The 56,934-nt window shown below is 61.4% G+C and carries 52 protein-coding genes, 1 tRNA gene and 3 pseudogenes (2 of these 56 cut by a window edge); 21 read left to right on the top strand and 35 right to left on the bottom strand.

The features are described 5' to 3' along the window. Window positions 1-903: the final stretch of a M23 family metallopeptidase gene (locus WI754_RS00230; RefSeq protein ID WP_349435553.1), read on the top strand. The gene continues 1,065 nt to the left of window position 1, outside the view; the window shows 903 of its 1,968 coding nt (coding positions 1,066-1,968); its start codon lies off the left edge, out of view; it ends in the stop codon at window positions 901-903. Between the two features lie 164 nt (window positions 904-1,067). On the opposite strand, the gene WI754_RS00235 is transcribed toward WI754_RS00230, so the two are convergent. Both WI754_RS00235 and WI754_RS00240 read right to left on the bottom strand, forming a co-directional pair. Further along, on the bottom strand, window positions 1,068-1,832 hold the full coding sequence (locus WI754_RS00235; protein WP_349435554.1) for a pirin family protein: 765 nt from the start codon (window positions 1,830-1,832) through the stop codon (window positions 1,068-1,070). A 38-nt stretch (window positions 1,833-1,870) separates the two neighbouring features. Then, window positions 1,871-2,464, bottom strand: coding sequence for an isochorismatase family protein (locus WI754_RS00240; RefSeq protein ID WP_349435556.1), 594 nt, complete (start codon window positions 2,462-2,464; stop codon window positions 1,871-1,873). A 111-nt stretch (window positions 2,465-2,575) separates the two neighbouring features. Between WI754_RS00240 and WI754_RS00245 the strand changes: the two genes are divergently transcribed. Next, the gene (locus WI754_RS00245; protein WP_349435557.1) at window positions 2,576-3,481 is read left to right on the top strand and encodes a LysR family transcriptional regulator; all 906 of its coding nucleotides are present in this window, start codon (window positions 2,576-2,578) and stop codon (window positions 3,479-3,481) included. Between the two features lie 201 nt (window positions 3,482-3,682). Here WI754_RS00245 and WI754_RS00250 read toward each other — a convergent pair whose 3' ends face one another. Together WI754_RS00250 and WI754_RS00255 are read right to left on the bottom strand one after the other, a co-directional pair. After that, complete coding sequence (locus WI754_RS00250; protein ID WP_349435558.1) at window positions 3,683-4,684, bottom strand: NADP-dependent oxidoreductase; 1,002 nt, start codon at window positions 4,682-4,684, stop codon at window positions 3,683-3,685. A 58-nt stretch (window positions 4,685-4,742) separates the two neighbouring features. Continuing rightward, on the bottom strand, window positions 4,743-5,558 hold the full coding sequence (locus WI754_RS00255) for an oxidoreductase (RefSeq protein WP_349435560.1): 816 nt from the start codon (window positions 5,556-5,558) through the stop codon (window positions 4,743-4,745). A gap of 89 nt (window positions 5,559-5,647) precedes the next feature. On the opposite strand from WI754_RS00255, the gene WI754_RS00260 reads away from it, so the two are divergent. After that, window positions 5,648-6,079: a helix-turn-helix domain-containing protein gene (locus WI754_RS00260; protein WP_349435561.1), complete on the top strand. Its 432-nt coding sequence runs from the start codon at window positions 5,648-5,650 to the stop codon at window positions 6,077-6,079. Window positions 6,080-6,294: 215 nt separating this feature from the next. Next, a complete protein-coding gene (locus tag WI754_RS00265) occupies window positions 6,295-7,365 on the top strand; it encodes an FAD-dependent oxidoreductase (protein WP_349435562.1) in 1,071 nt (356 codons plus the stop codon). Between the two features lie 164 nt (window positions 7,366-7,529). Here WI754_RS00265 and clpB read toward each other — a convergent pair whose 3' ends face one another. The 7 genes from clpB to WI754_RS00300 form a co-directional block, all read right to left on the bottom strand. Beyond that, window positions 7,530-10,136 (bottom strand): ATP-dependent chaperone ClpB, encoded by a 2,607-nt coding sequence (clpB, locus tag WI754_RS00270; protein WP_349435564.1) that lies wholly within the window; start codon window positions 10,134-10,136, stop codon window positions 7,530-7,532. Window positions 10,137-10,288: 152 nt separating this feature from the next. Next, window positions 10,289-11,689 (bottom strand): MATE family efflux transporter, encoded by a 1,401-nt coding sequence (locus WI754_RS00275; protein ID WP_349435565.1) that lies wholly within the window; start codon window positions 11,687-11,689, stop codon window positions 10,289-10,291. Between the two features lie 327 nt (window positions 11,690-12,016). After that, window positions 12,017-12,832, bottom strand: coding sequence for a DUF4167 domain-containing protein (locus WI754_RS00280; RefSeq protein ID WP_349435567.1), 816 nt, complete (start codon window positions 12,830-12,832; stop codon window positions 12,017-12,019). Window positions 12,833-13,149: 317 nt separating this feature from the next. Next, complete coding sequence (gene prmC, locus WI754_RS00285) at window positions 13,150-14,034, bottom strand: peptide chain release factor N(5)-glutamine methyltransferase (RefSeq protein ID WP_349435568.1); 885 nt, start codon at window positions 14,032-14,034, stop codon at window positions 13,150-13,152. Further along, a complete protein-coding gene (gene prfA, locus WI754_RS00290; protein WP_349435569.1) occupies window positions 14,031-15,113 on the bottom strand; it encodes a peptide chain release factor 1 in 1,083 nt (360 codons plus the stop codon). Before prfA ends, prmC begins: the two co-directional genes overlap by 4 nt. A gap of 247 nt (window positions 15,114-15,360) precedes the next feature. Continuing rightward, entirely contained in the window at window positions 15,361-17,628 is a 2,268-nt protein-coding gene (gene ptsP, locus WI754_RS00295; RefSeq protein WP_349435571.1) for a phosphoenolpyruvate--protein phosphotransferase, read from the bottom strand. A 91-nt stretch (window positions 17,629-17,719) separates the two neighbouring features. Further along, window positions 17,720-18,973, bottom strand: coding sequence for an aspartate kinase (locus WI754_RS00300; RefSeq protein WP_349435572.1), 1,254 nt, complete (start codon window positions 18,971-18,973; stop codon window positions 17,720-17,722). A gap of 467 nt (window positions 18,974-19,440) precedes the next feature. Between WI754_RS00300 and WI754_RS00305 the strand changes: the two genes are divergently transcribed. Continuing rightward, window positions 19,441-21,108, top strand: a complete 1,668-nt coding sequence (locus WI754_RS00305; RefSeq protein ID WP_349437678.1) for an arylsulfatase — start codon at window positions 19,441-19,443, stop codon at window positions 21,106-21,108. Window positions 21,109-21,407: 299 nt separating this feature from the next. Here the strand turns inward: WI754_RS00305 and WI754_RS00310 are convergent. The 4 genes and pseudogenes from WI754_RS00310 to WI754_RS00325 form a co-directional block, all read right to left on the bottom strand. Continuing rightward, window positions 21,408-22,598, bottom strand: a pseudogene (locus WI754_RS00310) (amino acid ABC transporter substrate-binding protein). A gap of 2 nt (window positions 22,599-22,600) precedes the next feature. After that, on the bottom strand, window positions 22,601-23,248 hold the full coding sequence (locus tag WI754_RS00315) for a hydrolase (RefSeq protein WP_349435575.1): 648 nt from the start codon (window positions 23,246-23,248) through the stop codon (window positions 22,601-22,603). A 30-nt stretch (window positions 23,249-23,278) separates the two neighbouring features. Beyond that, on the bottom strand, window positions 23,279-23,671 hold the full coding sequence (locus tag WI754_RS00320) for a nuclear transport factor 2 family protein (RefSeq protein ID WP_349435576.1): 393 nt from the start codon (window positions 23,669-23,671) through the stop codon (window positions 23,279-23,281). A 161-nt stretch (window positions 23,672-23,832) separates the two neighbouring features. After that, window positions 23,833-24,714 carry an AraC family transcriptional regulator gene (locus WI754_RS00325; protein WP_349435577.1) on the bottom strand — a complete coding sequence of 294 codons (882 nt, stop codon included), beginning with the start codon at window positions 24,712-24,714 and terminating at the stop codon, window positions 23,833-23,835. 290 nt (window positions 24,715-25,004) lie between these two features. On the opposite strand from WI754_RS00325, the gene ppk2 reads away from it, so the two are divergent. Further along, window positions 25,005-25,907, top strand: coding sequence for a polyphosphate kinase 2 (gene ppk2 / locus WI754_RS00330; RefSeq protein ID WP_349435578.1), 903 nt, complete (start codon window positions 25,005-25,007; stop codon window positions 25,905-25,907). Window positions 25,908-26,160: 253 nt separating this feature from the next. On the opposite strand, the gene WI754_RS00335 is transcribed toward ppk2, so the two are convergent. Then, window positions 26,161-26,664, bottom strand: coding sequence for a helix-turn-helix domain-containing protein (locus tag WI754_RS00335; RefSeq protein WP_349435579.1), 504 nt, complete (start codon window positions 26,662-26,664; stop codon window positions 26,161-26,163). A 91-nt stretch (window positions 26,665-26,755) separates the two neighbouring features. On the opposite strand from WI754_RS00335, the gene WI754_RS00340 reads away from it, so the two are divergent. The 5 genes from WI754_RS00340 (at window position 26,756) to WI754_RS00360 (ending at window position 31,386) form a co-directional block, all read left to right on the top strand. Continuing rightward, window positions 26,756-27,415, top strand: a complete 660-nt coding sequence (locus WI754_RS00340; RefSeq protein WP_349435580.1) for a glutathione S-transferase family protein — start codon at window positions 26,756-26,758, stop codon at window positions 27,413-27,415. 154 nt (window positions 27,416-27,569) lie between these two features. Beyond that, window positions 27,570-28,340 carry an SDR family oxidoreductase gene (locus WI754_RS00345; protein ID WP_349435581.1) on the top strand — a complete coding sequence of 257 codons (771 nt, stop codon included), beginning with the start codon at window positions 27,570-27,572 and terminating at the stop codon, window positions 28,338-28,340. Window positions 28,341-29,256: 916 nt separating this feature from the next. After that, window positions 29,257-29,643: a hypothetical protein gene (locus WI754_RS00350; protein ID WP_349435584.1), complete on the top strand. Its 387-nt coding sequence runs from the start codon at window positions 29,257-29,259 to the stop codon at window positions 29,641-29,643. Window positions 29,644-29,698: 55 nt separating this feature from the next. Next, window positions 29,699-30,445 carry a bifunctional 2-polyprenyl-6-hydroxyphenol methylase/3-demethylubiquinol 3-O-methyltransferase UbiG gene (gene ubiG / locus WI754_RS00355; protein ID WP_349435585.1) on the top strand — a complete coding sequence of 249 codons (747 nt, stop codon included), beginning with the start codon at window positions 29,699-29,701 and terminating at the stop codon, window positions 30,443-30,445. 29 nt (window positions 30,446-30,474) lie between these two features. Beyond that, window positions 30,475-31,386 carry a hypothetical protein gene (locus WI754_RS00360; protein ID WP_349435586.1) on the top strand — a complete coding sequence of 304 codons (912 nt, stop codon included), beginning with the start codon at window positions 30,475-30,477 and terminating at the stop codon, window positions 31,384-31,386. Between the two features lie 469 nt (window positions 31,387-31,855). On the opposite strand, the gene WI754_RS00365 is transcribed toward WI754_RS00360, so the two are convergent. The 6 genes and pseudogenes from WI754_RS00365 to WI754_RS00390 form a co-directional block, all read right to left on the bottom strand. Beyond that, window positions 31,856-32,014 (bottom strand): hypothetical protein, encoded by a 159-nt coding sequence (locus WI754_RS00365; RefSeq protein WP_349435588.1) that lies wholly within the window; start codon window positions 32,012-32,014, stop codon window positions 31,856-31,858. Window positions 32,015-32,153: 139 nt separating this feature from the next. Continuing rightward, window positions 32,154-32,742: pseudogene (locus WI754_RS00370) on the bottom strand (DUF3291 domain-containing protein). After that, the gene (locus WI754_RS00375) at window positions 32,742-33,170 is read right to left on the bottom strand and encodes a DUF1178 family protein (RefSeq protein ID WP_349435590.1); all 429 of its coding nucleotides are present in this window, start codon (window positions 33,168-33,170) and stop codon (window positions 32,742-32,744) included. The pseudogene WI754_RS00370 and the gene WI754_RS00375 overlap by 1 nt, the downstream one beginning before the upstream one ends. Beyond that, window positions 33,167-34,024 (bottom strand): carbon-nitrogen hydrolase family protein, encoded by an 858-nt coding sequence (locus tag WI754_RS00380; RefSeq protein ID WP_349435591.1) that lies wholly within the window; start codon window positions 34,022-34,024, stop codon window positions 33,167-33,169. Before WI754_RS00380 ends, WI754_RS00375 begins: the two co-directional genes overlap by 4 nt. Before the next feature lie 12 nt (window positions 34,025-34,036). Then, entirely contained in the window at window positions 34,037-34,294 is a 258-nt protein-coding gene (gene grxC / locus WI754_RS00385; protein ID WP_349435592.1) for a glutaredoxin 3, read from the bottom strand. 48 nt (window positions 34,295-34,342) lie between these two features. Then, window positions 34,343-35,071, bottom strand: a pseudogene (locus WI754_RS00390) (ComF family protein). Between the two features lie 94 nt (window positions 35,072-35,165). Between WI754_RS00390 and WI754_RS00395 the strand changes: the two are divergent. Continuing rightward, window positions 35,166-36,050 carry a methyltransferase domain-containing protein gene (locus WI754_RS00395; RefSeq protein WP_349435594.1) on the top strand — a complete coding sequence of 295 codons (885 nt, stop codon included), beginning with the start codon at window positions 35,166-35,168 and terminating at the stop codon, window positions 36,048-36,050. A 12-nt stretch (window positions 36,051-36,062) separates the two neighbouring features. On the opposite strand, the gene WI754_RS00400 is transcribed toward WI754_RS00395, so the two are convergent. From WI754_RS00400 to WI754_RS00425, 6 genes are all read right to left on the bottom strand, one after another. Then, window positions 36,063-36,236: a Flp family type IVb pilin gene (locus tag WI754_RS00400; RefSeq protein WP_349435595.1), complete on the bottom strand. Its 174-nt coding sequence runs from the start codon at window positions 36,234-36,236 to the stop codon at window positions 36,063-36,065. A gap of 139 nt (window positions 36,237-36,375) precedes the next feature. Next, window positions 36,376-36,696, bottom strand: coding sequence for a hypothetical protein (locus tag WI754_RS00405; protein WP_349435596.1), 321 nt, complete (start codon window positions 36,694-36,696; stop codon window positions 36,376-36,378). Between the two features lie 195 nt (window positions 36,697-36,891). Next, on the bottom strand, window positions 36,892-37,305 hold the full coding sequence (gene mutT / locus WI754_RS00410) for an 8-oxo-dGTP diphosphatase MutT (RefSeq protein ID WP_113007658.1): 414 nt from the start codon (window positions 37,303-37,305) through the stop codon (window positions 36,892-36,894). A gap of 3 nt (window positions 37,306-37,308) precedes the next feature. Next, window positions 37,309-38,073 (bottom strand): GNAT family N-acetyltransferase, encoded by a 765-nt coding sequence (locus WI754_RS00415; RefSeq protein ID WP_349437679.1) that lies wholly within the window; start codon window positions 38,071-38,073, stop codon window positions 37,309-37,311. Between the two features lie 16 nt (window positions 38,074-38,089). Next, the gene (gene argJ, locus WI754_RS00420; RefSeq protein WP_349435598.1) at window positions 38,090-39,331 is read right to left on the bottom strand and encodes a bifunctional glutamate N-acetyltransferase/amino-acid acetyltransferase ArgJ; all 1,242 of its coding nucleotides are present in this window, start codon (window positions 39,329-39,331) and stop codon (window positions 38,090-38,092) included. A gap of 151 nt (window positions 39,332-39,482) precedes the next feature. Then, window positions 39,483-40,343, bottom strand: coding sequence for a peptidylprolyl isomerase (locus WI754_RS00425; protein WP_349435599.1), 861 nt, complete (start codon window positions 40,341-40,343; stop codon window positions 39,483-39,485). 234 nt (window positions 40,344-40,577) lie between these two features. Between WI754_RS00425 and secA the strand changes: the two genes are divergently transcribed. The 3 genes from secA to WI754_RS00440 all read left to right on the top strand — a co-directional run bounded on the left by secA (window position 40,578) and on the right by WI754_RS00440 (window position 46,394). Then, on the top strand, window positions 40,578-43,289 hold the full coding sequence (gene secA / locus WI754_RS00430) for a preprotein translocase subunit SecA (protein WP_349435600.1): 2,712 nt from the start codon (window positions 40,578-40,580) through the stop codon (window positions 43,287-43,289). 403 nt (window positions 43,290-43,692) lie between these two features. Then, window positions 43,693-45,114, top strand: coding sequence for a lipopolysaccharide biosynthesis protein (locus tag WI754_RS00435; protein WP_349435601.1), 1,422 nt, complete (start codon window positions 43,693-43,695; stop codon window positions 45,112-45,114). Next, complete coding sequence (locus WI754_RS00440) at window positions 45,111-46,394, top strand: GNAT family N-acetyltransferase (RefSeq protein WP_349435603.1); 1,284 nt, start codon at window positions 45,111-45,113, stop codon at window positions 46,392-46,394. The genes WI754_RS00435 and WI754_RS00440 overlap by 4 nt, the downstream gene beginning before the upstream one ends. On the opposite strand, the gene WI754_RS00445 is transcribed toward WI754_RS00440, so the two are convergent. Then, window positions 46,395-48,023 carry an AMP-binding protein gene (locus WI754_RS00445; protein WP_349435604.1) on the bottom strand — a complete coding sequence of 543 codons (1,629 nt, stop codon included), beginning with the start codon at window positions 48,021-48,023 and terminating at the stop codon, window positions 46,395-46,397. A 162-nt stretch (window positions 48,024-48,185) separates the two neighbouring features. Here WI754_RS00445 and WI754_RS00450 point away from each other — a divergent pair, with 162 nt between their 5' ends. Then, window positions 48,186-49,499, top strand: a complete 1,314-nt coding sequence (locus WI754_RS00450; protein WP_349435606.1) for a calcium-binding protein — start codon at window positions 48,186-48,188, stop codon at window positions 49,497-49,499. Between the two features lie 101 nt (window positions 49,500-49,600). Here WI754_RS00450 and WI754_RS00455 read toward each other — a convergent pair whose 3' ends face one another. Together WI754_RS00455 and WI754_RS00460 are read right to left on the bottom strand one after the other, a co-directional pair. Then, on the bottom strand, window positions 49,601-49,825 hold the full coding sequence (locus tag WI754_RS00455; protein WP_349435608.1) for a hypothetical protein: 225 nt from the start codon (window positions 49,823-49,825) through the stop codon (window positions 49,601-49,603). A 1,061-nt stretch (window positions 49,826-50,886) separates the two neighbouring features. Beyond that, the gene (locus WI754_RS00460; protein ID WP_349435609.1) at window positions 50,887-51,222 is read right to left on the bottom strand and encodes a hypothetical protein; all 336 of its coding nucleotides are present in this window, start codon (window positions 51,220-51,222) and stop codon (window positions 50,887-50,889) included. 190 nt (window positions 51,223-51,412) lie between these two features. Here WI754_RS00460 and WI754_RS00465 point away from each other — a divergent pair, with 190 nt between their 5' ends. Next, window positions 51,413-51,646: a hypothetical protein gene (locus WI754_RS00465; protein ID WP_349435611.1), complete on the top strand. Its 234-nt coding sequence runs from the start codon at window positions 51,413-51,415 to the stop codon at window positions 51,644-51,646. Between the two features lie 274 nt (window positions 51,647-51,920). On the opposite strand, the gene WI754_RS00470 is transcribed toward WI754_RS00465, so the two are convergent. Continuing rightward, window positions 51,921-52,005, bottom strand: a tRNA-Leu gene (locus tag WI754_RS00470). Window positions 52,006-52,183: 178 nt separating this feature from the next. Here WI754_RS00470 and WI754_RS00475 point away from each other — a divergent pair. Continuing rightward, a complete protein-coding gene (locus WI754_RS00475; protein ID WP_349435612.1) occupies window positions 52,184-52,771 on the top strand; it encodes a YqaA family protein in 588 nt (195 codons plus the stop codon). Window positions 52,772-52,779: 8 nt separating this feature from the next. Then, window positions 52,780-53,301 carry a disulfide bond formation protein B gene (locus tag WI754_RS00480; RefSeq protein ID WP_349435614.1) on the top strand — a complete coding sequence of 174 codons (522 nt, stop codon included), beginning with the start codon at window positions 52,780-52,782 and terminating at the stop codon, window positions 53,299-53,301. Between the two features lie 60 nt (window positions 53,302-53,361). Here WI754_RS00480 and WI754_RS00485 read toward each other — a convergent pair whose 3' ends face one another. Next, the gene (locus WI754_RS00485; protein WP_037125657.1) at window positions 53,362-53,919 is read right to left on the bottom strand and encodes an HNH endonuclease; all 558 of its coding nucleotides are present in this window, start codon (window positions 53,917-53,919) and stop codon (window positions 53,362-53,364) included. 108 nt (window positions 53,920-54,027) lie between these two features. Then, window positions 54,028-54,675: a DNA-3-methyladenine glycosylase gene (locus WI754_RS00490; protein ID WP_349435616.1), complete on the bottom strand. Its 648-nt coding sequence runs from the start codon at window positions 54,673-54,675 to the stop codon at window positions 54,028-54,030. 99 nt (window positions 54,676-54,774) lie between these two features. Here WI754_RS00490 and gluQRS point away from each other — a divergent pair, with 99 nt between their 5' ends. Then, window positions 54,775-55,662 carry a tRNA glutamyl-Q(34) synthetase GluQRS gene (gene gluQRS / locus WI754_RS00495; RefSeq protein WP_349435617.1) on the top strand — a complete coding sequence of 296 codons (888 nt, stop codon included), beginning with the start codon at window positions 54,775-54,777 and terminating at the stop codon, window positions 55,660-55,662. Here gluQRS and WI754_RS00500 read toward each other — a convergent pair. Further along, a complete protein-coding gene (locus WI754_RS00500; protein WP_349435618.1) occupies window positions 55,657-56,571 on the bottom strand; it encodes a YihY/virulence factor BrkB family protein in 915 nt (304 codons plus the stop codon). The genes gluQRS and WI754_RS00500 overlap by 6 nt on opposite strands. A gap of 92 nt (window positions 56,572-56,663) precedes the next feature. Here WI754_RS00500 and WI754_RS00505 point away from each other — a divergent pair, with 92 nt between their 5' ends. Continuing rightward, window positions 56,664-56,934 carry the beginning of an SDR family oxidoreductase gene (locus WI754_RS00505; protein ID WP_349435619.1) on the top strand. It continues 563 nt past the right edge of the window, so 271 of the gene's 834 nt are visible here — the first part of the coding sequence; the start codon lies at window positions 56,664-56,666; its stop codon lies off the right edge, out of view.

Genomic DNA, 56,934 nt, shown 5'->3' on the forward strand with positions numbered 1-56,934 from the left:
TTCGTAAAGGGCTACGAGCCGCCGCAACTGGAAGCCGTCGCCACCGCCTTCGACGACAATGGCACGCCGGCGATCGCCGCCGGCCGCGACCTGCCGCGCGTCTATGATGGCGTCTACCGTGCGGCCCTCTCCTACGGCATGAATTCGACGATGATTGCCCAGATCATCAAGCTGCTCGCGAGCAACGTCGATTTCCAGGCGCAGCTGAAGCCGACGGACAAGCTCGAGGCCTTCTTCTCGGTCACCGACGAAAGCGGCAAGGCAACCGACGACAGCGAACTGCTCTATGTCAACGCCAAGTTCGGCGACGCCGAGACACGCTTCTACCGGTTCCAGGATCCCGACGACAATACGATCGACTATTACAACGAGCAGGGAAAGAGCATCCGCCAGTTCCTGCTGCGCAATCCGGTCCCGAACGGCACCTTCCGCTCCGGCTTCGGCATGCGCCGCCATCCGATCCTCGGCTTCTCGCGCATGCACACCGGCGTCGACTGGTCGGCGCCGCGCGGCACGCCGATCATCGCGGCCGGCAACGGAACCGTCGAAAAGGCCGGTTGGGATTCGGGCGGCTACGGCAACCAGACGCTGATCCGCCATGCCAACGGCTATGTCTCGTCCTACAACCACCAGAGCGCCATCGCCAAGGGCGTGACCCCCGGCGCCAAGGTGGTCCAGGGCCAGGTGATCGGCTGGGTCGGCACCACCGGCCTTTCGACCGGACCGCACCTGCATTACGAGCTGATCGTCAACGGCAACCGCGTCGACCCCTTACGCATCCGCCTGCCCGGCGGCAAGTCGCTCGAGGGCGAGGTCTTGGCGCAGTTCGAAAAGGAGCGCAGCCGCATCGACGAACTGCTCGCCAAGGACAACGGCAGCGCGGAAGTGGCTGCCGCCCAGTAGCCTGTTTCTCGCGAGCTTCGCGCCCCCTGATCCGATCTTCGGGCACCTTCTCCCCTCTGGGGAAAAGAGGAGGCAAGGCTGACGGTTTAAGGTCACGGGAAAAATTACGCTCCCATTCGATCGCCGATGAGAGGGCCGCCGAGGCAAATGGCGGCCCTTCAATGTCAACCGCTCATGGTTCCCCCACGCGAGAACTTTGCCCCGCGATCAACGAGGAAGACAACAAGGTCCGATTCCGTGGTCGCTGTCACGGTGAGCGCGGTTTCGTCCGCGCCGATCATAAGCGCGGTATGCGTCTGAGCCGCCTGTTGACCCACTGACACTTCCCCGCGAAAGACGTAGAGCCAGCGATCGAATCCGGCCACGGACGGCAGGTCGATGTTTCCACCCGCCGACAGGTGCGCATCGTAGAGGTAGACGGCCTGGCGGACGAAGCTCGGCGCTGCCGATCCGATCGGGCCAGTCAGCAGACGCCATTGATGGTTTCGCTCAGCCTCCTCCAGATCGATGAACTGAACGGCGGGTTCCATGTTCGCCGCCGATGGCCGGACGAAGATCTGCAACATCTCGATCTGATCGTCGCCGACGACTTCCTCTTCGTGGGAGAAGCCGCTGCCTGCGTTCATCACCATCAGCCGATCGGATGATATGACTTCGCTTCTCCCGGCGGAATCGGTGTGCTGCATGCGGCCCATGCGCATGTAGCTGATGATTTCGTCGTTGCGATGCTCGTGCATCCTGACGACGAGGCCGGGTTGCAGCCGCGCATGGTCGATGAGGCCCAGCCCGCCGAAGCCCGCGTCGTCCCGTTGTCCGAGAGAAATACCCGGGCGGATTCGACGGAGTTGGAACGGGCCATGCGCCCTTACCAGATGGGTTTCGGGCGAAACGACGCCAGTCCCGTTGATGGCAGTTGCTTCTACGGTCATGTTCTTTACTCCTTGGCTTCGTGCGGGCTGGATATCGGTTACGACTGGATGGGCGGAAGCACGTCGGTGAACAGCAACTGGATGAGCTTCTGCCCGTTCGGCGTGCCCCAGTTCTGGGCGAGTTCCGCGATCATGGTGTTGGTCGCCGTCAGCACGACGCCGGCGTCCTGCATGCGGCGGCGCGACATGTCCTCGGAAAGTTCGTACGGCGAACCGGACGCGTCCATGACGGCCTGCACGTTGTAGCCCTCGGTAACCGCGTCGATCGCCGGGAAGACGAGGCAGACGTCGGTCGTGACACCCGCCATGATCAGGTTCTTGCGCCCGGTCGCTTCGACGGCGGCCTTGAAGTTGGCGTCGGTCCAGGCGTTGACGATGCCTTCGCGCTTGACGCGATTTTCGAAAGCGTCGGGCAGGATCTCCTGCAGTTCCGGCAACAACGGTCCCTGCAGCCGGTCTTCCTGGCTGGAGGTCAGCACGGTCGGGATGCCGAGGATGCTGGCGGCCTTCGCGAGCGCCAGCGACATGCGCTTGGCCTGCTCGACGTCGATGTTCTTGATCAATTGCATCGTGCCGACCTGGTGATCGATCAAAAGAAGCGCGGAATTCTCAGGCGTAAATGTCTTGGACATGATGTGATCTCCTTGGCTTAAAGAGCGTCATCGCTCGCTGATAACTTTATGAATGAAACGAATTGCGCGGTAGACTTGAAAAATGCCCAGTTCATGTTTCATAAATGGAACATGAAGACATTCGGAGATTTCGACGGCCTCGCGCTGTTCATTCGTATCGTTCAAGCTGGCGGGCTGGGCGCGGCCGAACGAGCCACCGGCATCTCGAAGGCGACGCTGTCGCGCCGTCTCTCGGCGCTGGAAGAGGCTTTAAATGTCCGGCTGGTGCGGCGGACGAAGAAGGGCGTCGTGCTCACCGAACAGGGCCAGCAGCTTTATGACCGAAGCCGGGACGCCTTCACGCTGGCCGAAGAAGCGGTCGCCGAGGTTCAGGATGAGCGGGTGGCGCTGTCGGGGACGGTTCGTCTGTCGCTGCCGCCAGACATGGCCACTGCTGTTCTTGCCCCGGCCTTGATCCGGTTCAAGACCCGGTATCCTGATGTCATGATCGAGATGACGCTTGCGGACCGGAGGGTCTCGCTGATCGAGGAAGGCTACGACCTCGTTGTCCGGATGGGGCCCGTCGCAGACTCCGGGCTTGTGTTCAAAAAGATTGCGACCTTGCCACGAATGCTGGTCGCCAGTCCGGACTATCTGGCGGCACATTCCGGTTTGAAGGAGCCGCAGGACTTGAAGGATATTCCTGCGCTGGCGATCCGGCGCGATCTGGTCGAATGGGATCTGCGGAACCCTGACGGCGTGACGACGACGGTGCATCCCAGGATCGGCTTTGCGGCAAACCGACAGACCATACTGATCGATGCCGCGATTGCAGGCCTTGGTGTTGCCAACTTGCCCACCTTCATGATTGAGGCCGCACTGAAATCCGGCGCCCTTGTCCGCGTCCTGCCGGACTGGGAACCATCCCCTGTCGAGATGACTGCGCTTTGGCAGAAGGACAGGATCACCGGGCGTTTGATAAAAGCGATCGTTGCCGAGTTTGCTGAAGCGTTCAAGGATGGGCGATCACTGCCTTAGCCGGACACTGCAAGCCAGGGGAACGCCGAAATCCGCTGCGCTCTTTGGGTGGCGCTGTCTCTGTTTGTCGGCATTCGGTTTAAAAAGCAGGACAAGGCGTCCGCTTCTTGCCCCAAAACAGCCGCTTGGTCGGCCAAACGCGTCGGAAGGTCTTGGCCGTACAAGCGACCCAAAGTGTCTTACAAAACTCCCGGCCAGACGTCACTTCACCGCGACCACGACCTTCCCCTTCGCACGACCCGTTTCGACATAGTCCAGTGCCTCGTTGGTCCTCTCGAACGGGAAGACCCGGTCCATCACTGGGCGTATGTCACCCGCCTCGATCAGGGAGGTGATCTTGCCGAGCTGCCCGCCATTCGCTGTCATGAAGAGAAACGAATAGCTGATCCTTCGCCGTTTCGATTTTCCCCTGATGCCAGAGCTCAGCAGGCGCATGACCTGTTGAAGCAGCCAGCCAGAGCCGTTCTGCCTCGCAAAGTCCGGATCGGGCGGACCGGAAATCGAGATCAGCTTCCCGCCCGGCTTCATCACACGAAGGGATTTCTCCAGCGTGTCCTTGCCGAGGCTGTTCAGCACGACGTCATAGCCCTGCAGCACTTTCTCGAAGTCGTCGTTCTTGTAGTCGACCACGACGTCTGCGCCGAGACTTTTCACAAGAGCGACATTTGCTGTGCTCGTGGTCGTGGCCACGTATGCCCCGAGATGCTTGGCAAGCTGGATCGCGATCGTGCCCACGCCGCCCGAACCGGCATGGATCAGGATCTTCTGTCCCTTCTGCACGTTGGCCCGCTCGACCAGCACCTGCCATGCCGTCAGGGCGACAAGTGGGATGGATGCGGCCTCTTCCATGGTCAGATTGGCCGGCTTCATCGCGACATCGGCCTCGTCCATGGCGATATACTCTGCAAATGTCCCGATGCGATCCTGGGCCGGACGTGCATAGACCTCGTCACCGGGCTTGAATTGCCGGACCTTGGCCCCGACCCGGACCACGACGCCCGCGACATCGTTGCCCAGCACCAGTGGGAGGCGGTAGGGCAGGATGAGCTTGAACTCTCCGTCCCTGATCTTGCTGTCCAGCAGGTTCACGCCGGCGGCATGAATCTCGACCATGACATCGTTCTCACGCAACTCCGGCACGGGACTTTCGCCGAGCCGCAGAGCGCCGCCTTTCGCATGGCGATCGATCAGGAATGATTTCATCAGACTGACTTTCGTTTCTGTGGTGAGCCGGCAGGGCCAGCAGTGCGGCGATAAAAGCTCAATCGGGAAGTCTGCTGAATTTCCGAAGGTTCTTGTCGACGAAGGACTCGGGCAGGAAGCGACGCAGGAAGCGGACCTGTCCTGCAGCCTTTCCGGCGGTGTAGCGTCGTTTGGGCGATGCCGCATTGGCGGCCCTTACGACGGCTCTAGCAACCACCTCGGGTGCATCGCCCTTCGCGACGATCTCGCGCATCAGCCTCTCCGCGTCGGCGCGAACCGCATCGTAGACGGCAAGCGGCCGGTCCGGTCGCGTGATGTTCTCTTCGAAGGACGTGCGGGTCACACCGGGCTCGACAAGCACGATGCGGATGCCCTGCGTTCGCACTTCGTGGTCGAGAGACTCCGAATAGCCTTCGATGGCGTGCTTGGTCGATGCGTAGAGTGCGTTATAGGGCGCGGGGATCAGCCCGAGTATGGAACTGAGGTTGACGATCCGGCCTCGACGCTGCCGTCTCATCACCGGCAGGACCGCATTTGTCATTCGTATGATGCCGAACACGTTGACGTCGAAAACGGCCTTCGCCTGCGCCGCCGTGGATTCCTCAGCGCCGCCAACCAGTCCGATCCCGGCATTGTTGACGAGAAGATCGATCCGCCCTGCGCGGCTTAGAACCTCGTCGACGACGCTCTGCACGGATGCATCGTTGATGACGTCGCAGATCAGCATCGTGATCCCATCCGCGGTATCGGGCATCGGCTTTCGGCTGGTGCCGAAGACACGGTAGCCATCGCGCCGCAGCGCTTGTGCCGTCACCAGCCCGATGCCGGAGGAAGCACCCGTGACCAGGGCAACGCCGCGTTCTGTCTTGCTCATCGGCTTCTGCTTTCATTTTGTCGTGGAACATCGATGAACAATCAGTTACTATCAAATTGATAGCAAGTCACTACTAAAAAGATACCGACATGAAGAATCTTTCGGACCAGCCATGCCTGATCGCCCGCAGCCTGGCGCTTGTGGGGGACGCATGGAGCATGCTGATCATGCGCGACGCCCATGCGGGGCTGACCCGCTTCGATGATTTTCGCAAGAGCCTCGGTATCGCGCCGACGATGTTGACGGGGCGGCTTTCCGGCCTGACCGAGGAGGGACTGCTGGAGAAACGCCGCTATTCCGAACGTCCGCCACGGGACGAATATGTGCTGACGGAGGCCGGCCGCGACTTTCTGCCGGTGCTGTTTGCGATCGGCGCATGGGGACGCAAGCATCGCGGCGGCGGCAAGGTGACCCGGTTCTTCGACGCCGAGACCGGAACGGAGATCGATCCCGTCACCATCGACCGGGCGACCGGCGCTCCGGTCGGAACACGTCCCATTCGTATCGCCGCACCCGAATGAGCCGCCCCACGGCAGATGAAGCCGCGCCTGACAACCGCTATTGAAAGCTCGCTTCTGGCGCACGAAGCGGATGTGAGGCCCGTTCGGTGACTTCACGCAACAGAAGGTGGTGCGTACTAACGATTTTGCATCATTTTCGGGTTCTTTGCCATGTCATCGCCGTACGCGATGCCTACCGACCACGCGACCACTTCCGCTCACTTTGAGGCCGTTCCATGAGAATGCACCAACCACGTATCGCCGTCATCGGTGCAGGTATTCTCGGCTCGGCCATCACCTATAACCTTGCCATCCGCGGCGCGGATGTCTTGCTGCTGGATGAAAGTCCGAAACCGGGTTCTGGCGTCACAGGTCGCGCCTTTGGTTGGGTCAACGTCATCAATGGTACACCCGGCCATACCAACTACGCGCTTTGGTGCGCGGCCGTTGCCGAGTATCAGCTTCTGAAAGCTGCCTTGCCCGAAGCCCTCTCCGATGCCCGCGCTGGTTCGCTGACATGGAGAGCGACACCACAAGAGACCGAGCAACTTGCCGACCTGCATCAGCGCGCGGGCGAGGACGTCGAGTTGTTGAAACGGAGTGTCGTTGCCGAATGGGAGCCGCGTCTGCGCCGGGTGCCGGAATGCGCGGTCTTCTCACGCAATGACCTCGCTCTCAACCCGACACGACTGGCTGGAACCTATGTCACCGCCGCTCTTGCCTCGGGCGCCTCGGCCCGGTTTGGCAAAAAGGTCGCCGCCATCGAAACCGCGAACGGTCGGGTAACCGGCATCCGAGTTTCGGATGGCACCCTCAAGGCCGACGTCATTGTGATGGCGGCTGGAAGCGCCATCAATGTGCTTGCGGGCGAGCTCGGTATCGATACCGGCATCGAGACCTCTCCAGCGTTACTCCTCCGCTATGCCTGTAGCATGCCTGTCGTCAGCCGCATCCTGCGCGGACCGCGCCTGGAAGTTCGCCAAGCCGGCGACAACACGCTTTTCGTCGCAAAATCCTATGTCGAAAACGGCGCAGAGAACGGCCCGCAGGCGATTGGAGAGCGGACATTGGCCGTGATGAGGGACGAGTTGGATTTGCCTGACAACGTTATGCTTGCAAGCGCTGACGTCGGCGACCGTCCGATCTTCGCTGACGGCTTGCCGCGCCTTGGTTTTTTGCCACAGGTGCACGGTCTTTATATCGCAGTGGGCCATCCCGGCGTCATTCTAGCGCCGCTCATCGGTCGCCTCACCGCAGAGGAAATACTCGACGGACGGAGGACTGAACTTATACCCGGTCCCAAATGAGCCTGCCTTGAGAGGAGGTGCCGTGCCTGTTTCCGCTCTTGTGATGGGCGCAAAGTTGCCATTTAAGGTTCGCGTTGCCCAAACCAAATTGCCGCCATCTGCAACCGAAAACGAAAAACCTCCCCGGAATTGTCGGAGAGGTTCTCGTCAAGATGGTTATGTTATCAGGCCGCAGCCTTTTCGGCACTCCCGCGCAGCTTGAAGTTCAGCCGATCCGACCCGGCAAAGGCCTTGATGGTCGATCCGTCCGGGAAATTGCCCTGGAGAATCTGCTCGGCGAGCGGATCCTGGACGTATTTCTGCACGGCTCGCTTCAGCGGACGCGCGCCATAGGCCGGATCGTAGCCCTTGTCGGCGAGGAAGGCGCGGGCCTCGTCGTCGAGTTCGAGCGTGATCTTGCGGTCGGCAAGCAACTGCCGCAGGCGCGCCAGCTGGATATCGACAATCGCTCCCATCTCGCCGCGCTTCAGGCGGTGGAACAGGATGATCTCGTCGACCCGGTTGAGGAACTCCGGCCGGAAATGGCCGCGCACCACATCCATCACCTGGTCGCGCACCATGTCGCTGTCGTCGTTCTCGCCAAGCTGGGTCAGGTACTCCGCCCCGAGGTTGGAGGTCATGATGATCATCGTGTTGCGGAAATCGACGGTGCGGCCCTGACCATCGGTCAGGCGGCCGTCGTCGAGCACCTGCAGGAGCACGTTGAAGACATCCGGATGCGCCTTCTCGATCTCATCGAACAGCACGACCTGGTATGGCTTGCGACGCACCGCTTCCGTCAGCGCGCCACCTTCCTCGTAACCAACATAGCCGGGAGGCGCGCCGATCAGCCGGGCGACCGAGTGTTTCTCCATATATTCCGACATGTCCATGCGCACCATCGCCGTCTCCTCGTCAAAGAGGAAACGGGCAAGCGCCTTGGTCAGCTCCGTCTTGCCGACGCCGGTCGGGCCGAGGAAGATGAACGAACCGATCGGACGATTCGGGTCCTGCAGCCCTGCCCGCGAGCGGCGAACCGCGCGCGACACCGCCTGAACCGCATCGCCCTGGCCGACCACCCATTTCGCCAGTTCGTCTTCCATCCGGAGCAGCTTGTCGCGCTCACCCTCCAGCATCTTGTCGACCGGAATGCCGGTCCAGCGGGAGACGACATGGGCGATGTTGTCCGGGGTCACAACTTCCTGCACCATCGGGTTCAGCGCGGAGGAATCCTGGCTTTCCGACGCTTCCAGTTCCTTTTCGAGCTTCGGGATCACCCCATAGGCAAGCTCCCCTGCCCGCTGGAATTCGCCCTTGCGCTGGGCGATCGCCAGTTCGTTGCGGGCTTCGTCGAGCTGCCTCTTCAGGTCGGCCGCAAGGCCGAGCTTCGACTTTTCCGCCTGCCAGCGTGCCGTCAGCGCATCGGCCTGTTCTTCCAGCCCGGTAAGGTCGATCTCCAGCTTCTCCAACCGATCCTTGGAGGCCCGGTCGGTCTCCTTCTTTAGGGCCTCGCGCTCGATTTTCAGCTGGATGATGCGCCGGTCGAGTTCGTCCAGCTCCTCCGGCTTGGAATCCACCTGCATCCTGAGCCGCGATGCGGCCTCGTCCATCAAGTCGATCGCCTTGTCGGGCAGGAATCGGTCGGTGATGTAGCGGTTGGACAAGGTCGCAGCCGCAACCAGCGCCGAATCGGAGATCCGGACCTTGTGATGCTGTTCGTACTTTTCCTTCAATCCGCGCAGGATCGAGATCGTGTCCTCGACCGTCGGCTCGTTGACCATCACCGGCTGGAACCGGCGGGCCAGAGCCGCGTCCTTTTCCACATGCTTGCGGTACTCGTCGAGCGTGGTCGCGCCGACGCAGTGCAGCTCGCCACGGGCAAGCGCGGGCTTGAGCAGATTGGAAGCATCCATCGCCCCATCCGCCTTGCCGGCGCCGACCAGCGTGTGCATCTCGTCGATGAACAGGATGATTTCGCCCGCTTCCGCCTGCACTTCGGAGAGAATGGCCTTCAGCCGCTCCTCGAATTCACCGCGGAATTTCGCGCCTGCGATCAGCGCGCCCATGTCGAGCGCCATCAGCTTCTTGTCTTTGAGGCTTTCCGGCACGTCGCCATTGACGATGCGCAGGGCGAGACCCTCGGCGATCGCCGTCTTGCCGACGCCGGGTTCACCAATCAGCACGGGGTTGTTCTTGGTGCGGCGCGAAAGCACCTGGATCGTCCGGCGGATTTCGTCGTCGCGGCCGATCACCGGGTCGAGCTTGCCGTCGCGGGCATCCGCCGTCAGGTCACGCGCATATTTCTTCAACGCGTCGAAGCCGGCTTCGGCATTGGCGCCGTCGGCCGTGCGGCCCTTGCGGATGTCGTTGATGACCTGGTTGAGCCTGCCCGCCGTCAAGCCCGCCTTCGACAGGATGCCGGATGTCGCAGCCGAGGTCTCGATGATCAGCGCCTGCAGTAGGCGCTCCACCGTGACGAAGCTGTCGCCCGCCTTCTTGGCGGCCTCTTCGGCGGTCGAAAAGACGCGCGCCAACGGCTGCGCCAAAGAGAGCGAACCATTGCCGCCCGAAACCTTCGGCAGCTTGGCAAGTGCTGCGTCATTGGCGATCCGGGCCGCCTTGGCGTCGCCGCCGGCCCGCTCGATCAGTGATGCCGCCATGCCCTGGTCGTCGTCGAGCAGCACTTTCAGGATATGTTCGGGCGTGAATTGCGGATGGCCTTGCGCCAGCGCATAGGTCTGCGCCGATTGCAGAAAACCGCGCACGCGCTCGGAGTATTTTTCAATATTCATCTGTCTACCTCCGGTAATCGGTCAGCCCGTTCTTGGCACCGCCGACAGTTGGGATGAGGCCCCCTGAAAAGGCAAGCCTGTCGTTTCCGGCCGATATCTGCTTTGCGCAGGATCAACCCGTTGAAGCGAATATGGGGGAGGAATTTTGGAAATTAAAGGGGCTGCTCTGCCTCTCTTTCCGGGCGATGGACGGCGGCCAGCCCGCACTGATGTGTGGTCTTCCAAAGGACTGCGATGGTAACACCGAGGAGCAGGATTTCCGAAACCGGCGTGGCAAACCAGATGCCGCCTTCACCGAACGCCGCCGCAAGGACGATAACCAGCGGCACCGCGAAGAGATACGGTTTCGACAAACCGAGAATCGCCGCCCGCCCGACATCACCGATTGCCTGGAAATAACCTGCGGTCAGCATCAACGGCCCTGAAAGGAAGTAAAGCGCCACCATCACCGGCATGATCCGCGCAACATCGTCGGCGACGGCATTGTCACTGACGAAGAGCGAACCGATCGGCCGCGCGAGACCGATCAACAGGATCTCGACTGCAAGGCAATAGACGAGCGCGACGGCCACGCCGAGACGCAGACTCTTGTACGAGCGTTGCCACAGCCCGGCCCCCACGCTGTTTCCGACAATGGCCTGCACCGCCTGGCTCATGCCCAATAGCGGCAGAAAGGCGAAGGTCATGACGCGGGTAATGATCCCGTAGGCCGATACGACAACATCATATCGTGTGCCCGCTACCATCTGGAGAGACGCGATGATGGTTGCCGAGACGAGCGCCAGGCCGATGAAGCCGAGGCTTTGCGGCGCACCAAGCCCAATGATTTCGCCCCAGCCCGTCACCAGATTGCTGCGCCGTAGCAGAGAAAAGCGCAGCGCCGTGCGCCCAAACGACCGGAAACAGAGAAGCAAGCCAAGCGCCACCCCTTGCGCGAGCACGGTCCCGCAAGCGGATCCAGCAACGCCCAGCCCCATGCCGACGATGAAAACATAGTTGAACACAAGGTTCGCCAGCGAAACTGCAAGGCTGAGGATCGCCATCAACCCGGCCCGGCCCTCGCAACGCAACGCGTCCGCGTTGACCGAAAGCAGAAACGGTATGGGACATGAGAACACGATGATGGAGATGTAGACATGCGCCATCCCGGCCAGGACCCCGTTGCCATTGGCCACGACCAGAGCCAGCCTTTCGCCAAAGCCGGCAAACAGGACCATGAATGCGATACCGATCGCGAGTGCAAGGATATGCGCACCCGTCAATGTGCGCCGTGCTTCGATAAACCGCCCGGCCCCAAGATGGCGGGCAAGAAGACTGGCCATGCCGCTGGCGACAAGTGTTGAAAGTGCGATCAGCAGCATGAAGACCGGGAACACGACCGTGACGGCGCCGACGGCATCAGGACCGACATAGATACCGAGAAAGACGGCATCGGCGACGGTCAAAAGGCCGTTCATGCTCATCACGAAGATGATGGGAAGTGCCGTCTTGGTGAAAATTGCACCAAGAGGGGCAGTCAAATAGGCGTTCTGGCTGGACGTGTCTGACGACATCCCGCTCTCCTCAATATTGCATTTCGAACTGAAGGAGGGGGCTCGCATTGCCCACCGCACGAAATGCATCGAGGGTGAGAGATATCGTCAAAGCCAGAATTTCACCGAGACCAAGCGTCCGCGAGCGGCAGGCTTCTGAAAACCATGATGAGGACGTACAGATAACCCGCGAAACGGTCAAGCCTTAGGCGATCAGCTCTGCGCCTTGGTAGAGCCCGTCAGAAATGCCTCGCCGCCCTTGCCCCACGAAAAAACCCGGCCGCGAAGCGGACCGGGTTCTTCAATATTCTGACATTTTTCAGCCGCCATCCGGCAACCTACCTGGGCTTATTCGCCGGCAGCTTCTATGAGGGTCGGCGCTTCGCCGCCCTGCTCACCGCCGGCTTCACCGGACGCGGCAGCCTCGTCACCGCTGGCGTCGCCACGGCGCGGCTGGCGGCGGGGTCGCGGTGCGGCGCGGCGGCGCGACGGCGCGCGGCCGGTCGGCGCCTCTTCTTCCAGCGAAACCTCGACGGGCGTGCCTTCGATCACCGGCTGCGGGCCGGAACCGTCGATGACCGGCTGCGGCTGCAGATCGGGGCGCGCCTGCGGCTGGGCCTGTTCGGGACGCGGCTGGCGCTGGCGGTCGTTATGGCGCTGTCGGTCGCGCTGGCGCTCGCCATCGTGCTGGCGCGGCTGGCGGTCAACCGGCTGGGAACGCTCCTGCTCGGGCTGCTGATCCTGGACGCCCATGCTTTCGTCGGCCTCGTTCTGGTCGAGATCGTCGTCGCGCTCGTTGCCGTCGCGATCCTGATAATCGTTCCGGTCGCTGTAGTCGTTGCGGTCGTCACGCTGGAAACGTTCCTGCATCTGCGCCTGGGCGGCAGCAATGATGCGGTTGTAATGCTCGGCGTGCTGAAGATAGTTTTCCGCCACGACCCGGTCGCCGGAGCTTTGCGCGTCACGGGCAAGGGTCGCATATTTTTCGGCGATATGCTGCGCGGTGCCCCGGATCTTCACGTCCGGACCGGAGCTGTCATAGGTCCGGGTCAGCGGGTTGGAGCCCTTCCGGTTGTGGTTGTTGTTGCCACCACCGCTGCTGTTGCTGCTGTTATTGTTGTTATTACGCCCACGGCCGCGCTTGTTTTGCTGTCCTGGCCTCATCGTTCACTCACCTGGATTCTCTTGATATTGATGATCATGTGATTGCGTGACTTGTCGGGGATTCCGGATCAAGCAGACACGCGCCGCGACCCAACCGCCTCTGGCGGCGCCGTCGCTGGTTAAAGTCAAATTAACAGGTACCCGCACCAGGCACTGTCGAACCTTAGCAACTCTTTTGTGAGAGCAATCCCTGTGGCTAGGTCTGACCGGAACGAATCTCTGGTCTATGACCTTCTGCCCAGTGCGTGGCTGGCAACCTAGCCCGCCTGCCGTGGAATTCCAAGCCTTTTCTTCATGTTTTCGAAAAGAACGTTCCATCATACGCCTGTTTTCAGGCATTCGTTGCCGAAGGAGAACACTATCGCCCGATCATTTCCGCCGAGATCGCGAATCCTGTCGATGATTCGAAAGCCGTTTTCTTCGAAAACGTGCCCCACGACCTGCAACTGGTCATAGCCGATCTCGACCCCGACGACGCCACCCTCGGCAAGATGGCCGGCGGCGTTTGCGGCAATGATACGATAGGCGTCCAGTCCATCGGCACCGCCGTCCAGCGCCAGCGCCGGATCATGATCCCGCACCTCGGGCGCGAGCGACGCGACCACTTCGGTGCGTATATAGGGCGGATTTGACACGATTATGTCGAACGTGCCGTCGATCTGCTCGAACCAGTCGCTTTCCACAGCCGCAAAGCGGTGATCGAGTGTGTTGCGCACGGCATTGGCTTGCGCCATCTCGACGGCGCCTGTGGCAAGATCCGAGCCGACGCCGGTTGCTTCCGGCACCGCACTGAGCAGGGCGAGACAGATCGCCCCGGTCCCGGTTCCAAGATCGATGATCCGGCAGCTTCCCTTGGCAGTGGCGATGGTTCGGGCAAACGGAATGAGCCCCTCGACGATCATTTCCGAATCTGGCCGCGGTTCCAACGTGTCCTTGGACATGCCGAGCGTCAGCCCAAAGAATTCGCGCTGCCCGAGGATGCGGTGAACCGGCTCATGCGCCGCCCGCCGCGCAATCGCCGCGCGGATGCGCTGCGCATCTTCCGGCGCCACCACCTCGCGCCCGCGTGTCATGAAGGCCGCCGCCGGCAGGTCGAGCAGGCCGGAGATCAGCATGCGCGCGTCGAACGCCGCCTCGCCGATATGGGCATCGAGGAAACGCGCCTTCGCCTCGGCAAACAGGCTGTCGAGCGTGTCGGTCATCCGCGTTGCTCGCCCAGTTGCGCCAGCTGGTCCGCCTGGTAGTCGGCCAGAAGCGCATCCACCACCTCGTCGATCTCGCCCATCATCATCCGGTCGATCTTGTAGAGCGTCAGGTTGATGCGATGGTCGGTCACGCGTCCCTGCGGGAAGTTGTAGGTGCGGATACGCTCGGAGCGATCGCCCGACCCGACCTGGCTCTTGCGCGATGCGGACCGCTCGCTGTCGGCCTTCTGCCGCTCCATGTCGTAGAGCCGCGAGCGCAGCACCTGCATCGCCTTGGCGCGGTTCTGGTGCTGCGACTTCTCCGAACTGGTGACGACGATGCCCGATGGCAAGTGCGTGATGCGCACCGCCGAATCGGTCGTGTTGACGTGCTGGCCACCCGCACCCGACGAGCGCATCGTGTCGATGCGGATGTCTTCATTGCGGATTTCGATGTCGATGTCCTCCGCTTCCGGCAGAACCGCAACCGTCGCCGCCGAGGTATGGATGCGTCCTTGCGTTTCCGTATCCGGCACGCGCTGGACCCGGTGAACGCCGGATTCGAATTTCAGCTTCGAGAACACCCCGCGCCCGGTGACGGTCGCAATGATTTCCTTGTAGCCACCCGCGTCGCCCTCGCTTGCTGAAAGCACCTCGACCTTCCAGCCCTTGTCGGCGGCATAGCGCTCATACATGCGGAAGAGGTCGCCGGCAAAAAGCGCCGCTTCCGAACCGCCGGTCCCGGCGCGAATTTCGAGGATCGCGCTCTTTTCGTCGGCCGCATCCTTCGGCAGGAGAAGGATCTGCATCTCCTTTTCCAGCGTCTCGATCCGCTCCTCGATCTCGGGCTCTTCCATCTCGGCCAGGTCGCGCATCTCGCGATCGGTGCTTTTGTCGGACAGCAGCGTCTCTATATCGGCAAGCTCGCCCTGCGCCTTCTCGTACTGCCTGATCTTCGTCACCACCGGCTGCAGCTCGGAATATTCGGACGCGAGCTTCACATAGACATCCGCCGCCGGCCCCTCGGCCATGCGCGCCTCGATCTCACTGAAGCGCCGCTCCAGCTCGCGCATTTTTTCAACAGGAAGTGTGGCCAATGTTTACTCCGTAACGACAGCCGCGAAACGCGCCAGTCCAAATTATGTAAGTCGGGGAGAGTTTACCCCCCTCTGTCACTTCGTGACATCTCCCCCTCAAGGGGGGAGTTCATTCTTTTCCCTCACCCATTCCTCGCAGAACTTGAAGCCGTCAGGAGGGCAAAATAGCCGCGACCAATTTCCCCCCTTGAGGGGGAGATGTCGGCGTTGCCGACAGAGGGGGGTCGGTGCGGCAAATTCCGATCCGCTAAACCGGAACCCCGTTCTCCGCCGCGAATGCGATCAGCATCTGGCGCACCGGCGTCTGGTCCTTCGTGTCGTCCAGCGTCGCATGCAGCATGGCCGAGAGCTTGTCGACATCAAGCGCCAGAAGCATCGCCTTCACTGGCCCGACAGCTGTCGGCGACATCGACACCGAGCGGTAGCCGATCCCGAGCAGCGCCATCGCCGATAGCGGCTTGCTCGCCATCTCGCCGCACAGCGTCACCGAGGTCTCGTTGCGGTCGCCCGCCCGGATGATATCGCGCAGGATGCGCAGGAACGGCCGGCCGAGCACATCGAACCGGTCGGATACCCGCGCATTGCCGCGATCGACCGCCATGGCGAACTGGAACAGGTCGTTCGATCCGACGGAAACGAAATCGACCTCGTGCATCAGTTCGTCAAGCTGCCACAGCAGGGCCGGAACTTCCAGCATCGCGCCGAACTGCAGTTTGCGCGGCAATTGCTCGCCGACTTTGGACTGGCGCTGGATTTCCTTTTGCAACAGCTCGCGCACGGTCCGCAGCTCCGACACCTCGGTCACCATCGGCAGCATGATGCGCAGCTCCTGGCCTGCCGAGGCCCGCAGCATGGCGCGCAGCTGCGTGCGCAAAAGACCGGGCCGGTCGAGCGACAGGCGGATCGCCCGCCAGCCGAGCGCCGGGTTTTCCTCTTCCGCCGCGCGGAAATAGGGCACGACCTTGTCGCCGCCGATATCGAGCGTGCGGAAGGTCACCGGCTTGCCGCCCGCCTGCTTGATGACATTGCGATAGAAAGCTTCCTGCTCTTCCATCTTCGGCATGGTCGAGGCAATCATGAACTGCAGCTCGGTGCGGAACAAACCGATGCCTTCCGCGCCGGACTCGACAAGCTGCGGCAGATCGACCATCAGGCCGGCATTCATCTGCAGCTTGATGCGCTTGCCGTCCTTGGTCAAAGGCTCGACGCCGCGCAGCGCCTTGAACTGCTCCTGCCGGCGTGCCCGAAGCTTTACCTTCTCCTCATAGGCCCGCTGCAAGTCGGCCATGGGCCTCAGATGCACCTTGGCATCATCGCCATCGACGATGATCGCATCGCGGTTTTCCGCCAGCGCCACGGCGCCTGCCGCCTGGCCGACGACCGGAATGCCCATGGCCCGGGCGACGATCACCACATGGCTCGTCACCGCGCCCTCTTCAAGCACGAGGCCGCGCACATTCTCGCGCGGATAGTCGAGCAGCTCGGCAGCACCCATGGCGCGGGCGACAACGATCGCATCCGGCGGGAAATCGCTCGCCGAAAGCTTGGCACCATAGCCGGTCAACTGCCTGAGCAACCGGTTGGCGAGATCGTCGAAATCGTGCATGCGCTCGCGCAGATAGGGATCCGTCAGCCGGATCATCCGCGCCTTGGTCTCGCTCTGCACCCGCTCGACCGCCGCTTCCGCTGTCAGCCCGTTGCGGATCGCCTCCTCGAGCTTGCGGACCCAGCCACGGTCATGGGCGAACATCCGGTAGGCTTCGAGCACAGCGCGGTGCTCGCCTTCCATGGACACATCGCGGCGCGACAGCATGTCGTCGATCGAGATGCGCAGCGAACCGAGCGCTTCCGCCAGGCGGCCGAGTTCGTGATCGGTGTCGTCGTTCAGCAGATTGGTGACGACGATGCGCGGCTCGTGCAGCACCACATAGCCGAGGCCGATGCCGTCGTTGAAGCTGTTGCCGTCTATCGAGACCGGCCGCGACAGGTCCAGTTCGAGACCCGGCCGGGTGATCTTCTTCAACTCGCCGGTCGCGACCATCTCGGCGAGCACCATCGCCGTGGTCTCCATCGCCTCGACCTCGTCGTCGCGATAGGTGCGGCTTGCCTTGTTCTGCACGACGAGAACGCCGAGCGAGCGGCCGGTCCGCAGAATCGGCACGCCGAGGAACGAATGATAGATTTCCTCGCCCGTTTCCGGCAGGTAGGTGAAGGCCGGATGCGACTGCGCGTCAGAAAGGTTGAGCGGCCGGGCGCTGGCGGCAATCGTACCGACGAGGCCCTGCCCCATCTGCAGTTGCGCCAGGTGGACGGCGCCCGGGTTCAGACCTTCGGTGGCATAGAGTTCGAGCACGCCGTCAGAGCGCAGCACGTAGACCGAGCACACTTCCGCGACCATGTTCTGCGCTATCTGGCGAACAATCTGATCAAGGCGCTCCTGCGGCTCAAGCGGTTCCGCCATGAGTTCGCGCAACCGCTTGAGAAGGACGCGTGGACCCGCCGAGAGGTCTCTCATCGCGCTACGTCTCCTGTCTGAAAAGTCAACAACTGCGGGCGGCAAATGGTTCCGGCACCTGCGCGCCGAAACGTCGTTGCCGCCGCTTGCCTTAACTCTTATCCAGACCGTAGACGGAATGCAAAGTGCGAACCGCCAATTCGGCGTAAGCACCGTCGATCAGGATGGAAATCTTGATTTCAGAGGTCGTGATCGCCTTGATGTTGATGCCTTTTTCGGCAAGTGCGCGGAAAGCGGACGCAGCCACGCCCGCATGGCTGCGCATGCCGATGCCGATGACCGAGACTTTGACGAGGCCTGATTCGCTCTGGATGACGTCGAAGCCGACCTTGTCCTTTGCTTCGTTCAAGACCTTCAAGGCCTTTTCGACATCGCCGGAGGGCACCGTGAAGGTCATGTCGGTCTTCGAACCGTCTTCCGAAATGTTCTGGACGATCATGTCGACATTGATATGGGATTCGGCCAGCGGGCCGAAGATCGCAGCCGAAACGCCGGGGCGGTCGGCCACGCGCCGGAGCGAAATCTGCGCTTCATCCTTGGCATAGGCGATGCCGGTGACGACTTCCTGTTCCACGATCTCTTCCTCATCACAAATCAGCGTGCCGGGGGGATTCAAGAAATCGCCCATGCCCGGCGCATCGGGGTCTTCGAAACTGGAGCGCACGAAGGTGCGGACCTTGAATACCATGGCAAGCTCGACCGAGCGAACCTGCAGGACCTTGGCGCCGAGGGACGCCATTTCCAGCATTTCCTCGAACGCGATCTTCTTCATCCGCCGCGCCTTCGGCTCGACGCGCGGGTCGGTGGTGTAGACGCCATCGACATCGGTATAGATGTCGCAGCGGTCGGCCTTGATCGCAGCCGCGATCGCCACGGCCGAGGTGTCCGAGCCGCCGCGGCCGAGCGTCGCGATCCGGTTGTCGGGACCAAGCCCCTGGAAGCCGGCGACGACGGCAACCTGCCCCTCGCCGAAGCGGCGGATCAGCTCCGTGCCATCGATATCCATAATGCGTGCGGCGCCATGGGCGTTGTCGGTCTTGATCGGGATCTGCCAGCCCTGCCAAGAGCGCGCATTGATGCCGATATTCTGCAGCGCAATCGCAAGCAGACCCGAGGTCACCTGCTCGCCCGAGGCGACGACGGCATCATATTCGCGCGCATCATGCATCGCCGAGGCATCGCGCGTCCAGGCAACCAGCTCATTGGTCTTGCCCGACATGGCCGAAACGACGACGGCAACCTCATGGCCGGCATCGACCTCGCGTTTCACATGGCGCGCCACATTCCTGATGCGATCCATATCCGCGACGGACGTGCCGCCGAATTTCATCACGATGCGTGCCATATGCCTCTACCGGTCGAAAATGCCGCGCGGCAACCCGCGCCTGTCTGTTTTCAAGTTGGCGGTCTCTTAGCGAAATTGAGGGCGGGGTGCAATGGAGAAGGAAGTGGGTTCTGGCGTAGCGGCGTCTTGGCGCTATGCCCGTCCAACAGTGGCAGCTCGGAGGTCCAAAGCAGCCTTCCGTACTTGCTGCGGACAGACAGACTTCCGCGCTTGTTACTGTAACATACTTGCATTTTTGTAATTTGGGGTGCTCAACTCGTTTGGGGTAACCCCGCATTTGCAAAAGTCCATTGCACACACTGTCATAGTCTTTTCGTCGAAGAATAACGGCGGATGCCTGAGGTCTTCTCGGCGACATGGCAGAACAAAAAAAGATTTCCGCACGCGATGATGACGCCAGGTCTGCGTACCGGAACCTGGTCGCTGTCAACAACGCACAATCCGGTCCTTCCTGGGGAGGAGCACCTATGTCTGACAGAAAGTTACTACCCACTCGTCATGATTCTGCAGAACTCAGCCTCAATCGCCGCAGCGTATTGCTCGGAACCACCACCCTAGCGCTTGCAACGGCGTTCGGAAGCTTGAAGGCGCCGAAACCAGCGCACGCACAAACCGAAGCCACGCCGGCTAAGAAGCCCAACATTCTCGTCATTTTCGGCGACGACATCGGCTACTGGAACACCAGTGTCTACAGCCGAGGCCAGATGGGATACCAGACACCCAACATTGACCGTATCGCCGACGAGGGTGCGGTCTTTACCGACCACTACGCCCAGCAATCCTGCACCGCCGGGCGCGCCGCGTTTATCACCGGGCAAAGCTGCTTCCGCACGGGGTTGCTCAAGGTCGGTCTGCCGGGCGCCAAGGAAGGCCTGTCCGAAAAAGATCCGACGCTCGCTGACCTGCTCAAGCCCCAAGGCTATGCAACTGGCCAGTTCGGCAAGAACCACCTTGGCGACCGCAATGAATTTCTGCCAACCGTTCATGGCTTCGACGAATTCTTCGGCAACCTCTATCATCTCAATGCCGAGGACGAACCGGAAAATCCTGACTACCCGAAAGACCCGCAATTCCGCGCGAAGTTTGGTCCGCGTGGCGTCTTGAAATGCACGGCGACCGATGTCGACGATCCCAGCGAGGATCCGCGCTTTGGGCGTGTGGGCAAGCAGAAGATCGAAGACACCGGCCCGCTGACAACCAAGCGCATGGAAACTGTAGACGAAGAATTTCTCGGTGCCGCGATGGACTTCATCGACCGAAAGCACAAAGAGGATAAACCGTTCTTCTGCTGGTTCAATTCAACCCGCATGCACATCTACACGCACCTCAAGCCTGAATCGAAAGGCAAGACGGGATTGGGCCTGGAGGCCGACGGCATGGTCGAGTTCGACGGCATGGTGGGCCAGCTTCTCAAGCAGCTCGACGATCTCGGCATCGCCGACAACACCATAGTCCTCTGGACCACTGACAACGGCGCAGAAGTCTTTTCGTGGCCGGATGGCGGCACCACGCCGTTCAAAGGCGAGAAGAACACGAACTGGGAAGGCGGCTATCGAGTACCGTGCGTCATGCGTTGGCCGGGCGTCATCAAGCCGGGAACGGAAATCAACCACATCACCTCGCACGAGGACTTCGTGCCGACTTTGGTGGCCGCGGCTGGGGAGCCTGATATAACCTCAAAGCTGCTGACCGGCTACGAGGCCGCCGGCAAGACATTTAAGGTCCACCTCGACGGTTATGACCAGCGCGACGTGCTCGCTGGTACCGGGCCGGGCAAGCGACAGGAATACTTCTACTGGACGGATGACGGCAACCTCGCCGGCCTGCGCTATGATCGCTGGAAGATGATATTCCTGGAACAGCGGGCTGAAGGCCTGGACGTGTGGCAGGATCCGCTTGTGCCACTGCGATTGCCGAAGCTTATTGACCTGCGTGCCGATCCATTCGAGCGGGCACAATCGGATGCCGGCGACTATGCCAAGTGGCGTGTCGAGCATGCCTTCCTGCTCATCCCGGCGCAGGCCTACGTGGCAAAGCACCTGCAAACCTACGTCGAGTTTCCGCCACGTCAGAAGCCCGGCAGTTTTTCGCTCGACCAGGTCCTGGCGAAATTGCAGGAGGCTGGCGGGAAATGAAATGATTGAAGTCGAGATAGGCCGGTTTCTGTGATCGGTCGCGCGGGTCCTGACGGCAAGCGCGACCGATGCATGTCGACGTGGTGTGAAGCGACCTCTGGTCGCGAGCCTCGAATGCCGTTGGCGCCATTTGCCACCTGCACCGCATCTCCGTTTCCTCACCCGCACCTCCGCCAAAACAGCCTTGGGAGCGGCGTGCAATGGAGAAGGATATGGGTTCTTCGCGGGATTCGATCGCAAATGCCGCCCGGGGGAACTCGTGGCCCGTTTTAGACCTTCGCAAGGTTTTCGCGTTTGCCCTACCCAGGGAGAACGTCTGCATACGGAAAATTAAGCTCGCCGGAGGCAAAGTTCGGCGGTGACACCACGACTTGTCTCGAGCCATTCTTGAATTGGCCAACGTCGGGGCCGGTTATTCCCTGGAACTGGACCTGCAAGACCCGCGGCTCTGCCCATTCGCCGTTTGCTCCAAACTTGATGGCGCCCATGACAGTGTCAAAAGTCGCGCCTCGTGCGTATGCCGAGAGACTCTCGTCGTTCAAACCGCCGGTGGCCTCCACAGCCTGCGCAACCACCTGCATCTGGGCATAGGCGAGCGGTGCCATGTAGTGTCCCAACAGGTCGACGCCGGCCTCGTCGGCTCGTGCCTGGTAGGTACTCAGAAATTCCTGAACCCCGGGGAACATCAATTCGGGGACCGGCACCCAATATTCGTAGTTCACGAAACCGTTGAGTAGCGGGCCGAGCGTGGTTTTTACCGCCGTGTTCTGCGGACCAATCATGCCGGCGCCGACCATCTTCGGACGGAATGGGTGGGCTTGGATGCTGCGCACGAGGCCGACCGAGTCATCGAGGTAGGAGCAGAGAAACAGCAGATCGCAATTGCTCTCGGCGACAGCATCAATAAGAGGCGCAAAATTCTCCGTCGCCAGCGGATAGGTGGCCTCATGGACGATCCGAAAGCCGTACTTCTCGGCATTGGCCTTCGCGCCGAGAATGGGATTGCGGGAGAATGCGGCGTCGGCCGACAGCAGCGCTACGGTCGTGGGCCGCGGCCTTTGTTCCGCGGCGAGCGCGAAGAAGCCTTCGGTGAGCGCAGCATTCGGATCCGGTCCGGTCGGGATCATGGCGAAGTAGTTCGGATAGGTGAGCGCGTTGTTGACGCCGAGACCCATTAGCCCAACGAAAAAGCGCTACCGCTCCATGATCAGCGGCATTGCCGGCAATATGGTGTTGGTGCCGTAGCCGCCGATAACGAGATCGACCTTGCCCTCATCCATCAGCAGTTCGTAGAGGCCGGGAACGAGTGAAGCGTCAGCACGATCGTCATGGCAAACGAATTCGACAGGACGGCCAAGCAGGCCGCCCCGTCTGTTGACGTCTTCCCGCCAAATGTCATGGGCGAGCCGAGCCGACCGGCTGTTGCCCGCGAGCGGACCGGTCAGCGACAGGCAGTACCCGATGCGGATTGGCGCTGGCGCGGTGGGCATGATCAGTGGCCCGATCCAGCACGCCCCGCGAGAAGCTGCAGTTCCCAGGCAAGAGCGACGGCGCTGGCTCCGCCATGTTCGAGAACGACGCCAGCGACGCCGGCGGCTGTCTCCTCGCGCGCCCAATCACGCTGCCATTCGCCCAGCACGGCAAGCCAAGTGATCGGTACCGCGCCGGCGGCGACCATGCGGCGCACGGCCATATCATGAGCCTCCAGCGTGACACCACCTGAGGCATCGGTAACGATGAAGACGTCATATCCCTCGGCGAGCGCCTGGATCGCCGGCATGGCGAGGCAGATCTCGGTATAGAGCGCAGCCAGTATCAGTTGCTTGCGCCCGCTCTTCTTGACGATATCTGTGACGTTCGGATCTTCCCAGGTATTGATGAAGGTGCGGTCGATCGGCTTCTGGTCCGGGAACACGTCCTGCAGACCCTTGATGATGTAACCGCCGCGCTCCTCGATCACCGTGGTCAGGATCGTTGGCACGTTGAAGACTTTCGCCGTCTTGGCGAGGCCGATGACGTTGTTGATGATCGTCGTCGGCTCGTGGCTGTTCAGATTGGTGAACTGGTAGGGCTGATGATCGATCAGCACGAGGATGCTGTCTTCGGGGCGAAGCAGGGCTTCGAGGCCGGTCTTGGGCATGGGGAACTCCTTGGGATATGCAGTGGCGGCTCAGGCGCCAGTGGGGTCGATAAAGACGTGGAGGGTTTGGATGAAGCCGCCCTCGAACCGGGCGACATCCGTGCCGGTCACAGCGACGGGACCATTCGGGGGCCCGGATTGCCAGCGCAGCCGCCCGACGCCATGATGGCCGACGACGGGGCCAATTGCCGTGAAGACGAAGCTTGGCGGCAGGCTCGACAATAGGGCTTCCACCGCCTGATTGATGGCGACATGGCCTGTCGCCGAGGTATCCGGCTCGTAGAGCACGGCGTCTTCGGCATAGAGTTCGCGGATGGCCGCGATCCGCCGCTCGGCATTGCTCTCACCGAATACACGCACGAGATTCGCCTGCATCCGGCCGTCATAGTCGAAGGGCGCTTCCGGCTTGTGTTGATCGATCATCTTCCACCTTGCCGGATCAGGAGCTCCGAGAGGTCGGGTGTCGTCAAACGCTCGATCCGATTTCTCTCGCCTGTCCGGTCGAGGAACTATTGCTCTGCCAATTTGTAGAATGCACTGTTCGATTCTGCGATTTCCAGTCCGAATTCGCTATGGAATCGTGATCAGTTTTTCCGCTCGCGCCGCCACGCCGCAGGCGTCGCTCCGGTGAATTTCCGGAACGTCCGGCCGAAATGCACCGCGTCGGCAAAGCCGGTTGACTCGGCCACTTGGTCGAGCGACGCGGGGGTATCGATCAGCAGGGCCTGCGCGCGCCGAATACGCGCGTCGAGTTGCCAGCGATACGGCGCCATCCCTGTCGAGGCCTTGAATGCCCGGCTGAAATGCGACTGCGACAAGCCCGCCAGTGCTGCCAGATTGGCAAGGTCGATGCGCTGAGGCAGATGTGCCTCCAGATGCTCCACGATACGCCGAAGCTGCCGGGGTGCCAGGCCATTGCCGTCCGCGGCGGGCTCCGGCGGTTCGGCGAAGAGCCGCGCCGCGATCGCGGCCGTCAGCCCGTCGCCATAGAGTTGGGTCGATGGATCTCGGTCGTTCACCGCGTCGGAAAGCAGCTTGACCAAGGTCCAGATGCGATCGTCGGAGAAGCGCAGGCGCGGCGTAGCGGTCGCATCGGCGTCGAAGTCGGTCGCCAACCGCTCACTCAGCACATCGAGGTCGAAGGTCAGGTTTGCATCCTTGACGAAGCGCGTATCGGCACTGTAGCCCCACATCTCCATGCCGGCCGGCGCAAAGTGCATGTGCCTCGGCATATAGCCGATCGGACACGGCTGGTCTTCGCGCAGGCGTGGTTCGCAGGGGCTCCCGATCTCTTCCAGCAGAACGCTGAGACGGGTTTCGGACTCGTGAAAAAGCTGATGAGACGCCCGCCCCGCACAGTGATATTCGGTGATGTCGACACCCACGCCGTTCCATGCGCGCCGCGACACCGACAGGCTCAGCACGTTTTCGGGCAAGGTGGGTGAGGGATCGGTTCGTGCGTCCAAGGCGGCCTCTCCGGCTATCGGCAAACACTTTAGCGGATCGCCACGAAAAGTTAATGAACGTTTGGTGCACGCACTGTTAAGTGTCTGCGTTCAACTTGACCCTCCACATTGAACGACCGCTTAAGCAGCGAGGCGACCGCCCGCCCACAGCCATCGCATACGGCCGGTGGCACTTGCCACCCCAATGGTCCCCTTCCCCAGACCAGTCTCCGCCCCGCAGACACCGAACACTGTCACATACCTGTCACGAAGACCTGCTCCTGTGCCATCGACAAACGGGGATTGAGAACATGATCGACCAACTCAGCCGCATCAAGGCGGAAATCGCCGACAGCTTCGACGAGGAACTGGAAATGCAGATGGAGGAGGACCGGCTCGACGAACTGGTCGCCGAGGGCATGTCGGAAGAGGCCGAGCCGACGATCGACCGCAAGGTCTATTTCCGCGAGCTGTTCCGGCTGCAGCATGAACTCGTCCGGCTGCAGGACTGGGTGCAGTACAAGAAACTCAAGGTCGTGGTGCTGTTCGAAGGCCGCGATTCGGCCGGCAAGGGCGGCGCCATCAAGCGCGTCACCCAGCGCCTCAATCCGCGCGTCTGCCGCACCGTGGCGCTGCCCGCCCCGACCGAGCGCGAGCGCAACCAGTGGTATTTCCAGCGCTACGTGCCGCATCTGCCGACGGCGGGCGAGATGGTCCTGTTCGACCGCAGCTGGTACAACCGCGCCGGCGTCGAGCGCGTCATGGGCTTCTGCAAGCCGGAAGAACTCGACGAATTCTTCCGCACCGTGCCCGAATTCGAGCGCATGCTGGTGCGCTCCGGCATCGTCTTGATCAAATACTGGTTCTCGATCACCGACGAGGAGCAGGAATTCCGCTTCAAGATGCGCATCCACGATCCGTTGAAACAGTGGAAACTATCGCCGATGGACATGGAAAGCCGCGTCCATTGGGAAGAATACACCAAGGCCAAGGAAGAGATGCTGGAGCGGACCCACATCGAGGAAGCCCCCTGGTGGGTCGTCCAGGCCGTCGACAAGAAGAAGGCCCGCCTCAACTGCATCGCTCACCTGTTGAAGCAGATCCCTTACGAGGATGTGCCCAAACCGCCGATCGACCTGCCCGAGCGCATCCGTCACGACGACTATACCCGCGCCCCTGTTCCGCCGGAAATGTACGTGCCGGAGGTGTACTGATCGGATGACGCCGACCCAGTCGAAGCGACCGGGTTCGGACCGCTGACGAACTTCAAGTCTATGGGCTTAAGGCTCTAAGCCAGGCCTCTGTTCGTTTTGGCACATTCTCTCATCCGTCATGTCAGCCCTTGCGACGGGGATCCAGTGCGTTCAAGTCATTGAACGCAAAAGACTCTTTTCACGGCGCAGACGCGCCGTGGCTGGATTCCCGTGACAGGCACAGGAATGACGGGTCTTTTCACATAGACCTGCCTCAGGCAGCTGCGCCCGAATTTTTCGCCACCACCGCCAGATAGGCCGCCTGTAACTCGCCGAACACCGAACGCTCCGGCGCCGGCGTGCCAAGATGCAAGGCCCGCAACTCCGCCATGAACGCCTCCCACATCGCCGGACCGCCCTCCTCCAGCAGCTCGGCGCGGATCGACAGCTCTTCGGACGCCGGCGTGTGCCTGCGTCCCCAGGCGCCCATCTGGGCGAGCAGCGGCACGAGCTGGATCGAGGGCTCGGTCAGGCTGTAGATCCCCTTCTGCTTGTGGCTCGGGTCATCCCGGCGCGACAGCAGACCGTTTTCGGTCAGCCGTTTCAGCCGGTCGGCCAGAACATTCGAGGCGATCCCCTCTTCCGAATGCGTGAGAAGCTCGCGAAAATGCCGGCGGTTACCGAACATGATGTCGCGGATGACGATCAGGCTCCAGCGATCGCCGAGCATTTCCAGTGTCAGGTTGATGGGGCATCCCGACCGGTGTGCAATGTCCATTGTTCGCCCTATGTTAAAACTGCTTGCAATATAGGATCACTTATTTTACAACGCAACCAGTTGCTGATTGAAATCAGTGTTGGAGGACAAGATGAAACCGCAACTCTTCGCCCACCCCTTCTCCGCCTACTGCCAGAAGGTGCTCATCGCGCTCTACGAGAACGGCACGCCGTTCGAGCTGCGCCTGCTCGACCAGAAGACGCCGGAGATCGTCGCCGAATGGAGCGCGCTCTGGCCGCTGAAGCGCATGCCGGTGCTGAAGGACGATGACGAAACCGTGCTGGAATCGACGATCATCATCGAATATCTGGCGCTCAGCCATCCCGGCCCCGTCCGCCTGATCCCCGCGGATGCCAGGGCTGCCCTCAAGACCCGCCTGATGGACCGCTTCTTCGACAACTACGTCATGACCCCGATGCAGAGGGTGGTGTTCAACCAGATCCGCCCGGAAGCCGACCGCGACCCCTATGGCGTCCGCGAGGCGAAGGCGATGCTGGACAACGCCTATGTGTGGCTCGACGGCGCGATCGCCACATCCGAATGGGCGGCCGGCGACACGTTCAGCCTCGCCGATTGCGCCGCCGCCCCCGCGCTGTTCTATGCCGACTGGGTGCATCCGATCCCGGAAACGCTGGAGAACACCCGCGCCTACCGCGCCCGCCTGCTCGCCCGCCCCTCCTTCTCCCGCGCGGTGGATGAAGCCCGGCCGTACCGCGGTTACTTCCCACTGGGCGCCCCGGATCGGGATTAAAGGTAGACCGTTACTTACGAATAAATGACAGAGCAGCCCCCCGCTCCGTCTTCGCATGGGTCGCATCGCACAAACGGAGCAAGGCAGGAATCGGGTGGCGCCGGACAGCCTTTGTTGCGATTGAATCTCCGCAACACCAGGAGGAGATTCAACCATGACCACGCTTTCCAACAAGGTCGCCATCATCACCGGCGCCAGCTCCGGCATCGGCCGTGCCACGGCAAAGCTCTTCGCCAGCGAGGGCGCACGCCTCGTCGTCTCCGGCCGCCGCAAAAGCGCGCTGGACGAACTCGTCGCCGAAATCGAGGCGGAGGGCGGCGAGGCTCTCGCGATAGACGGCGATGTCCGCGACGAAGCCCATGCGGAAGCCTTGGTGGCTGCTGCAACGGAAAAATTCGGCGGCCTCGACATCGCCTTCAACAATGCCGGCAGCACCGGCGAAATGGCGCCGATCGCGGATTTGACGCCTGCCGGATGGCGGGAGACGATCGAAACCAACCTCACCAGCGCCTTCTTCGGCGCGCGATATCAGGTCCCGGCGCTCGAAGCGCGCGGTGGCGGTTCGCTGATCTTCACCTCCAGCTTCGTCGGTTATTCCGCCGGCATGCCGGGCATGAGCGCCTATGCCGCCGCCAAGGCGGGTCTTGTCGGCCTGACCCAGGTTCTGGCGACCGAACTCGGCACAAAGGGCATCCGCGTCAACGCGATCCTGCCCGGCGGAACAAATACACCTGCGAGCATCACCAACGCCCCGGGCGCCGGACCGGAAGTCCTTGCCTTCGTCGAAGGCCTGCATGCGCTGAAGCGGATGGCAAGGCCGGAAGAAATCGCTCAGTCCGTGCTCTACCTCGCTTCGGATGCCTCCCGCTTCACCACAGGCACGGCCATGCTCGTCGACGGCGGCGCTTCGATCAGCCGAACCTGAGACGTCCGGCCACCTTCGCAAAACAGCAAATCACGCTCGCTTTCACATCCCCGACAATGGTGATTGGACTTCTTCATGAGCAATGTCTAATTTTAATATGCTGTTGCCTTGGCCGAAACCGGAACGGCGTTTAACACGATAGCGTTTTTGATTCCCTCTCGGGGAGAGCGTTAAGAGGCGATGTATTCTCAAGCCATTTTGGAGCCCGCCACCAAGTGACGGGCTCTTTGCATTTATACCGCTGCCCTTCAGGCACGCGATCACCCAATTGGGTGAATGCGTGCATCTCAAATCATGCTACCGATTCGCCATTGCATGCGGCGCGACCTGAACCACCCCGCGCATCAGGTGCGTGGGGTGGCGCCCTTACGCCGTCTATGCCCTGCATTGTTTGAAGGCAAACGCGTCAAAAATCATCCCCGTCCATCCCCGCCTTTTGCGCCTGTGCCATACTCCTCCTCGTCCCGCCATCGGATACACCGGATAGCGTTGCCGGCGAGGCGGGGCCGGTGCCTTCGGTCGGTGTTTGAAACGCAGGCGCGGCCGCAGGGGCCTGCAGAAAATGGTTTCCCTCTCGTCTGAAACAGGACGGGGCGTGCCTGTGAGGCACACATGAGGAGCGGCGACTGGTGTGTCGAAAGACAGGCCTTTCGTGGCGCGGCAGCGAGAGCTGCGAGCGCCACCCTGTACCGGAAAAAGGGTGCCGCCATCCCCGCAGAGAAACCGCAGTTGCAGGTAAAAACCACCGCGACGGGACACATCGCGTGTCACTTTTATCTACTCAACCAGGCACACGATGTGCCCCGGCCGATCCCGCCTGGCCCTTGAGGCCGGCGAACCGAAAATGACTTGAAGCACGGGCGAAAAACCGCCGCGTGAACGCACCCGGCCGCCCTCTCACCCCTCGGAGTCTCCCATGTCCAAACCGGAATTCACCGATTACGAAAAACGCCTTTCCGCCGATCATGAGCGACAGTGCCGTGCTCTGTTGACCGCCCAACTGATCTGGAGGATCTGCAGGACCCGCAAATGCGGCCGCGATCGGGCCTGCACCGGCCCGATGCTGGTCTCGGCCCATCAGGGCCGCAAGGTCCGCATCCAGCGCGAGATCGGCCTGTCCGGTCATGCCTGCGCCCGCTTGCCAGCCTGTATCGCCAACGCGCAGGAATCGGGCTTCCAGACCTTCGAGAGGATCATGGACGACTTCCAGAAGGACCAGATCGCTCATCCAGAATACCGCCTGCCGAAATTCGACCGCTGCCTGAAGGCGCGCCAGTTGCGGCAGGACCAGAGCAACCCTTGACATTCGCCCCCGATCGTCCGACTTCACCAGACACATGTTGCACGGAGTAGACGCCATGAGCGAACAAGCCCGCACCACCATCGACCAGGCGCAAGTCGACCGGTTTTCCGCCATGGCCGCCGAGTGGTGGGACCCGAACGGCAAGTTCCGGCCGCTGCACAAGTTCAATCCGGTCCGCCTTACCTATATCCGCGATCGCGTCTCGGAAAATTTCGGCCGTGACGCCAAGGCGCAGCAGCCACTGAAGGGCCTGCGCATCCTCGATATCGGCTGCGGTGGCGGGCTGTTGTCCGAGCCGATGGCCCGCATGGGTGCCGATGTGGTCGGCGCCGATGCGTCGGAAAAGAACATCATGATTGCCAAAACCCACGCGGCCGGCAGCGGCGTTCCTGTCGACTATCGCGCCGTAACCGCCGAGGCGCTCGCCGAAGCCGGCGAGACCTTCGATGTCGTGCTCAACATGGAAGTGGTCGAGCATGTCGCCGATGTCGAATTCTTCATCAGCACCTGCGCCTCCATGGTCCGCCCCGGCGGCCTGATGTTCGTCGCCACCATCAACCGAACGATCAAGGCGGCGGCGCTCGCCATCTTCGCCGCGGAGAACGTGCTGCGCTGGCTGCCGCGCGGCACCCATCAATATGAAAAGCTTGTGCGTCCGGAAGAACTCGAGAAGCCGATCGAAGCGAGCGGCATGACCGTGACGGACCGCACCGGCGTCTTCTTCAATCCGCTTGCCAACCAGTGGAATCTCTCCAAAGATATGGACGTCAACTATATGCTGGTGGCCAGGCGCCCGGCCTGACCGGCAAGACAGCAAGGGAGAATGTCGTGATGAAGATTCCATCCCTCGGCATTCTCCCGGTTGCAGATGCGCAGGCGGAGCCGATGGACTATATCGGCATCTGCGAGGCCTCGGCCGCCATCGCCCTCGACGACAGCCATTTCGTCGTTGCCAGCGACGAAACCAACACATTCCAGATCTATCGCCGCGGTCTTGCCAAGCCCGTGCAGGCGCTGAAATTCAAGCGCTTCCTCGGCAATGAGAAATCCGATATCGAGGCCGCCGCCCGCATCGGCGACAAGGTCTATTGGATAAGCTCGTTCGCCCGGCCCGGTGACGGCGGAAACGCCAGGGACCGTGCCATTCTCGCCGCAAGCAGAATAACGCAAACACCGGACGGCCCGACACTCGAACCTTTGGGCACGCCGTTCGAAGGTCTGCGCGGATATCTGAAGAAAGAACTGCACCGACCCGGCACCGACATCAATATCGAGGGCCTCGCCGGGACCCCGGAAGGCGACCTGCTGATCGGTTTTCGCGCACCGCTCATAGACAAGATGGCGCCGGTCCTGCGCCTGACGAACCCCGCCGCCGTGACCGAGCGCGGCGAGGAGCCACGCTTCGGCAACCCGCACAGGCTCGATCTCGGCGATCGCGGCATCCGCAGCATCGACTGGACCGGCCTTTTACCACCGGTCTATCTCGTCCTTGCGGGCCTGGAGATCGACAAGGGGGAGAGAGACAAGAGTGAGAAATTTTCGCTCTATTCCTGGGGCGGGGGCGACCAGGCGCCGGTAAAACTTCCGCCCAAATTTCCCAGGGATTTCACCGCCGAGGCCCTCGTCTTCTACCCCGAAAAAGGTCTCGTCCAGGTTCTCAGCGACGATGGCAAAAAGGGCGTGAAGGAGAGCGATATCCCGAAGAAGAAACGCCGCTTCCGCAGCATCGATGTTTCGTATTGACCGCACTGACCTTGGCTACCGACCTGCAGCTTTCCTACGAGCGATACAGGGAATGGCTGATCAACCCACCGGGCGACATGGTAGAGCGCCTCAAATAGGCTTGCATGGCAGGCCAAACATCCCCGCGCCCAGTCCCCATGCTAGAGTGTGATCGATTGACCCCGCTGGAGAAAATCCCTCTTCAGGTCAAGCGGTTATTTGACATGAGGGTTTTCTCCCTGCGAGGCCACCTCTACCAGTTTAACGATCGATGGGCTGCTCCCTCTCCTCCGTCATCCTCGGGCTTGACCTCCCTTGTGGTGGGGATCCAGCAGCGCCGCGTCTGCGGCGCAAAAGACTCCTTTCACGCGACGGACGTCGCGTGGCTAGATTCCTGTGACGGGCACAGGAATGACGGAGGAAATGGACTGCCTTCAAAATCGGATAGATACAACCAATAGCGGCCTCCAATTGAAGAGGCCAGACCGATTCAGCGGCCCTGTATTTGAGCAGCAACCAAGTCTTGGCGGGCTTGTTCGCGCAAGTTGTCGAAATCAACCGGCTTGGGCTTGCCGCTTGCTTTGCCCTCTTCCCATAGATCGCGCGATCGGCATGTATCAGCTGTGCGGGCATTCTCAATAGTCGACATCACCCAGCCTCCGGTCTGATATAGTTGGAACATTAAGACCATTTCCCCATATCCGCCAAGATAACCGCGCGAAGATCGACGAAAGCGGTGCGAAGGTCTCCTCACGGCGAGCCCAACATCCCCGCCTACCGACGCCATGCTAGACTTTCAAAGACTGAACATACGCAAGCAGATCGCTCTGCCCTTTGCCATTGTCATCAGCGATCCGCCGGACACGCTGCCGGTCGATACCATAAGCTTCGCCATCGGCGGCGAAGGGTTCTTTGAAAGTGAAGGCTCGTGCCGTTGCGCCGTTGTCATGGAGATGCTCCAGCCGCTCGACGCCTTCCGACCAATCGGGAATATGCCGCCCGTCAACCCACCAGAGCACCAGGGGCGGCCAGCTCGGTTTGACGTTCCAATTGCGCGCGTGTTTCAGCGCGTCGGCATGCACGCCGCTATAGGCGAACGCCATCAGCGATTCGATGTCCTTTCAGACGGAGAGCGACGAGGGGGCGCTGTCGAAGCCGCTGCCGAGGATGAACCGCGGAAACACCTGGGCACCCCAGCTTCGCGGCCCCGGTACGCCGCGGTAACCGGACCGGCCGACAAAACCGGAAGCCCGCGCCGCCGCCTCGAAATTAGCCGTCTCGCGAAGAACGAAGCCCTCGACGGCGGGATCGCCTTCAGGGGCCGACATGCAGGCCGAAATTATAGATCGCCAGATTGTGACGACCGTCGCCGGACATCAGTTCACATCGTCAGGCAGCACCGGCAGCGGCGCAATTTCGATGCCCTCGTCGATGAGCGCCCGCGCCTCGTCGGCCGTTGCCTTGCCGATCAGGCCGCGCTGCTCGGCTTCGCCATAGTGAATTTTGCGCGCTTCCTCGGGAAACTTTTCGCCGACATCGTCGGAGTTCTCACGAATCGCCGTCACCAGCTCGCGGATCTTGGCGACCGCTTCCTTGCGGGCGGCATCCATCATCAAGACCTTGGTCTCATCCTTCCTCCGGCTGGTCGAAACCGCAGGTGCCATCAATCCTTTGGCGACGGACACGGATCCGCAAGCCGGGCAGGAAACCAGCCCCAGTTCCGCCTGCCGGTCGAAATCGGCGCTCGACGAAAACCAGCCATCGAAGGAATGGCCGTTGTCACAGGAAAGCGTGTACTTGATCAAGCCGCCACACCTCCCGCTGCAGGCAGCGGCACTTCCTCCAGCGAAAACGCCCGGCCGTTTTTCAGGTTCGGAATTTTCGCCCGCGCGGCTGCAACCGCAGCGATATCGATATCGGCCAGCACGATGCCTTCGCCGGTGCCACCCGCCGAAGCGAGAACAACACCCCAGGGGTCGATGATCATCGAATGGCCGTAGGTTTCGCGACCGTCCTCATGACGGCCGGCCTGGGCGGCGGCGATGACGAACATGCCGTTCTCGATGGCCCGGGCGCGCAGCAGGATTTCCCAATGTGCCTCGCCGGTCTGCCGCGTGAAGGCGGCGGGCACCGACATGATTTCAGCCCCGGCCGCGGCCTGCGCCCGAAAAAGTTCGGGAAAGCGCACGTCGTAGCAGATGGCGCAGCCGAGCTTGCCGAACGGCAGCTTCACCAGCCGCGCGGTGCCGCCCGGCGTATAGGCCGAGCTTTCCCGCCAGCTTTCGCCATTGTCGAGATCGACGTCGAACATGTGGATCTTGTCGTAGTGGCAGATCTTCCTGCCGTCGGGACCGAAGAGGAACCCGCGATTGGCCATCTTGCCGTCGGCAAGGCCGATCGCCGTAGAGCCGACATGCAGATGAATGCCGAGTTCGGCCGCAAGCTCGGAGGCAGCAGCGACGATGAGGTCGGTGCTCTCCTCACGCAGCACTGCCTTCATCGCCGCACGATCCCGCTGCAACGCGCCGGTCATTTCCGGCGTCTGCACATAGGCAGCGCCCTTGGCCGCAGCGTCCCGGACAAGCCCGGCCATCGTCTCGGCATTCTTCGCCGGGTCGACACCGGAACACATCTGGATCGCTGCAGCCTTGAACGTCATCGAAGCGTCTCCTTATGCGGCGAGCATCTCGTCCAGCTTGCCGGCACGCTCCAGCGCATGCAGGTCGTCGCAGCCGCCGATATGAGCGTTGTTGATGAAGATCTGCGGGAACGTCGTACCGCCGTTCGACCGCTCGACCATCTTCTGGCGGACGTCGGGCGCGTAGGTCGCATCATGCTCCTCGAATGTCACGCCCTTGGTTTCGAGAAGTTTCTTTGCTGCGGAACAATATCCGCAGAACTGACGGGTATAAATGACGACCGAAGCCATGAGTTGACCTGCTCCTTCGCCGGCCCTGTGCCAGCGTCACCTATCGTGTCATATAAGGCCGGACATGGCTCTTGCAAAGGTCAAAACCGTGACATCCGAGGCCCCAGCCTTCTTCAACGCCCGCGTCGCCGCCGAAACCGTCGCACCGGTCGTGTAGACATCGTCGACCAGGACGATGCGCTTGTCGAACACCGTCGCCTTTCCGGCCTCGGTCACCGCGAACGCCCGCGCACATTGTCCTCGCGTGCCGCAGCGCCGAGCCCCACCTGCCGCGCAGTTCGCCTGGTGCGGATCAAGGCGGTGGCGAGATAGGGCTTTCCCGAAAGCCGGGCGATGGCGCGGGCAAGCGCGGCCGACTGGTTGAAGCGGCGCAAAGCCGATAGGCATGCAGCGGAACGGGGATGATCGCGGCAAGCCTCGACAGTCCCATCGCTGGCGCGCACCATCCAGGCCGCCATCGATGGCAAGATCGGTGCGGTCGCGATATTTCAGGCCGTGAACGAGCGACCGAGCAATGCCGTCATTAATGGCGACGGACCGCAACCGCTCGAAGACAGGCGGGTTGGCGATAGCGTCCGCCGAAAGTATGCCGGTACCGAGATCATGCGAGAACGGCACGCCGAGAACCTCGCAATAGGGCCGCTCGATCAGCCGCAAAGTGGCCCAGCAGGCCGGGCAGACGCCGCGATGCTGACCGACCATCCGGCCGCATCCGCTACAGACCGGCGGATAGACGGCATCGACCGCCGCGCGCCTCTGGCCAGTTGCACCCCGGATTTTCCGCCTCTTCGCCCCGCATGAGGTTGACTTTACGATGGGGCGGGTTTCATTGCGATCAGATTTTTGGGCGATCAGATTTTGGAGAGCCACCGTGGATATCGTTTTCGACCAAACGATCATCGAAGCCCGCCGCAAACGGGCACTGCGCAACGGCGACCCGAAGGCGCAATTCCTGCTGGAAATCGCAGGCCGCGAGCTGGCCGAGCGCCTGAGCGTCGTCGAACGCCATTTCGACAAGGCCGTGGAACTGCACGGTTATACCGGGCTGACCGCTGGCTTCCTCACCGAAACCGGCAAAGTCTCGGCCATCGAGCGCGTCGAGACCGATGCAGTCTTCGCAAAGATCGATGGCACCGTTTCCGTCGCGTCGCTCGAAACGGTGCCGCTGCCCCCTGAATCGACCAATCTCATCGTCTCGCCACTGTCGCTGCACCTGACCAACGACACACCTGGCGTCTTCATCCAGATCCGCCGGGCCCTGAAACCGGACGGCCTCTTCCTCGCTGCCATTCCCGGCAGCGGCACCTTGCAGGAATTGCGGGAAGCGCTGCTTGCCGCCGAAAGCGAGATGACCGGCGGCGCCAGCCCCCGCGTCATACCCTTTGCCGATGTCCGCGATATCGGTGCGCTGCTGCAGCGCGCCGGCTTCACACTGCCAGTCGCCGACACCGAAACTTACACCGTACGCTACGATTCCTTGTTTGCGTTGCTGAAAGACCTCCGGGCCATGGGCATGACCAATCCGCTCGCCGCCCGCAGCCGCAAGCCCCTCACCCGCCAGTTTTTCCTGAGGGCGGCCGAAATCTACGCGGATCGTTTTTCCGACCCGGACGGTCGTATCCGCGCGACCTTCTCGATCATCTACATTTCCGGCTGGGCACCGCATGAAAGCCAGCAAAAGCCGCTCAGGCCCGGCTCGGCGAAACAACGGCTTTCCGATGCTCTGAGCACACGCGAATTGCCGCTGAAAGAGTAAGCCTGTCGTGCGTTATTTGGGAGCGTCCTTGATGGCGGTGCTGATCGTGTCGAGGACGTCCAGCAGGGAGTCTGAAAACCCTCCGAGACCGACGATCATCCCAACCGAGATGAGGCTGGCCAACAGGCCATATTCGACGGCTGTGGCACCGGAGGTGTCGGAAAGGAAACGAGTGAGTTTCTTCATGTGCTCCCAGCCTGTTTGGCGCACATCCCGCGGATGAGTTCACCCGAAAAGGACAGGTATGCGCACGTCATTATCGGGTCGATATCGACCCAGGCTGGCAGCGAACGCGAGCCGGGAAACGCCCGGCCCACAGAGGCAATCAGCAGCCGCTTTTGCTCCCGTCGCCATCTATGATGCAGACGGCGCCCGGCATTTCCTGCAACACGCTCCGGCGCACCGTGTAGCGCTTGGTCGCGTTGCTGTTCGGAATGGAGCCGGTCGAGATATTGTCGTAGTCGATCGGTGCATCCGCGAGCACCTTCGTATCCGTCTTCGACGCCAGCATTGGCGTCAGGATGAGCGTCAACGCGATGACGGCAGTTCCGAACAGCAGCGACAGATTGAGCACACCGGTCCGGCGGCTCTGGCTCATCACCAAGTCCTTGTCCTGAACCGTTCTCCAAAAATCGTCGTCAACCATCGTCTGCCTCTCGAATGCCTGCGCTGACCTGAAGACGGTTCACTCTCACCGCTCCAAACCATGTCCGCGCCGATACCAACCGGTGCCAGTCGCGGGAATCATCCCGCTACCGTCGACACCGGCACTTCACTGAAGCTGATTTTGCGTGAGGGTGATAAATGTTCGATTAATGAAATCGAAATTTCGGGGATTTGATCAGAGCAAATCCATTAAATAGGGGATAAGTGGCTCATCCGCCGGAGGCATCGGATAGTCGCGCAAAGCCTTCGGGCGAACCCATTTCACCGCCTGCCCTTCCCGGCCATGGGCAACGCCTTCGTAGCGCCGGCAGACGTAAAGCGGCATCAGCAGATGGAAGCTGTCGTAGGTATGGCTGGCGAAGGTCAGCGGCGCGAGACAGGCGACCTTGGTGCGGATGCCCAGTTCCTCGTCGAGTTCGCGGATCAGCGTTTCCTCCGGCGTTTCGCCCGGCTCCACCTTGCCACCCGGAAACTCCCAGAGGCCGGCCAGCGATTTACCCTCGGGACGTTGAGCAAGCAGGATGCGGCCGTCGCTGTCGACCAAGGCGCAGGCCGCTACCAGCAAAATCTTCCTGCTTGCCGTATCCATCGCTTAAACTCCTGCACGCCGATAAGCGTAACGGTAGACGTCCCTGAAGCCGAAGTTGCGATAAAGGGCGATCGCTGCCTCGTTGCCGCTTTCGACGGCGAGCCAAGCCGTTCGAGCGCCGCGCAGGCGGGCCCAGCGCAGCGAGGCGTTGACGATCGACGCGCCGACACCCTGTCGGCGGACGACTGGCGCGACGGCGACCTGAAGAATTCCGGCGAGATCGTTGTCGTGAACCGCCAGCGAAACCGCGATCGGGCCATGTTCGGGCGCTTCAAACAGAAACAGGCCGCATTCCGGCTTGATGGCGTTGATGACATCGCTCAAGCCTGCCTTGCCCTGACCGTTCTCGCCGCAGATTTGCAGCCGGGCATCGACGAAGCGGCCGACATCGCGCAGCGGCAGGTGCTCGATCGCTTCCGTCGTGTCGTTCGGCGGAATATCGGCCATCATGACGATCGTCTCGGAAAACATCGGCCAGCCGGTCTCATCCATATGGGCAATCAGTTGCGGCGGCGTCAGCGGGGTCTGCCGCACGGTCAGCGGCCGGCCATACTCGGAAAAGCGCTTCGCCGCCTTTTCAAGCCGTGTTTCCAGATCGCGGTAGTCGGACGGATCGAGCGGATTGACGGAATTCAGACGCCTGGAGTCATGCCCCGCCGTCAGGCGGATCAGCCAACTGCCGTCATAATGCACCGATGTCGCCGGCCAGGCACGAAAGCCCACGGCTTCAAGCCGGCGAACATTCGGCAGATCGGCTTTCGAAATCATGTCCTGCACGTCAGTATCAGCTCCGGTAGTCGCCGTTGATCTCGACATATTCCTTGGTCAGATCGCAAGTATAGACGGTCGCCTTGCCGGCGCCGAGACCGATCTCGACGCGGATGGCGATATCGTCTTCTTTCATCACGGCCGTTGCCGCGGCTTCCGAATAGGACGGGTCACGCTCGCCCTCGACTGCGACACGGACATCGCCGAACCAGATCGCCAGCCGATCGCGATCGGCCATTTCGCCGGACTTGCCGACGGCCATGACGACCCGACCCCAGTTTGCATCTTCACCCGCGACAGCGGTCTTGACGAGAGGAGAATTGGCGATCGACAGCGCGATGCGCTTGGCAGCCTGATCACTTTCGGCGCCTTCGACCGTGACTGCGACCATCTTGCGGGCACCTTCGCCATCGCGCACCACCTGCAAGGCGAGGTCGCGCAGCAGGTCGTTCAACGCGGCGCGAAACCCTTCGAGCGCCGGATCGGCCGCGTCGGTGATCCGCTTCTGGCCATCCTTGCCGGCGGCACCGGTGGCAAACAGCATCAGCGTATCGGAGGTGGAGGTATCGCTGTCGACCGTCACGGAGTTGAAGGTCGGGCCGGTGCCTTCCGACAGCAGCACCTGCAATGCTTCCGACGCGATATCGGCATCGGTAACGACGAAAGAGAGCATGGTCGCCATATCCGGCGCGATCATGCCGGCGCCCTTGGCAATGCCGTTGATGGTGACCGTGACGCTGCCGATTTCGGCGCTGCGGGTGGAAACCTTCGGATAGGTGTCGGTCGTCATAATCGCCTTGGCGGCCTCGAACCAGAAATCGGCCTTCGCCTGACCCGTCATGTCGATCAGAACACCGGCGAATTTCGTCGCGTCGAGCGGTTCACCAATGACACCGGTGGAGGCAAGGAAGACGTCGCCGGTGGAGCAGCCGACGGCTTCCGCCGCGGATTGCGCCGTCAGTTCGGTCGCAGCCTTGCCCTTCTTGCCGGTGAAGGCGTTGGCATTGCCGGAATTGACGACGACGGCGCGGGCAACGCCGCCTGGCAGGTTGTGGCGGCAGAAATCGACCGGGGCCGAGGGGCAGCGCGACCGGGTAAAGACGCCTGCGACCGCGGCCGGCTCATCGAAGACCATCAGCAGCACATCGGTGCGGTTCTTGTACTTGATGCCGGCGGCGGCGGTTGCCATGCGCACACCGCGCACAGGCGGCATGTCTGCGAAGGATTTCGGGGCAAGCGGAGAAACGGAACCGGACATGATCAAACCTGCTCAAACGTGACGGCCCGGCCTGCGGGCCCACAAACGAGATCCCGAAGAGCCTAAAGCCCCCGGGACCTGCGGAATTCGCATTGGATTTACATCAGAAAGACATGACCGCTCAAAGACGAGCGATCACGCCCCGATGTCATCAGTTGGCGGTCTCGGCCTTATTGGCGTCGTCATAGGCCTTCTTGAGCGCCGGATCGGTGATATCGACACCGGTTTCCTTCTTGGCGGTCGTCAGGAGGGCGACATACTTGTCACGCATAACGAGCTGCTTGACCTGCGGCTCGACCTGCTCCAGCGGTGGCGGAGCCTGCTTACGCTTGTCTTCGAGCAGGATGACATGGAAGCCGAACTGGGTCTTCACCGGCGCTTCCGTGTACTTGCCCTTTTCGAGCTTGAAGGCGGCTTCGGAGAATTCAGGAACCATGCGATCCTTGGTGAAATAACCGAGATCGCCGCCGTCGGCCTTGTTCGGGTCGGTCGATTTTTCCTTGGCAAGCGTCGCGAAATCCTTGCCGCCGTCGAGATCCTTGATGATCGCCTTGGCTTCGTCCTCGGTCTTCACCAAGATATGGCGGGCCTTGACCTCTTCCTGCGGCGTGATCTTGGCGATTTCAGCGTCGTAGCGTGCCTTGACCTCCTCGGGCTTCACGGCATCGACGACATGCTTCTTGAAGAAGGCGTTATGCAGTTCGCGGTCGGTCAGGTAGGCGATGCGCTGCTTGAAGGCTGCATCATCCTGCAGTCCTTCCTTGGCGGCATCCTTGGCAAGCAGCTTGACATCGATCAGACCCGAAAGGGCTGCGGCACGCTTCTGATCGTCCGGCAACTGGGCGAGCTGCGGATCGAGACCGATAATGGCGAAGTCGAGTTCCGACTTGTGGATCTCCACGTCGCCGACCTTGGCGATCACCGGATCGGCGGCATCCTGCGCGGTTGCCGGCGCCTGGGCAGCCAGGACAGCGATCAGAGCAACCGCTGCAAGCATCTTGTATTTCAACATCCTCGTACCTTCCACCTGTGGTATCCGGAACCGTGGTCACGGCCGGCCTGAAAAACGTTCCACATCATCAGATTGTGGCCGTTCTGTAGCCTTGGCGCGCCTCAACTCCCGTTGACATAATTCGACCCCCCTCTTATCTGTCACGCAACCTCGCGTCCAGAACAGTTCCGGGCGTTTCATAGTATTTCGCGGAAATTCCCCCGCGTTGGCGACATACAGGAAAGGACCATTCTTATGGTCAGTCTCGGCGGCCTCGCCCGCAAAATTTTCGGGTCATCGAATGACCGGCGTGTGCGCGGCTACAAGGCCAAGGTCGATGCCATCAATGCGTTGGAAGCCGAAACCAAAGCGCTCTCGGATGAAGCGCTGGCCGCAAAGACCGTTGAATTCCGCAAGCAGCTCGCCGATGGCAAGACGCTCGACGACCTTTTGGTTCCGGCCTTTGCCGTTGTTCGCGAAGCCGCTCTCCGCGTTCTCGGTCTGCGTCCATTCGACGTCCAGCTGATCGGCGGCATGATCCTGCACGAGAAGTCGATCGCCGAAATGAAGACCGGTGAAGGCAAGACGCTGGTGGCGACACTGCCGGTCTACCTCAACGCGCTCGCCGGCAAGGGCGTGCATGTCGTCACCGTCAACGACTATCTGGCGACACGTGACTCCGCGACGATGGGCCGCGTCTACGGCTTCCTCGGCATGACCACCGGCGTCATCGTCCACGGCCTGACCGACGACCAGCGCCGGGCGGCCTATGCTTGCGACGTCACCTACGCGACCAACAACGAACTCGGCTTCGACTATCTGCGCGATAACATGAAGTACGAGCGCAGCCAGATGGTCCAGCGCGGTCACTTCTTCGCCATCGTCGACGAAGTGGATTCGATCCTCGTCGACGAAGCGCGCACGCCGCTGATCATCTCCGGCCCGCTCGACGATCGCTCGGAACTCTACAACACGATCGACAGGTTCATTCCGCTCCTGTCTCCGGAAGACTACGAAATCGATGAAAAACAGCGCTCCGCCAACTTCTCCGAGGATGGCACCGAGAAGCTCGAAAACCTGCTGCGTGAAGCGAACCTCTTGAAAGGCGAGACGCTTTACGACGTCGAGAACGTCGCGATCGTCCACCACGTCAACAACGCGCTGAAGGCCCACAAGCTCTTCCAGAAGGACAAGGACTACATCGTCCGCAACGACGAAATCGTCATCATCGACGAATTCACCGGCCGCATGATGCCGGGCCGTCGCTATTCGGAAGGCCAGCACCAGGCGCTGGAAGCCAAGGAAAAGGTCACCATCCAGCCGGAAAACCAGACACTGGCCTCAGTCACCTTCCAGAACTACTTCCGCATGTACAAAAAGCTCGGCGGCATGACCGGTACGGCGTCGACCGAAGCCGAGGAATTCGGCAACATCTACGGCCTCGAAGTCGTGGAAGTGCCGACCAACCTGCCGATCAAGCGCCTCGACGAGGACGACGAGGTCTACCGGACGGCGGAAGAGAAATACAAGGCGATCATCGCCGAGATCAAGGATTCGCAGGAGCGCAAGCAGCCGGTTCTGGTGGGCACGACCTCCATCGAAAAATCCGAACTTCTCGCCGCAATGCTGAAAAAGGAGGGCTTCACCAATTTCCAGGTTCTGAACGCCCGCTACCACGAACAGGAAGCCTACATCGTTTCGCAGGCCGGCGTGCCGGGCGCAGTGACGATCGCCACCAACATGGCCGGCCGCGGTACCGACATCCAGCTCGGCGGCAACCTGGAAATGCGCATCGCAGCCGAACTCGGCGACCTGGAACACGGCCCCGAGCGCGAAGCGAAGGAATTTGCCATCAGGGCCGAGGTGCAGCGTCTGAAGGACATCGCGCTGGCCGCCGGCGGTCTCTACGTGCTGGCAACCGAACGCCATGAAAGCCGCCGTATCGACAACCAGCTGCGCGGCCGCTCCGGTCGCCAGGGCGACCCGGGCCGCTCGAAATTCTTCCTGTCGCTGCAGGACGACCTGATGCGCATCTTCGGCTCGGACCGCATGGATTCGATGCTGCAGAAGCTGGGTCTCAAGGAAGGCGAGGCGATCGTCCATCCCTGGATCAACAAGGCTCTGGAGCGCGCCCAGAAAAAGGTCGAAGCGCGAAACTTCGACACGCGCAAAAACCTTCTGAAATACGACGACGTCCTGAACGACCAGCGCAAGGTGATCTTCGAGCAGCGCCTCGAGATGATGGATGCGACGGACATCTCCGAAACCGTCGCAGACATGCGCCACGAGGTCATCGAGGACATCGTCGCCAAGCGCATTCCGGAAAAAGCCTATGCCGAACAGTGGGATGCCGCCGGGCTGAAGACCGACGTGCAGAATTCGCTCAACCTCGACCTGCCGATCGTCGAATGGGCGGCCGAGGAAGGCATCGACGAGAACGACATTCGCGAGCGCATCACCGCCGAGGTCGACAAGGCCGCCGCTGATCGGGCCGAACGTTTCGGCCCGGATATCATGCTTTATGTCGAACGTTCCGTGGTCCTGCAGACGCTTGATCACCTCTGGCGCGAGCACATCGTCAATCTCGACCATCTCCGCTCGGTCATCGGCTTCCGCGGCTATGCCCAGCGCGATCCGCTGCAGGAATACAAATCCGAAGCCTTCGAGCTGTTCCAGGCGTTGCTGACAAATCTTCGTCAGGCCGTCACCGCACAACTGATGCGCGTCGAACTGGTACGCGAAGCGGCAGAGGCGCCGCAGCCCGCGCCGCCGCAGATGGTCGGCCACCATATCGACCCGCTGACCGGCGAGGACGATTTTGCCGACAGCATCAACCTGAACTTCGTTCCTCCGCAGAACCGCAATCCGCAGGATCCCTCGACGTGGGGCAAGATCGCCCGCAACGAGGCTTGCCCCTGCGGTTCCGGCAAGAAGTACAAGCACTGCCACGGTGCTTTCGAGGCTTGAAAGCCGAGAACTTGATTTTATAAGCGATGTCGCTTATTTCTGGAGTGGCAGGCGGGATTGCAGTCCCGCCTGCCTATTCGCTTATTTTACGAGGTTAACCCGGACGGCAATTGACCAGCCCGCCCGGGTTTTTCGTACCATAAGCGTGATGCTAAATGGTTTTGGCCACATAGATCACCTCCAGTTTCGACAGCAAGGCCATTGCCTCAGCCGGGAAGCCCGACTTCCCAGTTGCACAGGCTGGTTTCACGCACGCTGCTTCTGCCCCCCGAATGCAACCGACAATAGCATATCGATTGTCGTTGTCAGCAGCGCCGCCGCGGTCTTGTTCTCCACCCTTTGTTAACGCTGCTCTGGCAAGACTGGCATCCTGTTTTGCGTAGTTTCGGGTACTCCCTTGTTCATGGCAGCGTGTCAAACGGCTGGACGACTATTGCCGACCACATTGCGGGGCTGGCTGTCGCCGCTGCTTGAAATGCTCGAACCGGTCCTGACGAGCAATGATCCCAAGCACCTTGCCCAGCGCATGGCGCTCGTCGCCTTTGCCATCCGCGTCGTCAGCGCCGCCATAGCCTTCGTTTCGCAGATCATCCTCGCCCGCCTCATGGGCGAGTTCGAATACGGCATCTTCGTCTTCGTCTGGGTGCTGGTGGTGCTGTTCGGCAATCTCTCTTGCCTCGGGTTCCACACGGCGATCATCCGCTTCCTGCCGCAATACCACGCCCGTGACGCGCTGCCGGAAATCCGCGGGCTGACAACGACGGTGCGCATCTTTGCGCTGGTCTCGGCGACAGGGCTCGCGGCCGTCGGCATTGGCGGGCTCTGGCTGTTTGGCGACCGTGTCAACGGCTACTATCTCGTGCCGCTCTATCTCGGCATCTTCACGCTGCCGATGATCGCCCTTGGCGATGTGATGGACGGGACGTCGCGCGCCCATAGCTGGGCGGTTTCGGCACTGAGCCCGACCTATATCGTCCGGCCCCTGCTCATCCTCGGCCTGATGCTGCTTGCCGTGGCAATCGGTGAGGCGCACACCGCGCAGACCGCGATGATCGCCGCCATGGCCGCCACCTATCTCACCAGCGTCACCCAGTTCTTCATTCTGACCTGGCGGCTGCGCAGGCGCTACCTCACAGGGCCGCGCCGGATCGAATTCAGCACCTGGATCCGCGTCGCAGTGCCGATCTTCCTGATCGAGGGGTTCGGCTTCATGCTGACCAATTCCGACGTCGTCATCGTCGGTCTCTATCTCGATCCGGAAAGTGTGGCGATCTACTTTGCCGCGGCGAAGACGATGGCGCTGGTGCATTTCGTCATGTTCTCCGTCAAGGCGGCCGCGGCTCCCCGCTTTTCCGCGGCCATGGCCAGTCCGGATCGCCAGCAACTGGCTGTCATCGCCGTCGAAAGTGCCAAATGGTCCTTCTGGCCGTCGCTCGGCGTCGGCGGCATGGTGCTTGTTTGCGGCACCTTTCTGCTGTCGCTGTTCGGCCCCGCCTTCATCTCCGGCTATCCGCTGATGGCGATCCTGTTTGCAGGCATCATGGCCAAGGCACTGGTCGGCCCGGCCGAAGCCTTTCTTACCATGGCCGGTCGGCAGACACTGTGCGTCGCCCTCTATGCCGGCGCCCTCGTTGCCAATTTGCTGCTCAACGTCACGTTGATCCCGATGTTCGGCCTGACAGGTGCAGCTTTCGCCACGACGGGCGCAATGGTCGTCGAGGCCATCCTTCTTCATGTCGCGGTTCGTCGCACCTTCGGCATCGTTCTCTTCGCCTTCGCCGATCCGCACGCCAGAACCATCAAAGCAGAGGCCAGCAGACCATGACCGGCAACCAGCACATTCCGGACGATGCCAACAGCCGGTCGGCGCGCATTCTCGGCGGCCTGGTGCCGCCAACGCCCGATCGTCCGATCGCCGAAAACACCATCGCCATCGGCCGCCCCGGCAGGCAGCTCTGCCTCTATCCGGCGCGCCAGGGCTATGAGCTTCAGACGGAACTCGATTTCCTCTCCAACCGGGCGATGGAGCCGAATGTCTTCTTTACCGGCCGCTTCCTCGCGCCCGCCATGCCGCGCCTGGAAGACCGCATCATCCGCCTGGCGCTGATCCGCGACAATGACGAGCGTCGCAGCCGCATCCGCTTCCTGATGCCGTTCTCGATCGAGAAGCCGGGCTTCTCGATCGGCGCGCCGATCATCCGCGCCTGGTCCAATCCGTTCGGGCCGCTCGGTGTGCCGCTGCTCGATGCCGAAGAGGCGGCGGAAACCATCGACAATCTTTATGAGGCCTTGGCCAGCCCTTCAGCTGGCCTGCCCGGCGTGCTCGTGCTTCCCGATGTCCGCCTGAAGGGCAAGTTCGCCCAGCTCGCCCGCGCCGTCGCCATCGGCCGCAACCTTCCGTTGACTGAAACCGACACCTTTACCCGGCCGATGCTGGAAAGCCTGCAGGACGGGCAGACCTATCTGCGGCACGCGATCCGCCCGGCGCATTTCCGCGAGCTGCGCCGGCAGTGGAATCACCTGGAAGCACTCGGCAGCGTTTCCTACAGTGTCGCCCGCCAGCCAGCCGATATCCGCCTGCGCATGGAGGAGTTCCTGGCGCTGGAAGCGAGCGGCTGGAAGGGCAGCCAGGGCACGGCCATGGTGCTCGACCGCTACCGCGCCGCCTTTGCCCGCGAGGCGATCACCAACCTGGCCGAAGCCGATAGCGTGCGCATCCACACGCTCGACCTCGACGGGGCTGCAATCGCCTCGATGATCGTCTTCATGATGGCCGGCGAGGCCTATACCTGGAAGACGGCCTATGATGAGCGCTATGCGAAATATTCGCCCGGCAAGCTGCTGATGGCCGAACTGACCGAATGGCATCTCGACGACGCCAACATCACGCGTTCGGACAGCTGCGCAACGCCCGATCATCCGGTGATGAGCCGCTTCTGGGAGGAACGGGAGGAGATGGGTACGCTGGTGATCGGCCTTGCCCAGAACCGCGACCGCGATGTGCGCCAGGTCGCAGCCCAGCTCCATCTCTATCGCAACACCCGCAACATGGCGCGGCTGCTGCGCGACAAGATCAGGTCGCTGGCCCCTCGGCGTTCGAAATAGTCACGCTTCCGCAGTCGCCCGGTCGCGCAGGATGCGGCGGATGACTTTGCCGGAGGTGGTCAGCGGCAGGCTATCGAGGAATTCGATCTCACGCGGATATTCGTGCATCGACAGCCGTGTCTTGACCCAATCGCGGATATCGGCGGCAAGCTCCGCGCTTGCCGCATGCCCGGGCTTCAGCACCACGTAGGCCTTGACGATTTCGGTACGCACCGGGTCGGGCTTGCCGATCGCGGCTGCGAGCTGGACGGCCGGGTGGCCGGCCAGGCAGTCCTCGATCTCACCGGGACCGATACGATAGCCAGACGAGGTGATAACATCGTCGTCGCGCCCGAAGAAGGTGATGTAGCCCTCCTCGTCCTGGACGCCCTGGTCGCCGGTCGTCATCCAGTCGCCGATGAATTTTTGAGCCGTCGCCGCGTCGTTGCGCCAATAACCGAGGAACATCACCGGATCGGGCCGGCGCACCGCAACCTGACCGACGGTGCCGGCGGGAAGCTCCCTGCCCTCCGCGTCGATGATCGCAACGTCATGGCCCGGCGCCGCCTTGCCCATCGAGCCGGGTTTGAGCACGCCGAGATTGGCAGCCGACGACAGGACGATATTGCATTCGGTCTGACCGTAGAACTCGTTGACCGGCACGCCGAAAGCGTCGCTCGCCTGCTGCCAGGTTTCGCGCCCGAGCGATTCCCCGGCTGAGCCGATGGTGCGCAGGTTGAGCCTGTAGAGAGAGCGGGGATTTTCGACCGCCTTCATCAGCCGCAAGGCCGTCGGCGGGATGAAGACGTTACGAACGTCCATCTCCTCCAGAATGCGGAAGGCCATGTGCGGATCGAACTTCTGGCCGGGCGACGACACGACGGGAACACCAAGCAGAAGCGACGGCAGCAGCGCATTCAAGAGCCCGCCTGCCCAGGCCCAGTCGGCCGGCGTCCACATCCGGTCGCCCGGCTGCGGCAGGAAAGCGTGATGGAACTGGAAGCCGGGGATATGGCCAAGCAGAACACGATGGCCATGCAGCGCGCCCTTCGGCGGCCCGGTCGTGCCGGAAGTGTAGATCATCATCGCCGGATCGTCCGGCGTCGTGTCGGCAGCGACGAAAACCGGTGCATGACCTTCCGCCAGCGCGGCAAAGGCGATGGTTTCCGGCGCGTTGGCATCGACAAGCACGACGCTTTTCAGGTCCGGAAGGCGCGGGCGGATGGCCGCGATCTTTTCCAGGCCGAAGCGATTGGTGACGATGGCGGCTGCACCTGCATCGCGCAACCGGTATTCGAGCGCCTCGACCCCGAACAGCAGCGCCAGCGGCAGGGCGATTGCGCCGAGCTTGTAGATACCGGCATGGGCGATGGCCGTTTCGAAGCTTTGCGGCAAAAGGATCGCGACGCGGTCTCCCGGCACGATGCCCTCAGCCTGAAGCCCATGGGCGAATGAGGATGACCGCGCAGCAAAGGCGCCGTAGGTCAGCGACGCGTGCGCCCCGTCGGGACTGAAATGCTGCAGACAGACGCGCTCCGGCTCACGCTGTGCCCAGACATCGCTGACGGCGGTGCCGATATTGAATTTTTCCGGAATCTGCCAACGGAAGTCCCGCCGCAGGTTCTCATAGGTATCGCTGATCGGAAGCATGAGCCCGCCGGAAGATGTGTTGTTGCGACGCACCTAACACTTCTGTGGGAGGGACTTCAACTCTGGACGTAGCGCCGGCGCTAGGTGTGCGACTTTACCGCGATAATATTATGAAATACTAATTTAGGAAAATTATCTAAGTTTTGGCGGGAGGATATTTACGTGGCTACTTTCACATCGTTTTTCCCAGGTGGAATATATCCGGATCATTATAGCCCCCCGCTGCCGGGTTTCGACTACATGCCATTTTTCGAGGAAATTGTTAACGCCAATGATGCAGTCCGGGGCACGACGACATCGACGGCCATCCACTACGACCTTTCGAACGGATTGAAACTGAAACTGATCGGCACCGGCTTCGCGTTTGATTCCAGCGGTGAGCCAACCGGCGGGACGATTACTGCCATCGCGGTCTACCTCAACGACGGCACCACGAGGATGCAGGTGCTGACGGGATTGAATATCCTGCTCAAGACGTTCTCCGATGCCGTCGATGTCTCCACCCCGCATGAGATCGCGCAATTCCTGATGAGTGGAAACGACACCCTGAAAGGCAGCGCCGGCGAGCAGGACCTGAACGGATATGGCGGCAACGACAAGTTCATCGGCGGCTCTGGCAACGACTTCGTGCACGGCGGCGAAGGCAAGGACACCTATGACGGCAATGGCGGCAGTTTCGACACTCTCAATTTCGATGACGCCTATTGGACACCGTCGGCATTTCGCGGCATCAATCTGGATGCAAGCACCGGAAAAGTCATCGACCCGTGGGGTAACACCGAGACGTTCACGCAGTTCGAACAGTTTCGCGGAACCCAGTTCGCCGATATCTTCAAAGGCTCCGGCGTCAGCGAAGTCTTCATGGGGCTCGGCGGGAGCGATAAGATCAACGGCGGCGGCGGTTCCGATACGGTGCTGTATCATCGCGACGACCGGCGCGGCGGCACAGGCGGCGTAACCGTAAATCTTCAGACGGGCAAGGCGATCGACGGCTTCGGAAAAATCGACACGCTGACCAGCATCGAAAGCGCACGCACCGGCAATGCGGCAGACAAGCTGACAGGCAATTCGGCGGCGAACTTCTTGAGATCAGGCGAAGGAAATGATTTTCTCGCCGGTGGATTGGGCAACGATCTCTTGCGCGGCGAAGGCGGCAAGGACACCTTTTTCTTCAATACCAAGCTCAACAAATTTACCAATGTCGATTTGATCCAGGATTTTAACGTCGTCGACGACACGATACGCCTCGAGAATGCGATCTTCACGGAAATAACTGGCACCCGGACGCTGACATCGGCGCAATTTTACAAAAGCGCGGCGGGCGTCGCTCATGACGGGTCTGACCACATCATCTATGAGACCGATACCGGAAAACTGTTCTACGACAGCAATGGCAATGCCGCCGGAGGCTCCGTGCATTTTGCGACGATCAGCACGAACCTTGCCCTGACGGCCGCCGACTTCTTCATCGTTTGACGATCACACACGCGGTCCTCGCGCCCGAAAGCTGAATGCACTGCCGACATGGTACGTTCGGCCGCGCTGATGCGATATACCGTCAGCGCTTTAGAGCCGTCCTACGAAGCGAAGACCACCTCGCGGCCGTGCCGATCGCTCAGCGCCTCGAGAATTTCATCCTGCGTCGTGTAGCCTGCAAAGAACAGGTCGATGACCGCGCCAGCGGCACTGACGCCCTCCTGGCTGCGCAGGTGAATGCTTCGTTCCGCACACCAGGAGAACAGGGCACCGGAAAGCGCTTCAACATCATCGAAAACCACGCCGGACGTAGCAGACTGGGACATGTTCGATCTCCATGTGCCGATTGGGGACTGATTTGCCTCAGACTGAGCATCCATAAGACGTTTTGCAATAACGATGCAGAGTGGCGGTTAACAGCCTGCTGGACCTGTGTTGAATTGGGGCAATTGGCTCAGAGTATCCACTGCGTGCACGCCTACTGATTGTATTTAGGCTAAGCAAGTTGCGCCTTGCGCGCACCAAGCGAACGCCGCTTTCCCCACGCGATTCCGTAGACGCCGCAAGGCACCTACCTTCCATGCCGCCTCATTCCCCCATATCCGGGATGTAGAGGCACTTGGTTCGCCCCTTGGGGCCAAAATCGTTGAAGGCGGCACACCGATGGAACTGGCCATCGGGAGACCGCTTGAGGGGCCAGGTATTGTAAGTGATGACCTCGCCGGTCGCCCGCACGAGCCATCCGTTCTCGGTTGGCTTGACGTCACTTGCCGGTATCGGCCTGCAATCGCGCCCCGCGCAGCAAGCGACTTCATAGATGTCATGCGACCACGCCGGGATACTCAGGCAAAGCGAAACGAAGAGTGTCAATATCCTACCCACTGGAATCCTCCTGTCGTGCTCCACGGTCCGGTGGTTCCTCCGCGGCCCAATCCTTTCATCGTGGACAGGACCTCGTGGCTGGGCTGAGTTTCGCACCAAACCCATCGAAGAGGCAACGCACGGGGATTCCGGTTTATCGATCGGCATGTTGACGGCCACGACTCTCGAAAAAGGGCACGTCAAGAACGCTTTGGCTGTAAAAGCCGAACCTATTCGATCAAGGTAAAGCGCGGCGAACGCGGCGTGCATCCGTCGCGGGAGTTGTTGATAACCCTAAAGCGGTAGTTCTTACGACCTCTGCAGCGTTGTTTACTGCAACCGAGAGATGGTAAGCTATGCCTGTCGGCTTCGCGCCATAGGGGCCAGTGCTTCGGTTCGTGTTTCCGCGCTGGCCCCGCCCAATTCAATCGACTGGAACTCGATAACAAACAATTGCTGGCTCGATCGGGCTGGCGTTCCTGCAACGCGCCAGGACGCCTTGCAGCGACGTGCACGACGCCAAGCCTCATCCTATGCGCGGGCACCCTTCGCGATTTGCAAGGCGCAGTTTCGTATATTCACCACGCCGGCCGATACCATCAATGACGATCTGCCGGCGTCCCATGGACATTATCGCAGGATCACGCATACCGAGCCTGTAGGCACGGCGGATAGCTTGCCGTTCGCTGCAGCCGCCTCGCCATTCATGGTCCCTTCGATATTGATCTCGGAATTCCAAATCGGGGCCGCCCGGTCCAATGTACAAGTCCATCGACTGTGCCAATGGAGCAGATGGGAGCGCGGTCAAGGCACCGGCAACAATCAACGCCGCAGCGAGAAGCTTATCAACCACACTTTTCATGTCTGCCTCCAGCATTCGATCTTTCTCTCAGTGAGACATAACTACTAACGGAATCGTGAAAAATAGGTTCCGAAAACGGTGATTGACTCTCAAGGAGAACATAATAAGAACATGCACGGCGATGCGGCCGCCAATTTGAAAATCTGTCCACAGGATATCCACTGTCTCTGCACAGGGGATAGGAGAAGCCGTGCCGACGATCGATGCCATTGCGCATGACATTCAATATTCCGAGCCGGCCGATGCGATTGCCGCAGCGCTGGCGTTTCATAACGGCGATGTTCGCGTCACGATCGGCATGCTGATCGAGGACTGCCGTCATTTGCGCGAGCAACTGGCATTGACCCGGATTGCCATGAGCATCGGCTTTACCCGCGGCTGGACGCCGAGCTTCGAACGAGACGCCATTACGCGGCAGGATTGAAGCATAGAGCGGTCACCAGACCGCGGCGCTGGGCGTGCACCGGCCCGGCCGACGATCGGGCGACGCACCACCCCGCAAACTAACACGCGGGGTGGGTCAGGTCGCGCCGCATTCACGGGTGAGTATTAGCACCTTCTGAAATCAATGACTGCAGCGATTCTGCCACACTGGGATGCCTACGTTTTGGAAAACGAACACGACTGACATCGACCGACATGTCGACGGTTGGCAAAACGGCGAGAAACCAAACAAAATCGGGGATTGAAAAGTGTGCTGGTGCCCCATGCCGGAATCGAACCAGCACTCCTTTCGGAACTCGATTTTGAGTCGAGCGCGTCTACCAGTTCCGCCAATGGGGCACGGATACCTTTCGAGGTAGCAAAATGCGTGTACACGAAGCCTTTCGGGCCGGTCAACCGGGATTTTGACGATCGGGGCGGACGGAATCACAAAACTGTGCGCTTCGCACCTGCAGCAAATCATTTACAGCCCCGGCAATCCTGCCTAAAAGACTTCGAGATTAACTGGAAAGCCCGCATGCTCCGTAGCCTTTACGACTGGACAATGTCGCTCGCCGCCCGGAAATCCGCTGAAGTCTGGCTGGCCGTCATCGCCTTCGTCGAGAGTTCCATCTTCCTCGTTCCCGCCGATGTCCTGTTCCTGCCGATGGCACTGGCCCGGCCGGAGCGCGCCTGGCGCTATGCGCTTGTTGCGACGGTGGCATCGGTGCTCGGCGGCATCGCCGGCTGGTATATCGGCCACTACGCCTTCGAGACGCTGGCAAGGCCCATCCTGCAATTCTACGGCAAGCTGGACGCCTTCGAGCAATTGAAGGCATCGGTCGGCTACGAGACGCTGGTGCTGCTTTTGGTGACCTCGGGCCTTGCGCATCTGCCGCCGATCAAGGTGGTGACCATCCTTTCCGGTGCGGCCAACATTAACCTCGGCCTGTTCATCATTTCGGCGATCATCGCCCGCGGCGCGCGTTTCTTCGTGCTCGCCTGGCTGCTGCGCCGCTATGGCGAGGAAATCCGCCATTTCATCGAAAAACGGCTTGGCATGCTGGCGGCGGCCGTTGCCGGCCTGCTGATCGCCATGTTTGCGGCCTATCGTTTCCTTGCCTGATACGCCTGATGGAGCCTTCCTTGAGCGATAGCCTGACACAGCCTTCCCGCGGCCTTTCTCCCTCGCTCGTCGCCACGCTCGGCATGGCGGCGACCGTCGGCGGGGCGCTCGCGTTCGAACATATCGGCGGCTATATCCCCTGCGCGCTCTGCCTGATGCAGCGCACACCCTATTACTGGGGCATCCCGATCGGCATCCTCGCCGTCGTGACCTCCGTGCTGAAACTGCCGACCTGGCTGACGCGGTCGTTGCTCGCGATCATCGGCGCTCTGATGCTGGTCGGCGCCGGGCTCGGCGTCTATCACGCCGGTGTCGAGTGGCATTTCTGGGAAGGCCCGGCGACCTGCGCAACCTCGGCATCGGGCGTGTCGACCAATGTCGGCGACCTGCTCGGCGATCTCGACAGCAAGCACGGCCCCTCCTGCACGGATGCAGCCCTGCGCGTTCTCGGGCTTTCCTTTGCGGGATGGAACGTCATCGCCAGCCTGATCCTGGCTGCCATCGCGCTGCGGGGCGCGGCGAAGGCGTAACCTGCATCGGCGGCGGCTTGCGCCGCCGCTCTTGCGGTCAATGGCCGTGGCGCAAGGCCATCAGGGCTGCAGTTCAACATCCCAGTAGAGATAGTCCATCCAGCTGTCATGCAGATGGTTCGGCGGGAAGAGCCGGCCGTTGTTGTGCAGGTCCTGCACCGTCGGGTGGAACGGCTTCTGATGCGGGAACATGCCCGCCTGGCGCGGCAGCTTGCCGCCCTTGCGCAGATTGCAGGGCGAACAGGCGGCAACGACATTTTCCCACGTGGTCTGGCCGCCGCAGCAGCGCGGGATCACGTGATCGAAGGTCAGGTCATCCGGCGAGCCGCAATACTGGCACTCGAACCGGTCGCGCAGGAAGACGTTGAACCGGGTGAAGGCCGGATGGCGCGACGGCTGCACATAGCTTTTCAAGCATACGACGCTCGGCAGGCGCATGGAGAAGCTGGGCGAGGAAACCTGGTGGTCGTATTCTGCGAGGATATGCACACGGTCTAGAAAAACGGCCTTGATCGCGTCCTGCCAGGACCAGAGCGACAAGGGGTAGTAACTCAGCGGCCTGTAGTCAGCGTTCAGCACGAGCGCTGGAAGGCCGTGTGGTGAGACTGCAATCGTCAAGCCAGTATACTCCTGCTCGATTCGGCACCTGCACCTTCTATATTAGGCGCGTTGCGTCAGGATTGTGAAGCCAAAAGGAAAAAGGAAACAAAAGATTCGCTTTTTGCCTTACGGCGCCACCGGCAGCCCGTCCCGGCGCATTTCGGTGGCATAATACGCCCAGAAAAGCCGGGCGGCTACGCTGCGCCACGGCGCCCAGAGCTCCGTCAGCGAATCAAGCTCCCGCGCCGAGGGCCTGACCTCCAGCGTCAGCGCATGGCCGACGGCATTCTGCAGCGCCACGTCGCCGACCGGAAAGACGTCGGGATGACCGGCGCAGAACAAGAGATAGACTTCGGCCGTCCAGCGGCCGACACCCTTGATCGAGGTCATTTCGCGGATGGCGGCGCTGCCTTCGGTCGAGCAGATCGCCTCGAGATCGAGTTCCTTGAGGGTGACGGCCTTTGCCACGGCGCGCAGGGCCTCGGCCTTGGCGCGCGACAGTCCGAGCTCGCGGCAATCCTCGTCGGACGCGGCAAGAACCGCCTCGGCCGAGATCTCGCCCAGCTTCTCTTCCATGCGCCGCCAGATCGCCGCAGCGCTGGCTTTGGATACCATCTGGGAGACGATGATATTGGCGATGCCGCGATAGCCGGGATCGGCGCGGCGCAGCGGCACCGGTCCCGCCTTGGCGACCACCGGCTCCAGCCGCGCATCAAGCATCACCAGCCCCTGCAACCCGGCGGCGATATCCTCGTGCGTGCGGATGATCCGCATCTCCAATCCTCCAACGCAAAGCGGGCGTTCACGCGATTCGCCACCACAACAGGCGTGAAACGAATGGCCCGGCGCGTTCATCCATGGCAAGAAGAAAGCATGAACGCACCTTTGTCAAAACAACCGGTCTTTCGATTCGCGCCAAGCCCGAACGGCCAGCTTCACCTCGGTCACGCATTGTCGGCCATTCTCAATCATGACATGGCGAGGACGACGGGTGGACGCTTCCTGCTCCGGATCGAGGACATCGATATTACCCGCTGCACGCCGGAATTCGAAGCCGGGATCTACGACGATCTCGGCTGGCTCGGATTGTCGTGGGAAACACCGGTCCGCCGGCAGTCCGAACATCTCGATCTCTACCGGCAGGCGCTCGGCAAGCTGATCGACCGGGACCTGGTCTATCCGGCATTCCTGACACGCGGGGCGATCAAGACAGCGGTTGCCGAATTCGAAGCGAAGGGCAAAGCCTGGCCGCGCGACCCGGACGGCGCACCGCTTTATCCCGGCGAGGAGCGGAAGCTCTCGGCCGCCGGCCGCCAGCGGATGCTTGCCGGCGGCAAGCCGCATGCGTGGCGGCTCGACATGGACAGGGCGATCGCGGAGTTGGACGCGCCGCTGACATGGCAGGAAACCGGTGCGGGGCCGGACGGCGAAACGGGACGGATTACCGCCGACCCGGCTGCCTGGGGCGATGTCATCCTGTCGCGCTCCGATGCGCCCTCGAGCTACCATCTCGCCGTGACGATGGACGATGCGCTGCAGGGGGTGACGCATGTGGTACGCGGACGCGATCTCTATCATGCGACCGCGGTGCATCGGCTGCTGCAGCGGCTGCTTGATCTTCCGGAGCCGATCTACCACCATCATCACCTCATTCCCGGGCCGGACGGCCGAAAACTGTCGAAGAGCAACAGGGACACGGGGATTGCGGCTTTCCGTGATGCAGGAAAAACGCCGGACGATGTCAGGGCGATGATCCTATAGGATATTTTCCCTGCGGTTTTCCGCAGTCTGCCCCTCTACCTCCTTCGCGCCCCTGAAGCTGCGGATGACCATGCGCTTGACCTTGTATTTCATGATCGCCGCATTGATCTCTGCCCCGATGATGAAGATGGCGCCGACGATGTAGAGGAAGACCAGGGCGATCATGATCGAGGCGAGGCCGGCATAGGTCGAGACATAGTTGGCGAAAGTGGCAAGGTAGGAGGCGAAAACATAAGCGCCGATCGACCAGGCGATCAGCGTCAGGATGATGCCCGGCAGCACGTCGAGGATTTTCCGGTGTCCGTCCGGCAACCACAGATGGCTGACCACCAGCCCCGCCGTCAGCATGACGAACACGCCTGCAAGGCTCCAGCTGTCGAGCAGAACGAGAAGATTGTTGAACCACGGCAGATAGGTTCCGGCATAGCGGACGGCGAGCGGCACGGCCACCAGCAGGATGCTGACGATGGCAAGGACCAAGACGCCGGCAAGCACGAAACCGAGACTGGCCACACGCGTCTTGTACCACGGCCTGCTTTCGGCAACGCGGTAGGCGCGGTTGAGCGAAACCCTGAGTGCCTCGACGCCGTTGGAGGCGAAGTATGCGGCCGCCAGCACGGATATGGTGAGCAAACCGCCGCGTGGGATGGTCAGCACCCGCACCACCTCGTCCGAGATCGGCTTGGCGATCGATTCGGGCCAGGTATCAAAGATGAAATGCACGGCGGTGGTCGCGAACTGATCGGCACCGAGAAAACTGCCGAGCGCCGTGCCGAAGATCAGGAAGGGAAAGATCGCCAAAAGGGTGGAAAGAGCGACATGGCTCGCCATCGCCCAGCCGTCATCCTCGCTGAAATGCCAGACCGCGTCGAAGATGACCTTCCAGGCTATGCGAATGAAGGCCGGCATTGTCTCTCCAACTATTCCAGCAGTTCTCTGCGATTGTAACCCGTTCATGAATATGGGAAACCGGGCGCTGATTTCTACAGGAATTGACCAGAATGACCGACCGTCCCTCGATAATCGTCACCGGCTGCTCCTCCGGCATCGGCGCCTGGTGCGCCCGGGCACTGGCCAAGGACGGCTGGCGCGTGTTTGCGACCGTCCGGCGGCCGGAGGATCTCAGGTCCCTGGAAAACGACGGCATAGAAGCCTTCCTTATGGATTATACCAAGCCAGACACCATATATTCTCTTGTGGAACAGGTGCTTGTCCGCACTGGCGGCAGGCTGGACGCGCTGTTCAACAATGGCGCCTACGGGCAGGCTGGCG

Source organism: Pararhizobium sp. A13 (genome assembly GCF_040126305.1).
Classification (GTDB): Bacteria; Pseudomonadota; Alphaproteobacteria; order Rhizobiales; family Rhizobiaceae; genus Pararhizobium.

Coding starts and splice junctions, on each gene's coding strand:
- WI754_RS00235 (WP_349435554.1), bottom strand. CDS start 1,832: ATGACCGTAGAAGCAACTGCCATCAACGGGACTGGCGTCGTTTCGCCC.
- WI754_RS00240 (WP_349435556.1), bottom strand. CDS start 2,464: ATGTCCAAGACATTTACGCCTGAGAATTCCGCGCTTCTTTTGATCGAT.
- WI754_RS00245 (WP_349435557.1), top strand. CDS start 2,576: ATGAAGACATTCGGAGATTTCGACGGCCTCGCGCTGTTCATTCGTATC.
- WI754_RS00250 (WP_349435558.1), bottom strand. CDS start 4,684: ATGAAATCATTCCTGATCGATCGCCATGCGAAAGGCGGCGCTCTGCGG.
- WI754_RS00255 (WP_349435560.1), bottom strand. CDS start 5,558: ATGAGCAAGACAGAACGCGGCGTTGCCCTGGTCACGGGTGCTTCCTCC.
- WI754_RS00260 (WP_349435561.1), top strand. CDS start 5,648: ATGAAGAATCTTTCGGACCAGCCATGCCTGATCGCCCGCAGCCTGGCG.
- WI754_RS00265 (WP_349435562.1), top strand. CDS start 6,295: ATGAGAATGCACCAACCACGTATCGCCGTCATCGGTGCAGGTATTCTC.
- clpB (WP_349435564.1), bottom strand. CDS start 10,136: ATGAATATTGAAAAATACTCCGAGCGCGTGCGCGGTTTTCTGCAATCG.
- WI754_RS00275 (WP_349435565.1), bottom strand. CDS start 11,689: ATGTCGTCAGACACGTCCAGCCAGAACGCCTATTTGACTGCCCCTCTT.
- WI754_RS00280 (WP_349435567.1), bottom strand. CDS start 12,832: ATGAGGCCAGGACAGCAAAACAAGCGCGGCCGTGGGCGTAATAACAAC.
- prmC (WP_349435568.1), bottom strand. CDS start 14,034: ATGACCGACACGCTCGACAGCCTGTTTGCCGAGGCGAAGGCGCGTTTC.
- ptsP (WP_349435571.1), bottom strand. CDS start 17,628: ATGAGAGACCTCTCGGCGGGTCCACGCGTCCTTCTCAAGCGGTTGCGC.
- WI754_RS00300 (WP_349435572.1), bottom strand. CDS start 18,973: ATGGCACGCATCGTGATGAAATTCGGCGGCACGTCCGTCGCGGATATG.
- WI754_RS00305 (WP_349437678.1), top strand. CDS start 19,441: ATGTCTGACAGAAAGTTACTACCCACTCGTCATGATTCTGCAGAACTC.
- WI754_RS00315 (WP_349435575.1), bottom strand. CDS start 23,248: ATGCCCAAGACCGGCCTCGAAGCCCTGCTTCGCCCCGAAGACAGCATC.
- WI754_RS00320 (WP_349435576.1), bottom strand. CDS start 23,671: ATGATCGATCAACACAAGCCGGAAGCGCCCTTCGACTATGACGGCCGG.
- ppk2 (WP_349435578.1), top strand. CDS start 25,005: ATGATCGACCAACTCAGCCGCATCAAGGCGGAAATCGCCGACAGCTTC.
- WI754_RS00335 (WP_349435579.1), bottom strand. CDS start 26,664: ATGGACATTGCACACCGGTCGGGATGCCCCATCAACCTGACACTGGAA.
- WI754_RS00340 (WP_349435580.1), top strand. CDS start 26,756: ATGAAACCGCAACTCTTCGCCCACCCCTTCTCCGCCTACTGCCAGAAG.
- WI754_RS00345 (WP_349435581.1), top strand. CDS start 27,570: ATGACCACGCTTTCCAACAAGGTCGCCATCATCACCGGCGCCAGCTCC.
- WI754_RS00350 (WP_349435584.1), top strand. CDS start 29,257: ATGTCCAAACCGGAATTCACCGATTACGAAAAACGCCTTTCCGCCGAT.
- ubiG (WP_349435585.1), top strand. CDS start 29,699: ATGAGCGAACAAGCCCGCACCACCATCGACCAGGCGCAAGTCGACCGG.
- WI754_RS00360 (WP_349435586.1), top strand. CDS start 30,475: ATGAAGATTCCATCCCTCGGCATTCTCCCGGTTGCAGATGCGCAGGCG.
- WI754_RS00365 (WP_349435588.1), bottom strand. CDS start 32,014: ATGTCGACTATTGAGAATGCCCGCACAGCTGATACATGCCGATCGCGC.
- WI754_RS00380 (WP_349435591.1), bottom strand. CDS start 34,024: ATGACGTTCAAGGCTGCAGCGATCCAGATGTGTTCCGGTGTCGACCCG.
- grxC (WP_349435592.1), bottom strand. CDS start 34,294: ATGGCTTCGGTCGTCATTTATACCCGTCAGTTCTGCGGATATTGTTCC.
- WI754_RS00400 (WP_349435595.1), bottom strand. CDS start 36,236: ATGAAGAAACTCACTCGTTTCCTTTCCGACACCTCCGGTGCCACAGCC.
- WI754_RS00405 (WP_349435596.1), bottom strand. CDS start 36,696: ATGGTTGACGACGATTTTTGGAGAACGGTTCAGGACAAGGACTTGGTG.
- mutT (WP_113007658.1), bottom strand. CDS start 37,305: ATGGATACGGCAAGCAGGAAGATTTTGCTGGTAGCGGCCTGCGCCTTG.
- WI754_RS00415 (WP_349437679.1), bottom strand. CDS start 38,073: ATGATTTCGAAAGCCGATCTGCCGAATGTTCGCCGGCTTGAAGCCGTG.
- argJ (WP_349435598.1), bottom strand. CDS start 39,331: ATGTCCGGTTCCGTTTCTCCGCTTGCCCCGAAATCCTTCGCAGACATG.
- WI754_RS00425 (WP_349435599.1), bottom strand. CDS start 40,343: ATGTTGAAATACAAGATGCTTGCAGCGGTTGCTCTGATCGCTGTCCTG.
- secA (WP_349435600.1), top strand. CDS start 40,578: ATGGTCAGTCTCGGCGGCCTCGCCCGCAAAATTTTCGGGTCATCGAAT.
- WI754_RS00435 (WP_349435601.1), top strand. CDS start 43,693: ATGGCAGCGTGTCAAACGGCTGGACGACTATTGCCGACCACATTGCGG.
- WI754_RS00440 (WP_349435603.1), top strand. CDS start 45,111: ATGACCGGCAACCAGCACATTCCGGACGATGCCAACAGCCGGTCGGCG.
- WI754_RS00445 (WP_349435604.1), bottom strand. CDS start 48,023: ATGCTTCCGATCAGCGATACCTATGAGAACCTGCGGCGGGACTTCCGT.
- WI754_RS00455 (WP_349435608.1), bottom strand. CDS start 49,825: ATGTCCCAGTCTGCTACGTCCGGCGTGGTTTTCGATGATGTTGAAGCG.
- WI754_RS00460 (WP_349435609.1), bottom strand. CDS start 51,222: ATGAAAAGTGTGGTTGATAAGCTTCTCGCTGCGGCGTTGATTGTTGCC.
- WI754_RS00475 (WP_349435612.1), top strand. CDS start 52,184: ATGCTCCGTAGCCTTTACGACTGGACAATGTCGCTCGCCGCCCGGAAA.
- WI754_RS00480 (WP_349435614.1), top strand. CDS start 52,780: ATGGAGCCTTCCTTGAGCGATAGCCTGACACAGCCTTCCCGCGGCCTT.
- WI754_RS00490 (WP_349435616.1), bottom strand. CDS start 54,675: ATGCGGATCATCCGCACGCACGAGGATATCGCCGCCGGGTTGCAGGGG.
- gluQRS (WP_349435617.1), top strand. CDS start 54,775: ATGAACGCACCTTTGTCAAAACAACCGGTCTTTCGATTCGCGCCAAGC.
- WI754_RS00500 (WP_349435618.1), bottom strand. CDS start 56,571: ATGCCGGCCTTCATTCGCATAGCCTGGAAGGTCATCTTCGACGCGGTC.